General features: G+C 53.7%; 40 protein-coding genes, 2 pseudogenes and 1 riboswitch. Of the genes and pseudogenes, 27 read left to right on the top strand and 15 right to left on the bottom strand.

What is annotated here, in order from left to right:
* Positions 1–103 precede the first annotated feature (103 nt).
* Complete coding sequence (locus tag QJ48_RS36575; RefSeq protein WP_157261488.1) at positions 104–250, top strand: hypothetical protein; 147 nt, start codon at positions 104–106, stop codon at positions 248–250.
* 71 nt (positions 251–321) lie between these two features.
* Here the strand turns inward: QJ48_RS36575 and QJ48_RS03130 are convergent, their stop codons facing one another.
* From QJ48_RS03130 to QJ48_RS03120, 4 genes are all read right to left on the bottom strand, one after another.
* Complete coding sequence (locus QJ48_RS03130; protein WP_082420314.1) at positions 322–1,473, bottom strand: phosphodiester glycosidase family protein; 1,152 nt, start codon at positions 1,471–1,473, stop codon at positions 322–324.
* 638 nt (positions 1,474–2,111) lie between these two features.
* Complete coding sequence (locus QJ48_RS39425) at positions 2,112–2,675, bottom strand: accessory gene regulator B family protein (protein WP_082420313.1); 564 nt, start codon at positions 2,673–2,675, stop codon at positions 2,112–2,114.
* Positions 2,626–3,357, bottom strand: a complete 732-nt coding sequence (locus tag QJ48_RS03125) for a hypothetical protein (RefSeq protein ID WP_054972197.1) — start codon at positions 3,355–3,357, stop codon at positions 2,626–2,628. Before QJ48_RS03125 ends, QJ48_RS39425 begins: the two co-directional genes overlap by 50 nt.
* 1,008 nt (positions 3,358–4,365) lie before the next feature.
* Positions 4,366–5,019 (bottom strand): hypothetical protein, encoded by a 654-nt coding sequence (locus QJ48_RS03120; RefSeq protein WP_054972196.1) that lies wholly within the window; start codon positions 5,017–5,019, stop codon positions 4,366–4,368.
* Positions 5,020–5,299: 280 nt separating this feature from the next.
* Here QJ48_RS03120 and QJ48_RS03115 point away from each other — a divergent pair, with 280 nt between their 5' ends.
* Both QJ48_RS03115 and QJ48_RS03110 read left to right on the top strand, forming a co-directional pair.
* Positions 5,300–5,971 (top strand): class I SAM-dependent methyltransferase, encoded by a 672-nt coding sequence (locus QJ48_RS03115; RefSeq protein WP_054972195.1) that lies wholly within the window; start codon positions 5,300–5,302, stop codon positions 5,969–5,971.
* Positions 5,968–7,227: a helix-turn-helix domain-containing protein gene (locus QJ48_RS03110; RefSeq protein WP_054972194.1), complete on the top strand. Its 1,260-nt coding sequence runs from the start codon at positions 5,968–5,970 to the stop codon at positions 7,225–7,227. Before QJ48_RS03115 ends, QJ48_RS03110 begins: the two co-directional genes overlap by 4 nt.
* 267 nt (positions 7,228–7,494) lie before the next feature.
* Here the strand turns inward: QJ48_RS03110 and QJ48_RS03105 are convergent, their stop codons facing one another.
* Positions 7,495–8,109, bottom strand: a complete 615-nt coding sequence (locus QJ48_RS03105) for a helix-turn-helix transcriptional regulator (protein WP_237762791.1) — start codon at positions 8,107–8,109, stop codon at positions 7,495–7,497.
* Between the two features lie 223 nt (positions 8,110–8,332).
* On the opposite strand from QJ48_RS03105, the gene QJ48_RS03100 reads away from it, so the two are divergent.
* The 3 genes from QJ48_RS03100 to QJ48_RS03090 all read left to right on the top strand — a co-directional run bounded on the left by QJ48_RS03100 (position 8,333) and on the right by QJ48_RS03090 (position 12,204).
* A complete protein-coding gene (locus QJ48_RS03100) occupies positions 8,333–8,770 on the top strand; it encodes a hypothetical protein (RefSeq protein WP_036682434.1) in 438 nt (145 codons plus the stop codon).
* Between the two features lie 180 nt (positions 8,771–8,950).
* Positions 8,951–10,990, top strand: coding sequence for a glycoside hydrolase family 15 protein (locus QJ48_RS03095; RefSeq protein ID WP_054972192.1), 2,040 nt, complete (start codon positions 8,951–8,953; stop codon positions 10,988–10,990).
* The gene (locus QJ48_RS03090) at positions 10,987–12,204 is read left to right on the top strand and encodes a glucose 1-dehydrogenase (protein ID WP_054972191.1); all 1,218 of its coding nucleotides are present in this window, start codon (positions 10,987–10,989) and stop codon (positions 12,202–12,204) included. The genes QJ48_RS03095 and QJ48_RS03090 overlap by 4 nt, the downstream gene beginning before the upstream one ends.
* Positions 12,205–12,273: 69 nt before the next feature.
* Here QJ48_RS03090 and QJ48_RS03085 read toward each other — a convergent pair whose 3' ends face one another.
* Both QJ48_RS03085 and QJ48_RS03080 read right to left on the bottom strand, forming a co-directional pair.
* On the bottom strand, positions 12,274–12,783 hold the full coding sequence (locus tag QJ48_RS03085; RefSeq protein ID WP_054972190.1) for a hypothetical protein: 510 nt from the start codon (positions 12,781–12,783) through the stop codon (positions 12,274–12,276).
* Positions 12,780–13,658 (bottom strand): AraC family transcriptional regulator, encoded by an 879-nt coding sequence (locus tag QJ48_RS03080; RefSeq protein ID WP_237762790.1) that lies wholly within the window; start codon positions 13,656–13,658, stop codon positions 12,780–12,782. Before QJ48_RS03080 ends, QJ48_RS03085 begins: the two co-directional genes overlap by 4 nt.
* 121 nt (positions 13,659–13,779) lie before the next feature.
* Between QJ48_RS03080 and QJ48_RS03075 the strand changes: the two genes are divergently transcribed.
* The 6 genes and pseudogenes from QJ48_RS03075 (at position 13,780) to QJ48_RS03050 (ending at position 25,011) form a co-directional block, all read left to right on the top strand.
* Positions 13,780–14,208: a disulfide oxidoreductase gene (locus QJ48_RS03075; protein ID WP_054972189.1), complete on the top strand. Its 429-nt coding sequence runs from the start codon at positions 13,780–13,782 to the stop codon at positions 14,206–14,208.
* 117 nt (positions 14,209–14,325) lie between these two features.
* Entirely contained in the window at positions 14,326–15,624 is a 1,299-nt protein-coding gene (locus QJ48_RS03070) for an alpha-glucosidase/alpha-galactosidase (RefSeq protein ID WP_054972188.1), read from the top strand.
* Positions 15,625–16,001: 377 nt separating this feature from the next.
* A pseudogene (locus QJ48_RS03065) lies at positions 16,002–21,337 on the top strand (S8 family serine peptidase).
* Between the two features lie 235 nt (positions 21,338–21,572).
* Positions 21,573–22,745: a polysaccharide deacetylase family protein gene (locus QJ48_RS03060; protein WP_054972187.1), complete on the top strand. Its 1,173-nt coding sequence runs from the start codon at positions 21,573–21,575 to the stop codon at positions 22,743–22,745.
* A gap of 184 nt (positions 22,746–22,929) precedes the next feature.
* Positions 22,930–23,739 carry a glutamate racemase gene (gene racE, locus QJ48_RS03055; protein WP_054972186.1) on the top strand — a complete coding sequence of 270 codons (810 nt, stop codon included), beginning with the start codon at positions 22,930–22,932 and terminating at the stop codon, positions 23,737–23,739.
* Positions 23,740–23,808: 69 nt separating this feature from the next.
* Positions 23,809–25,011 carry a M14 family metallopeptidase gene (locus tag QJ48_RS03050; protein WP_054972185.1) on the top strand — a complete coding sequence of 401 codons (1,203 nt, stop codon included), beginning with the start codon at positions 23,809–23,811 and terminating at the stop codon, positions 25,009–25,011.
* Positions 25,012–25,087: 76 nt separating this feature from the next.
* Here the strand turns inward: QJ48_RS03050 and QJ48_RS03045 are convergent, their stop codons facing one another.
* Positions 25,088–25,645 carry a DJ-1/PfpI family protein gene (locus QJ48_RS03045; protein WP_054972184.1) on the bottom strand — a complete coding sequence of 186 codons (558 nt, stop codon included), beginning with the start codon at positions 25,643–25,645 and terminating at the stop codon, positions 25,088–25,090.
* Between the two features lie 170 nt (positions 25,646–25,815).
* Here QJ48_RS03045 and QJ48_RS03040 point away from each other — a divergent pair, with 170 nt between their 5' ends.
* Positions 25,816–26,052 carry a hypothetical protein gene (locus QJ48_RS03040; protein WP_054972183.1) on the top strand — a complete coding sequence of 79 codons (237 nt, stop codon included), beginning with the start codon at positions 25,816–25,818 and terminating at the stop codon, positions 26,050–26,052.
* Positions 26,053–26,113: 61 nt separating this feature from the next.
* On the opposite strand, the gene ytvI is transcribed toward QJ48_RS03040, so the two are convergent.
* Both ytvI and QJ48_RS35515 read right to left on the bottom strand, forming a co-directional pair.
* Positions 26,114–27,223 (bottom strand): sporulation integral membrane protein YtvI, encoded by a 1,110-nt coding sequence (gene ytvI / locus QJ48_RS03035; RefSeq protein WP_054972182.1) that lies wholly within the window; start codon positions 27,221–27,223, stop codon positions 26,114–26,116.
* A gap of 25 nt (positions 27,224–27,248) precedes the next feature.
* Positions 27,249–27,344 (bottom strand): annotated as a pseudogene (locus QJ48_RS35515) (winged helix-turn-helix transcriptional regulator); the annotation flags it as partial.
* A gap of 179 nt (positions 27,345–27,523) precedes the next feature.
* On the opposite strand from QJ48_RS35515, the gene QJ48_RS03030 reads away from it, so the two are divergent.
* The 8 genes from QJ48_RS03030 (at position 27,524) to QJ48_RS02995 (ending at position 33,838) form a co-directional block, all read left to right on the top strand.
* The gene (locus tag QJ48_RS03030; RefSeq protein ID WP_010491539.1) at positions 27,524–27,826 is read left to right on the top strand and encodes a heme biosynthesis protein HemY; all 303 of its coding nucleotides are present in this window, start codon (positions 27,524–27,526) and stop codon (positions 27,824–27,826) included.
* 36 nt (positions 27,827–27,862) lie between these two features.
* The gene (locus QJ48_RS03025; protein ID WP_025851711.1) at positions 27,863–28,090 is read left to right on the top strand and encodes a DUF1450 domain-containing protein; all 228 of its coding nucleotides are present in this window, start codon (positions 27,863–27,865) and stop codon (positions 28,088–28,090) included.
* Between the two features lie 151 nt (positions 28,091–28,241).
* Entirely contained in the window at positions 28,242–29,732 is a 1,491-nt protein-coding gene (locus tag QJ48_RS03020) for an esterase-like activity of phytase family protein (RefSeq protein ID WP_237762789.1), read from the top strand.
* 186 nt (positions 29,733–29,918) lie between these two features.
* Positions 29,919–31,151, top strand: coding sequence for an MFS transporter (locus QJ48_RS03015; protein ID WP_054972181.1), 1,233 nt, complete (start codon positions 29,919–29,921; stop codon positions 31,149–31,151).
* A gap of 93 nt (positions 31,152–31,244) precedes the next feature.
* A riboswitch (cyclic di-GMP riboswitch) is annotated at positions 31,245–31,335 on the top strand.
* A gap of 85 nt (positions 31,336–31,420) precedes the next feature.
* Complete coding sequence (locus QJ48_RS03010) at positions 31,421–31,726, top strand: hypothetical protein (RefSeq protein ID WP_054972180.1); 306 nt, start codon at positions 31,421–31,423, stop codon at positions 31,724–31,726.
* A gap of 115 nt (positions 31,727–31,841) precedes the next feature.
* Positions 31,842–32,651, top strand: coding sequence for a DUF2935 domain-containing protein (locus QJ48_RS03005; RefSeq protein WP_054972179.1), 810 nt, complete (start codon positions 31,842–31,844; stop codon positions 32,649–32,651).
* A gap of 204 nt (positions 32,652–32,855) precedes the next feature.
* Positions 32,856–33,353, top strand: a complete 498-nt coding sequence (locus QJ48_RS03000; protein ID WP_054972178.1) for a CBO0543 family protein — start codon at positions 32,856–32,858, stop codon at positions 33,351–33,353.
* Positions 33,350–33,838, top strand: a complete 489-nt coding sequence (locus QJ48_RS02995; protein ID WP_054972177.1) for a CBO0543 family protein — start codon at positions 33,350–33,352, stop codon at positions 33,836–33,838. The genes QJ48_RS03000 and QJ48_RS02995 overlap by 4 nt, the downstream gene beginning before the upstream one ends.
* 2 nt (positions 33,839–33,840) lie before the next feature.
* On the opposite strand, the gene QJ48_RS02990 is transcribed toward QJ48_RS02995, so the two are convergent.
* Complete coding sequence (locus QJ48_RS02990; RefSeq protein WP_082420312.1) at positions 33,841–35,022, bottom strand: class I SAM-dependent RNA methyltransferase; 1,182 nt, start codon at positions 35,020–35,022, stop codon at positions 33,841–33,843.
* Between the two features lie 141 nt (positions 35,023–35,163).
* On the opposite strand from QJ48_RS02990, the gene QJ48_RS02985 reads away from it, so the two are divergent.
* Entirely contained in the window at positions 35,164–35,808 is a 645-nt protein-coding gene (locus QJ48_RS02985; protein WP_054972175.1) for an O-methyltransferase, read from the top strand.
* A 99-nt stretch (positions 35,809–35,907) separates the two neighbouring features.
* Here the strand turns inward: QJ48_RS02985 and QJ48_RS02980 are convergent, their stop codons facing one another.
* Entirely contained in the window at positions 35,908–36,678 is a 771-nt protein-coding gene (locus QJ48_RS02980; RefSeq protein WP_054972174.1) for an IclR family transcriptional regulator, read from the bottom strand.
* Between the two features lie 246 nt (positions 36,679–36,924).
* On the opposite strand from QJ48_RS02980, the gene QJ48_RS02975 reads away from it, so the two are divergent.
* Genes QJ48_RS02975 through QJ48_RS02955 form a run of 5 tightly spaced genes read left to right on the top strand, consistent with a single transcriptional unit; the run spans position 36,925 to position 41,955 of the window.
* Positions 36,925–38,025, top strand: coding sequence for an ABC transporter substrate-binding protein (locus tag QJ48_RS02975; RefSeq protein WP_054972173.1), 1,101 nt, complete (start codon positions 36,925–36,927; stop codon positions 38,023–38,025).
* Positions 38,026–38,034: 9 nt separating this feature from the next.
* Complete coding sequence (locus QJ48_RS02970) at positions 38,035–39,150, top strand: ABC transporter ATP-binding protein (RefSeq protein WP_054972172.1); 1,116 nt, start codon at positions 38,035–38,037, stop codon at positions 39,148–39,150.
* Entirely contained in the window at positions 39,143–40,000 is an 858-nt protein-coding gene (locus QJ48_RS02965) for an ABC transporter permease (protein ID WP_054972171.1), read from the top strand. The genes QJ48_RS02970 and QJ48_RS02965 overlap by 8 nt, the downstream gene beginning before the upstream one ends.
* A complete protein-coding gene (locus tag QJ48_RS02960; protein ID WP_054972170.1) occupies positions 39,997–40,800 on the top strand; it encodes an ABC transporter permease in 804 nt (267 codons plus the stop codon). Before QJ48_RS02965 ends, QJ48_RS02960 begins: the two co-directional genes overlap by 4 nt.
* 57 nt (positions 40,801–40,857) lie before the next feature.
* Positions 40,858–41,955 carry a M20 family metallopeptidase gene (locus QJ48_RS02955; protein WP_054972198.1) on the top strand — a complete coding sequence of 366 codons (1,098 nt, stop codon included), beginning with the start codon at positions 40,858–40,860 and terminating at the stop codon, positions 41,953–41,955.
* Positions 41,956–42,040: 85 nt separating this feature from the next.
* Here QJ48_RS02955 and QJ48_RS02950 read toward each other — a convergent pair whose 3' ends face one another.
* The 3 genes from QJ48_RS02950 to QJ48_RS02940 form a co-directional block, all read right to left on the bottom strand.
* Positions 42,041–42,484 (bottom strand): hypothetical protein, encoded by a 444-nt coding sequence (locus QJ48_RS02950; protein WP_082420311.1) that lies wholly within the window; start codon positions 42,482–42,484, stop codon positions 42,041–42,043.
* Positions 42,485–42,500: 16 nt separating this feature from the next.
* Positions 42,501–43,127, bottom strand: coding sequence for an iron-containing redox enzyme family protein (locus tag QJ48_RS02945; protein WP_054972168.1), 627 nt, complete (start codon positions 43,125–43,127; stop codon positions 42,501–42,503).
* A 351-nt stretch (positions 43,128–43,478) separates the two neighbouring features.
* Positions 43,479–43,809 (bottom strand): MFS transporter (locus tag QJ48_RS02940; protein ID WP_157261487.1); only part of this gene is annotated, 331 nt, incomplete at its 5' end.

Raw genomic sequence — 43,809 nt, 5'->3', positions numbered from 1 at the left:
AAACTGTGAAGAGATTTTGGGGAAAAGTGGAAGGAGAGCACCACCGCCGGATCGGATAAGGCGCAGGCTGCGGCGGAAGGGTTATGACGCACAGACGTTGTAGATGGCGGGAAAAGCGAAGCAGGCGGCGGTTCAAGTGAGTCAGGAAGTGAAATCGTGGCGCAGCGGCAAATCGGAAAACGGCACAGACGATGTAGCCGCAGCCGAAGCGTCTATAGCAGCTACGACGGTCGAACGCGAGGAGCACTAAGCTCGGGATTTGCAAAAAAAACGGGATCTTCGGCGTTATGCCTGAGATCCCGTTTGGTTTTTGACGGATGATTACCATTTGGACGGATCGATCTTGCTTGGGTCGAGTCCTTCCCAAATGTTCTTGATATTCGCTTTGGACGGGTCTTCGAACACCAGCCAGGCGGTAGGCAAATACCGTTCGCCGTACTCGCTGGAAGGCTTGTTCAAGATCTTGTTATCCTTGACCAGTACGGTCGATGAGCCGCCGTCCAGGTTGGCCGCTGTAACCGCGCCATGCTCCAGAAAAATATTCTGGATATCATACAACGTCGCCCCGATGCTGTATCCCGGCTGGCGTCCGTCGATGATGGCGAACATGATAGTACCGTCGGCTTTTTGCGCCATCGAGGTGCGGGGGGCGATCCCCCAGCCGTCGGCCTGATTTTTGATCATGCCCACGCCGTTGACGATAAACTTCGGAGCGAAGGTGACCGCTTCCTGAACGCCCATCTTGGTCAACTCGTTTGGCGTATATTTGCCTGCAATCAGCTTGCCTTCTTTATCGATGGCAACGATGTGATTGCGCGTGTTCATACCGCCGTCGTTATAGAAGATCTTTCCTCCCGACATGACGAGGCCGGTCGGCTGAAAGCCGTTGCCTTTCCATTCCGGATCGACGAACCCGCCCGCATTGACGCCGGCAATGGCCCCCAGTCGTTTAACCATCGAGGAAACCTTTTCTCCCTTGCCGCGTGTGCCCGGGACGGCGATGCGCAGCGATTTCGGATCGTTTACGATCAGCAGCTTGCCTTTAAAATTTTTCCCCTCAATGTCTTCTATCTCAACAGGAGGCTTTTTTTCGACGACCGTTGTCGCCGGTTTATGGTCTACGCGCACAAGGTCCTTATCCTTGATTTCGGAATACTTGTCGAACTGCGCCCAGTACCGGTCAACCCGTTTTTTGAGCTCTTCCTCGCCGATGAGGTATTTTGCCCAATCGCGGTGCTGTGTCGAAATAATTGTATCTGCCATCATCATGCGCAGATTCGTGCCGGTTTCCGTTAGAAAAAACCACAAGCTGAACACACTTCCGAACAAAAACATGAAGAAGAACGTATAAAGTGTAATTGAGGCCAAGGTGGACGAACGCCGTTTCTTCTTTTTAACCGGCTTCTTTTTTTTCTTTGCGGCAGCGGCAGCGGTCGTCTGAGGACGAGGGCTGCCGGGCATCGGTACGGACATAATTCAAATCCTTTCCATGGTATGGTTAGACTCCATCCTCCTTTATAAACGAAATACAGCGAAAAAAGTTGCATGAAGAGGAAACTCAAAATGTACCCTGGAATCTTGTCGCAACCTTGGGAGAAAAGAAATCGAGCTGTTTTTCGTCTTAAGGCTTTCGGTGAAGGACGAAGTCATCTTCGAACGTCATCGGACAGCCTGTGGGCCAACCGTCTGCTTCTTAGCGGAGAAGATGGCAATCGTCCGTTTCTGTGAAAATGTGCTCAAATAAACTTCTTCGGAAAATTTAGGGACGTAATCGGAGGAGGAGAGGTGGCTAGAGGGGAGAAATAAATCGCCCTTGCAGGCGTCATATTTGGGGGGCCTTAACAAGGTTGGAGCTGTCCAGCATGTGGGGAGACATCGAAGTAATATTGTTCGTCCGGGGAATGAATGATGATTTCGCTTTCACTCGACCTCTTGTTCAGCTCCACGGGCACGGATATGGCTGGCAGAGCTGTGGACTACCAGCCAGAAAGCAAAGGCGTTATTTCTTGAGAAGTTCTTCCGGTGTTTCTGGGCGGTACGCAACCAAAGTGCTCGTAAAAGCAAAAAATATTGCGAGGATTGCAAGAACGGAATTTGCATATTTTGCAAGTCTATATTTCACTATTCCACCTACTTTCTAATAAGAAAACCAATAAGTATGCGATTTTTGTAAGAGTGAACGCTTGAGCAATAAAAATAGCTGAAAGTAATGAGGAATGAAGAAAAAAGTTCATACCCACTAAAATAACACACAATATTTTTAATAATGGGTAAAACTTTGGATTAATACGACTAACGTTTTCCAAACCTTCCGGGGCTTTTAATATAAAAATTATGATACTAACGGTATCTAAGATCGGACCGTATTTTAAGTATTCAAAATTAACATGCGATAATCCAATTAATAAGCATGTTGAAAACATGCAGCATGCAACCGCAGATTTGAGATGAAAACCTCCGCTTAAATAGCGTAACAACAAGAAAATCATAATTGTAATAAAAGCTTCGGAAAGATGTCCGGTATAAAAACAAATTAAAAGTGTTGCTAAGATAGCAGTTGTAGTATTGATAAGTAGACTTAAGGAGTATATCAATACTTTTTCAGAAGCCGCATACGGATAATTCTCACGTATGATTTTTGCGATCTTGTTCGCGGATAGCTCGATCCAATTCATCTTTTACCGGCCTTTCGTATGTTTCACGAATGATAGTTTTATTATGCTTGTAGGCAATTAGAATACCGGTTAAAAAAATACCCCCCATTATTAAGGTTAAAGCGATACTAAAAGAACTCTGGTTAAATGAGCTTAATTCGAGATGAACCAAAATAACGCTAACCACCAGGATAGCAGATAAAATGAAATTATATCCCTTAAGGGCTGTCTTAAAGGTTAAATATTTGGTTTTAAAGAGAAATCCTATTTTTCTTCTCTGTAACAGGAAAGTAATTATAGAAAGTATAACTGCCGTAGAAATTTGAACAGAACCTAGTACTAAAGCCGATTGTTGTAGCTCTTCACCAGTAAATACCTGTAAATTAACTCCTGCAATCATCAAAAAGACTTCAATTACACTACCGCCTATGTATCCACAAATACAAAGAAGAGTTGAATAGAAAAAGGGAATCCTATAAATGAACATAATTAAAATTATTTGCGTCGAAAGGGTAGGTAAAATAGCAAGATCTTTTAATTCAGTAAATTCTCGGAAGTAGTATGTTACTAGTGACATTAGCAAAGCTGCACCATATATTTTAGGGAGATAGTACTTGTATTGAAAACGAAAAAGCGTTAAAGAGAAAACAATCATGGCACTTAATTCTATTGAAGAAAAAAATATTTTAATCATTAAATTCATGAATTGAAGCACCCTTTGTTGTTTTTTTGAAAAAATACTTTATAGTCTGGCGGTAGTAAAAAAGTCTCAGATCAAAGAGTGTGTTAATATATCGACCATCGGTAAAGGAAGAGATTTCTAAAAATAAATTAATTTAAGTGTATTATACTTCTAATAAGGACACAAGCGAGTTTTGTCGAATATTGAAGAATTTTATTTGTTTTTATATTTGTAGTATCAGATTTGATTAGGTTCCATGAAGAGCAATTATTTTAGTTTCTACATATCCAACAATTCCCTTACGTACAAATAATGGATAAGACCTATTAAATAAAATGGTTCCAAATCGAAAGTTAAATAGTTCCAATTCCAAAAGTTAAAAAGATATGTGTCTTCCAAAAGAACACGGAAAAAATAATAAGCATCATTAATTATAAGACCAGAAGCTAATAACAAAAATAAAATTTTAGTCAAACGGTTGTTTGTATGACGTTTTTTATGATTAAACGAGATAAAAGTAAATCCGATGCGTAATTTTAAAAGAATTCCTGTTATCGACAAATTTAAACTGCTCAAGAAAATACCAGGTAAAACCTTACTCTCTTTAAGTAACTTAATTATGGTTTCGATATGAAAACGGCCTACCAAAACATAGAACAGCATCTCTGAGGTGATTGTATACAAATAAATACGAGAGTAATTAGAAGGGCATGCATCAGACAAAGTCTGAAGAAAAGAAAAAACAAAGAACGGTAAACCCAGGTTGCAAAACAATATATCCGATGGTCGGAAATTTGGTCTGTTTGATGATCGAAATTTGAGTCATGATAAGAGAACTGATAACGATGCTTTCAAGAGAGGCTTGATTTTTTGTCTGAACAACGTTAGAGACAGGGTAAATAGGGAAGACCACCACGTTATGCATAAAACAGTAAAAAGTGCGAGATGTTCCACTTTGCATTTCTTCATACAGGTTTTTAAATGATATTAGACTGCGATGCAAAATTCATATTACCTCCATACACCCTCCTAAGTATCCGCTACTTCTTTAACATATAAATAATGGATAAGAGCTATCAAAATAACGGTGCCCAGACTATAGGCCAGCACGCTTTTTGTTCCTACAACAAACAAAGATGAAATAATAGCCATCAACAAAATAAGCCCACCGCTCATGATGAAAAATAAACTCTTCGTATAGCCCGGATTCGTAGAAGCCATTTTGGGGTTAAATTGAACGAAGGTAAATCCCACACGCAACTTTGAAAGCACCAGTGCTGTTATCGAATTTAGCAAACTTAAGAAAACGGCAGGTAAAAGTGTCGCTTCCATAGCCAAGGCAACAAACGCTTCCAATTGAAAACGGGTAATGAGTAAGTACATCAGCATTTCCGAAATCAAGTTATACAACAGTACGATAACACTGACCAATCCTGCACTCGTCAGACGAAGCCTGAAAAAAAGACTGAAACAGAGAATCGTAAAAAACGGCTGCAAAACGGCTAGTCCCAAAAGCAGAAGTTTTGTTTGCGTGATGAGTGAAATTTGAGTCATGATGAGGGCGCTTATGATAATGCTCTTAAGATGGGGTTTGATATTTTGTCGGAATAACGCCAAAGTCAGGACAAAAACAGAGGACCAAAATATGACGCATAAAACAGCAAACAAACCAAGCTTTTCCATAGCACACTTCCCTACTCGGATTAAATTTCATAAAAGCTTGCAATCTCTCTAATCCATCACTACGTTTGGTTCAAGCAATCATGGCAAAGAAGCCTGGACTTTGGTAGTGTTAGAGATAGAGTACTGCACGTAACCAAAGCAGGCTTTTTTTGCTCCAAAGCTACAGTCTACAAGAGTCCGTGCTGAACTTCAAGCGACTTTATGCCATGTTTTGGCATAGGAACGGCTCGGTCCGAAGCGGAATGGAGCGACGATCTGGGAAAAAGAGAGGATACGCCTAATGACGGATGACGTATATAGCGGAGCATGGTGGGACGAATTTAGCGCCTTCTTTTCAAATGAAGATTTGTGGGATAACGGCAGCCGAAGTTTGCTGCTGAAGTATTTTGCGAAATTTGCGGTCCGGGATGGAGGGCGGCGCGTGCTTGACGTCGGTTGCGGGCCGGGGCTCGGTACGAAGCGCTTGAACGAGATGGGCTTTCTCGCGACGGGCGTCGATATTTCTCCGGCCATGGTCGAGAATGCCAAGGCAAGGCAGGTCGAGGCGTATTTATCGGATTGCGACCCGATTCCCGAGGAAGACGGGACTTTCGACTATGTTTTCTGCTGCACGGTGGTGGAGTGGGTGCGGAATCCGTACGGGATGATCCGTGAAATGGCTCGGGTGATCAAGCCGGGAGGCGGAATGGTCATCGCTTGTCTCGGTCCCGGCAATTTGCCTCACGAAGATGCATTGAAGCGTCTGCGGGGCGAGCCGACCAATTACAATATGCTGATGCCGGTCGAGCTGCATCGGCTGCTCTTGGACTGCGGGCTGAAGATCCGATCCATGACCGGCGTGCGAAGCGGCCACGTCCCTCAAGAGACGTACGCCAAGCTCGACTGGATCACCAAATCGTACTGCAGCAATCTATGGATTATTGGAGCAGATAAGGAGGGGAGCTTGCTATGAACCTGGATTATTTCGGGCAGCTCATTCGCTCCAGGCGCGAAGCCGTCCCGATGCTGCAAAAGGAGCTTTCCGAGGGCATTTGTACCCGGAGTATGATTTCACGAATTGAAAATGAGGACTACTTTCCGCATATCACCATCGTCGAAAAGCTGCTGGACCGGCTTGGGATGCCGATTCTCGATTGGCTGGAACGGATGAGTCTGAAGGACCCCGATCAGAAAGCGCTGGGGCTTATTCTCGACTACCTCCAAGAGAGATACGAGAAAGAAAGGGACTACGAGACGATCCGGAAGTGGATGGAATATTTGAAAGGGATACGGTTCGAGGTAAAACCGGTGCACCGGGCCGGTCTGCATGCTCTCCGGGCATTTGTCGAGGACGTTCGACAAAATTTCAAGGAAGCCGAGAGAGAATACAAGCAGTGGATTAATCTGGCACGAGAGCTGCAAGACATTCCCATGCTTGCCGCCGGCTTAAACCGGCTTTCGTTCATGTATGTGAACATCGATCCGGGCCATGCCTCCGAATGGATTGAAGAAGCTTACGCTCTCGTGCAGCGGCACAGCGTCCCGCAGGAGCTTTCCATTTCCGTTCAGCTTACAATGTCCGCCTATCGCTACGGAATCGGAGAATACCATACCGCCATTTCGCTCCTTCAGACTGTCAAAAGCAGAAAGAGGCTTTCCCCGATCTCCCGGTTCCGCTCGCATAATCTGCTGGGCAAATGCTACCAGGCCGTTGGGAAGTATACGGATGCGGAGGAAGAATACAAGCAGACTGCCGCTTATTTTGCGTATCATCCGTCCTTTGAGCTGATCTTTAACAATAATATCGGGGATTTGTATGCCGATATGGGAGAGTACAAGCTGGCTTTCGAGCATCAGCGCCGTTCCCTGGAAATCGGAGAAGCGACCAAGCAGCCTTATTTTGTCGAGATCGCGCGGCTGCGGCTGGCCAAGCTGCATAACCGATGCGGCGAATACGAGGATGCGGAAACGATCTGCCGCCAGATTATTGAGCATAGCTGGAATAGCCGTAACATTCATATGGCCAAGCTGATTTTATCCGAAACACGCTTCGCTTTGGGGGACGTGAGCTGTACCGGAATGCTGCTGGAGGTCGTTCAGTTTTTTCAAGAACAGCCGGGAACGGATTCCGTCGAATACTTGAAGGAAGCGTATAAGCTGCTGGCCAAAGTCAACATGGCGCCTGAGGACACGGAGAAGCTATTTCGTACCCAGGTGCGAATTTATTAAGAGAGGTTACACTTTTGAGGGGGTGACAAATTTCGTAACGTGGATTAATTTGGAGTATGGCAGCACTTAAAGAAGGACAACCTTCAGGGCTAGCGGCTAAAAAACTATGAACACTCTCAGCGAATGCATTCTAAACAGGAGCCGGAAGCATAGAATAATACTAACAGTTATTCACTCCCTTCCTTCTGGCAGAATCGGATACAAAAATAGCCCGCGGCAGTCGTTCGCACTCGCGGGCAGTGATAGACACAATGGTGAAGGACGAAACTAGACGTTCTTCTCCACTGTGGAGAAAGCCGCCGATTTGCCGCTTTTGCTGAATGAAAATTCCAGACTTTTTTTGGTGTTGATCGCCACTTTGCGCAGAAGTTGTTCGTGGTATTTCCGTTGGCGGATTGCTGAGATGGTGACGTACGGGCCCTCGCCGTTTTCATTAAAATAAAGCCGGCCGCGCCGTTCGTCATATTTGCGGATGTGATTGAAATTGACGTAAAGGTCGGTGTCCATCTTCTTGAAATCGTTCTCTTCCAATCGGTCCAAAAAGCTGCTGAAATCAAGCAACGACTCAATGCTCCTCGTTATTGTCGCTCCTTTCTGGTAATACGTAATTTCTTTCATGCCGATCTCGATGAAGTAGACGTTCGACAGGTCCATATCCTCGTTTTGCTTGGGGGCCAAAGACGATGCAACATGACTGCTCATCAGATGCCCTGCCTTAATCATCAAATCGGTATAGGGGTAGCCGTATGCAGCCGACAGCTTCTGAAGCGTATCCGGCGACGGGGTTATTTTGTCATTGGTCGAACGGTTTCGCTCAAGCTCAAGATCCCGGATGTAGGCATGGGATAGACCGCTTTTGCGAGCCGCTTCTCGCAAAGACATCGAGCCTCGAAGACCCTCAAGAAATTTTCCGAAATCGGGAATAGGTTGTCCCAAACCTGGTCACTCCTCTCTGAAACTATTGTAATGGACAAACGTATGAAAGGAAATAGCAATTTCTAAAAAAGCGTTTATCATGGTTATCTGCCTCTTGACTCTATGTAATACGAATACTACATTAGAAGTAGCACACTTTTTTAGCGTTACAAAAGGGGGTGGGATTGTAATGAGAGACAAAGTTATGAATCGTTGGAGCACCTACGAACCCTACTATATTGAATTTAATGGTTATAAAGTAGCAGATATCGTCATTACCAGCCATGCGCTAAGCCGATGGTCGGAGCGTGTGGAGAACGAGCAAGGCGGAATTGAGCATATTTGCTCCTTTTTGTGGGAAAGACTGAAGAACTGTAAAGTCCAACCTTATTATGCAAATGAAAAAGACGTTTACCTGATTGACGATGACCTTGTGATGGTCGCCGAGTTTGTCGAATTGAAGGATGAGACCGATATTGCAGGCAATCCTTTGCATAAAATGATTGTCGTTACGTTCTTGGGCCGCGTGTCTCAGGATATTCAACTTCGCGATTTGAAAGCCTATTATTCCTGGCTGCGTCACACCCGTCGCATGACTTTGGTGAAACACGGAAGAAAACGCAAATAAGCGGCACTTGCCCATAACCATATTCATACCGAAGGCTGGCCTCTACAGGTCGGCCTTTTCTTGCATTTACTTTAAGTATACCATAATATACCAAAGGATGCGAAGGGTTTTTATGTCGAATGCATAAATTCCTTCCACTCATGGGGAAAATTAGGGTGAGCAGGAAGGGGATGAAGCGTTATGGCCCGTGATTTGCCTATAGGCAACGGCAACGTGCTTATTAATTTTGACGTCCATTACAATGTTCGTGATATTTATTTCCCTTATGTCGGTCAGGAGAATCAAGCGCTGGATCATTTATCGCATTTTGGCGTGTGGACGGCGGAAGATTTTTTCTGGATCGACCACCCGGAGCTGAAGAAGCAGTTCGGTTATTTGAACGATACCCTGATTACGAACGTCGCCTGCACGCACGAGCGGCTCGGCCTCAAGCTGCAGCTCCGCGACGGCGTAGACGTACAGGAGAATGTATTCATCCGCAAGGTAGTCGTGGAAAACGACTGGGACCGGGAACGCGAGGTGAAGCTCTATTTCCATCTGGATCTGCATTTGTACGGCAACGGCGTGGGAGATACGGTATACTACGACCCGGAGCTGAGATCGCTTGTATTTTACAAGGGGCACCGGTACTTGACGTTGTCGTGCCGGGGACAGGATCAGAAAGAGGCCGGAGTGACTTCGTATGCGACCGGGCAAAAGGAAATGAACCGGCTCGAAGGAACATGGCGGGATGCGGAAGACGGACGGCTCGGCGGCAATCCGATTGCGCAAGGGTCGGTTGACGGAACGGCCGAACTGGCCTTGCGGGTGCCGGCCAAGGGGTCGAAGGAAGCCTGGTTCTGGATTTGCTTCGCCCGGGAAGATCAGGAAATCCGCAAGCTGGAGCGTACGGTCCGGTCGGCTACGCCGCATGCGCTGCTGCAGCGAACGTACAACTACTGGGGGCAGTGGCTCGGACACGACCGGCACGATTTGAAGCTGCTTGAGCCGGACATCGCTTCCTTTTACAAGCGCAGCCTGCTTGTGGTCCGCACGAATACGGACAACCGGGGGGCCATTCTGGCCGCCAACGATTCAGACATTTTGAAGTTTGCGCGCGACACGTACTCGTATATGTGGCCGCGGGACGGCGCGCTGATTGCGCATGCGCTTGACCGAAGCGGCTATCATGCGCTGACGAAACGATTTTTCCAGTTTTGCAAGCAGGGATTGTCGGAGGACGGCTACTTGCTTCACAAGTACAACCCGGACGGCTCCGTCGGTTCGAGCTGGCACCCGTGGGTCAATGCCCGCGGCGAGAAGCAGCTTGCCATTCAGGAGGACGAGACGGCGCTTGTGCTGTTCGCGCTGTGGCATCATCACCGGCTGGCCCGGACGCTGGACGAAGCGCGCGACGACTACGACAACCTCGTCCTGCCTGCGGCCGATTTTATGGCACGTTATACCGATGCTTCCGGATTGCCGCTGCCTTCGCACGACCTGTGGGAGGAACGCTACGGCGTGCATTTGTTCACGGTCGCGAGCGTCTATGCAGGGCTGCTTGCCGCCGCGGGCTTCGCCGAGCATTTCGGGGACAAGCTGAGGGCGCTGCACTACCGGGATAAGGCGGCCAGCGTGAAGCAGGCGGTCGAGCACTCGCTCTATTCCGAGCAGGAGCAGCGGTTTATCCGTTCGCTCTATTGGAATGACGAGAAGCAGGCGTACGAGCCGGATTTGACGCTGGATGCGAGCATGTATGCGATATTCGACTTCGGAATGTTTCCGCCGGACGACCCGCGGGTTATTTCTACCATGACAGCGATCCGTCAGCAGCTCTGGGTACAGACGGAGGTGGGAGGGCTCGCCCGGTATTCCAACGATTATTATCATCAGGTGACGAAGGATGTCGCCAAGGTGCCCGGCAATCCGTGGTTTATTTGCACGCTCTGGTATGCGGAATACGTGATTGCGGCTGCGAAGAGCGAAGAGGAGCTGAAGGAGGCGGCGGATCTGCTGCGATGGACAATGAGCCATGCGCTGCCTTCGGGGATTTTGGCCGAACAGGTGCATCCGTTCAGCGGCGAGCCGATGTCCGTTTCGCCGCTGACCTGGTCCCATGCGACGTTCGTCAAGGTAGTGCAGGAATATTTGGCAAAGCTGAAGCTGTTCCGGCACCGGGAACGGGGCCGCGAGGATCAGAGCGACGCGCAACTGCTCCATGCGGCGGGAGAGAAGCGATGAAGACGGTGCGCGTAACCGGTCTTGCACCTGCGGGCGGAGCGGGAGCCGGGGCGGCGTCGCCGAAGCTGGAGCTGGTCGAGGTCAAGCGTCCCGGGCGGCAGACGAAGACGGACGTGCTCGTCCGCGTGCTCTGCATCGGGCTTGACGGGACGGACCGCGAGATCATGAGCGAAAAGTACGGCGTACCGCCGGCGGGCGAAACGTCGCTGACGATCGGGCACGAATCGCTCGGTGTCGTGGAAGAGGCCGACCCGGCCACGGGATTCGCGCCGGGAGACGCGGTCTGCGCCTTGGTGCGCAGGCCGTGCGCTGACCCGGGCTGCGTCAACTGCCGCAACGGGCAGCAGGACTTCTGCGAAACGGGGCAGTATACGGAACGCGGCATCCGGGGTGCGCACGGGTATTTGTCGGACTATTATGTTGAGGATGCGAGATATTTGGTCAAGGTGCCCGCGGGAAGTCTCGCCTACGGGATCTTGGCCGAGCCGCAGAGCATTGTCGAGAAGGTGTGGAACGAGGTGCAGCGCATTCAGCAGCGGCTCGTCTGGCAGCCGAGAACGGCTGTAGTGCTCGGCTCGGGACCGCTTGGGCTGCTCGCCGCACTTACGTGCCGGTGCCTGGGATTGGATACCGTGGTATGGTCGAAATCACCGGACGATTCGGTCGGGGCGGAATTGGTACGGGCCTGCGGAGCGATGTACGCGCGGGTGGAAGACGAAGCGGCAGCCCCGGCGGACTCAGGGGGCGCTCCCGTGGTATCCGCGCTGGGGACGTTCCTGCAGCGAAACGGCCGGCGCGCGGACCTCATCTTCGAATGCACGGGCTACAGCCCGCTCGCGTTTGACGCGATGGCCGCCTTGGGGCCGAACGGCGTGCTGGCGCTCCTCGGGGTAACCCCGGGCAACCGGAGCATCTGGATTTCCTCCGACCAGATTAACCAGGAGTTGGTACTGGAGAATAAATGCGTGCTAGGTTCGGTGAACGCGTCGCGCAAGGACTTTGAAACCGGGCTGTACCGGTTGAAGCAGATGGAAGCCCGTTTTCCCGGCCTGCTGGGCAGATTGATGACCGACCGGCTGACGCTTGATCAGGTGCCGCAGCTGGATTTCGGCCGGATCGCCGTCAAAGCCGTGGTCGATCTTGTGCCGCGGGAGCAATGGACCGGACTGGTCCGGCACGAAGCGGACGAGGTAGCGTACAGCTTCTCGGTGTAAGGCCGTATTGTTCTAAAAGACATGGAAAATAAGCGGGCAGCGCTTTCGACTTTGAAGGCGGCTGTCCGCTTATTTTCGTTTGGGATCACGGCGTGCAATCACGAAGTTTGTCAGCAAAACCACAAATACGAGCATCGCGATCATTCCGATCACCGTCAAGCTCCATGGCGCTGACGGGGAGCCCTTGGGCGTAAAGGATGCCGGGGGAAAAGACGCCGTATCCCCGCTTCTCAGCTCCCACAGCGCCGTTCGGCCGCAGAGGTGCGCAGTCAGCACTCCGTTTTTCTGGGCAGCGTAGACGAGATACGCCTCACCTTGCTGCACCGGCATCCACATGGTGCTTACCTGCACGTCGATTTTGCCGGAAGTGACGCCCTTCCAGGTCTCTGCCACTTCGAATGTGATTGCTCCGTTTCCTCTCTCGCCAACGGCTTTGCCATGAAATACGACCGTGCTGCGGGCGAATTCCTCATTGACGGACGGTTGTCTGGCACAGGATAGCGCGTTTGCCTCTCCCGCAGGCCATACCAGCCCAAGGACACAGATCAGAAGCAAGGCTACCGGGAAATAGCGTCTCATCGGGAACATTCTCCTTTCCGTTCGTGTGTTGGAGTCTTCCTTCCCCCAAGACGCGCCGGTTTGCCCAAAGGTTGCTCTCCTCCGCAGTCGTACGGATTGACCTGCTGGCTGTGACGGTATTCGGAGGGCGAGTGCCCGCAATATTTTTTGAACTGCTTGGAGAAGTACAGCGCATCGCCAAAGCCGACGGAGGAGGCGACCTGCTCGATCGTCAGCGGACCCTGAAGCAGCAGCTTCGCGCGCTCCATGCGAATTTTTAGCAAAAACTGCATCGGCGACAGGCCGGTGTGCTGCTTGAACATTTTGGACAGGTGCGTCCGGTGGTACCCGAGCGTCCGGGCCATCTGCTCGATGGAGATCGGCTGATAATACTGCAGGGTCAACCACCGAATCGCCTGTTCCACCTGCTGCTGAATGACCGAGCCTTCTTCTTTCGGCACCTCCTCCCGCATCCGGTCCTGTGCATATTCGCCTAGCAAGAGGCGCAAGTAACCGCCTGCTTGCATATCGCAGCCGGGCTTGGCGAGCTGCAGCGTCTTTTCCAATTGATAATAAAGCGCTGTCAATCGGCGCAATCGGTCGGAGGAAATCACCGGTTTATCCGGGGAGATGCCGGCCTTGCTTAAAAACTCGTCCGCACATTCGCCCTTGAAGCCGACCCAGCGGTAAGCCCACGGCTCCGAGGAATCCGAAACGTAGGTGACCAGCTCGCCCGGAAAAATAAAGAAGCTGTTGCCTCGCTCCAGACGGTAATCCCGATGCAGGCAGCGAAAATTTCCCCGCCCCGAAACGACCGTATGCACCAAATGATAGTCCAGCACCTGCGGTCCGACCTTGTGCTGCGCTGCGGTCTGGGCGTGGCCTGCGAACAGCACGGTCAACTCGCCTTTGCCGGGGTGGGGATTGAACGCCGCCTCGTGATAGACGTGAGCTATGATGGTACACCTCCGTCAGTTTTGATATGATGTAGACAAGAAAGAAGGGAGAGATTGACGAATGAATTGGAAACAGACCATCCGGGAGAACGGGCACCATCTGTCATGGGTTGTGGCGCTCACGGCTACGCTGGGAAGCCTGTATTTTTCGGAGATTATGATGTTTACTCCATGCAAGCTGTGCTGGTACCAGCGCATCCTGATGTATCCACTCGTGATTATACTGGGCATCGCAGCCGTGCGCAAGGAACGACATATGTACCTGTATGTGCTGCCGATGTCCATTTGGGGCGGAGGCATTTCGTTATACCATTATCTGATGCAGAAGACCGAGTGGTTCAAGACCGGAGCAGCGGCGTGCGGCCCGGTTCCATGCGACTTGGACTATATCGATTGGTTCGGGTTCGTCACGATTCCGTTCCTGGCGCTGGTCGCATTCGTGCTGATTACGGTTCTGCAAATTTTAATGTGGGTGGCTGAAAAGAAATAAGACGCACTACATCTCTCCATACGAAAGTGGTTTGTGTCCATATGCATTCCCGGCGAAGCGGAGTATAGTCAAAGCAGGCAAGACCATGACGTTTCCACAAGCGGGGAGGCAAAAAAGATGGCAAAGATTACTTTTCTTGGAGCAGGCAGTACCGTATTCGCCAAAAACGTGCTCGGCGACGTAATGCTCACGCCGGCGCTGCAGGAGTTCGAGCTGGCATTGTTCGACATCGACTTGGAGCGGCTGAAGGATTCCGAGAACATGCTGAACAATCTGAAAAGCTCACTCGGCAGCGGCTGCAAGGTGAAAGCGTATACGGACCGGAAGGAAGCGCTGCGCGGCGCGAAATATGTCGTGAACGCCATCCAGGTCGGCGGGTACGATCCTTGCACGATTACGGATTTTGAAATTCCTAAGAAGTACGGCCTACGTCAAACGATTGCCGATACGATCGGGATCGGCGGTATTTTTCGGAACCTGCGCACCATTCCGGTCATGCTGGATTTTGCCAAGGACATCCAAGAGGTGTGTCCGGACGCCTGGTTCTTCAATTACACGAACCCGATGGCGGTCTTGACCAATGCGATGATTACATACGGCGGTGTCAAAACGGTGGGGCTGTGCCACAGCGTACAGGCATGTGTGCCGCATCTGTTCCGCAGCCTGGGGCTGGACAGCAATGGGGTGCAGGCAAAGATCGCTGGCATCAACCATATGGCCTGGCTGCTGGAGGTGACGAAGGACGGCGTGGACCTGTATCCCGAGATCAAGCGCCGCGCTTCGGAGAAGCAGAAGGAGAAGCATGGGGATATGGTGCGCTACGAGCTGATGTTCCGGTTCGGCTATTATGTGACGGAATCCTCGGAGCATAACGCCGAATATCACCCTTACTTTATCAAGAAGAAGTACCCCGAGCTGATCGAGCGGTTCAACATTCCGCTGGACGAATACCCGCGCCGCTGCATCCACCAGATCGAGAAATGGAAGACGATGCGCGAGGAACTGGTCAACGACAAGAGCCTGACACACAGCCGTTCAAATGAGTACGCCTCGTATATGCTCGAAGCGATGGAGACGGATAAGCCGTTCAAGATCGGCGGCAACGTGATGAATACCGGACTTATTACGAATTTGCCGAAGGAAGCGTGCGTCGAGGTGCCGTGCCTTGTCGATGCGAGCGGCGTGACGCCGACGTATGTCGGGGATCTGCCGCCTCAGCTTGCCGCGCTCAACCGCACGAACATCAACACCCAGCTGCTGACGCTGGAAGCGGCCGTCACCGGCAAAAAGGAGCACATTTACCATGCCGCGTTGCTGGACCCGCATACGTCGGCAGAGCTGTCGATCGATGATATCGTGGCGCTGTGCGACGATCTGATCGAGGCGCATGGCGATTGGCTGCCGAAATATCGGTGAATAAGCTGTCGAAAGTATGGTAAATAAGATATATTGAAAATTCGCGGGCGCTCGAAGAGACCGGATTACCGATCTTTTGGAGCGCTTTTTTGTAGTGCTTGCATACCATTTTCTTATTTTATTGTATAAATTTACATAATTGTTCTTGTGCATCTTATTTTACAATATTATACTATCATCATTATCAACTACTCTATTAAAATCTCATAGGGATAGGCTTCGACAAACGAATTCCCTTGCTTCGTCCCTGTTTGGAGGTGATTGTTCGCCAACTCTCATTCCGGTAAGGCATGACTTGAAAGCAACCAGATCCGCAGATGTTCTCTCTGGAGGACGCCACGAATTTGCTGAAACCAAGTCAAAGGAGCGGATGAATATTGTTGAAGCATAAAAAGTTAAGCAAGCATCTTTCCCTGGGGATGGCCATTCTCCTCTCGCTAACCTTCAGTTATCCGGCCAGTGCCGATAACACAAGCGTCTCTCAAAAGACCGATCTCAAATCCAGCTCTCCCCACATCGTCACCGATAAAGTTTCTTCCAAGCTCAGCCAGCAGTTTGCCGATGACGAATACGTCACTTACCTCGTTAAAATGAAAGAGCAGGCGGATACGACAGCCGCTTCCAAAAATGCCCTGCAAAAACTCACTCTCGAAAAGGCCACACCGGCCGCAATCAAGCTCGCCAGACGGAGCTCCGTTGTCAGCACGCTCCGCGAAACGGCTTCCCGCTCGCAGCAATCATTGGAACATTATCTCAAGAAAGAACTTGAGCAGGGGGGAGTTAAAGATTACAAGAGCTTCTTTATTGTCAACGCGATGGCGGTAACGAGCAGCAAATCCGTTATGGAGAATATCGCCCAGCTCCCGGAAGTCGACAAAATTTTGCCGAATGAAGAGCGGTTTCTGGATAAAGTGGAAATCGACAAAGAGGCCGAGGCCAAAACGGATGCAGTCAAACAGGACAATGTGAAAACGGATGCGATCAAACCGGACAATGTGGAGTGGAACATCTCACAGGTCAACGCTCCCGAGGTTTGGGCCAAGGGCATCGATGGCACCGGCATCGTTGTGGCCAACCTGGATTCGGGCGTGGAGTACACGCATCCCGCGCTGCAGCGCAAGTGGCGGGGACTGGATGCATCCGGGAACGTCGTGAATCCGGAGCTCAGCTGGTACGACCCCCACAGCCGATCGCCGCTGCCCGCTGACGGAGACGGCCATGGTACCCATACGATGGGAACGATGGTCGGTTCGGAGGCGAACGGCACGAACCAAATCGGCGTAGCCCCCGGGGCCAAATGGATCGCGGTGCGGATCTTCAACCCGAGCACGACCGACGCCATTATTCTTGACGGTGCCCAGTGGCTGCTTGCTCCCAAGGATGCGCAGGGCAATCTTCACCCCGAGCTGGCGCCGGATGTTGTGAACAACTCCTGGAGCGGCGGCGCGGGACTCGACGAATGGTTCCGGCCCATGGTTCAAGCTTGGCGGGACGCGCAAATTTTCCCTGAATTTTCGGCGGGGAACAAGCGGGCTACGAATCCCGGCGGGCCTGGCTCCGTAGCCAATCCGGCCAACTATCCCGAAGCGTTCGCCACCGGTGCGACCGACATCAACAAGAACTTGGCCGATTTCTCGCTCCTCGGTCCTTCTCCTTACGGCGAGATTAAACCGGAGGTTTCGGCACCCGGGGTCAACATCCGTTCTTCCGTTCCGGGCGGAAAATATGAGGGCGGCTGGAACGGTACCTCGATGGCCGGCCCGCATACGACCGCGATTGCCGGGCTTCTGCTGCAAGCCAATCATTCCTTGACGGTAGATCAACTCGAGCAAATCCTTATGGATACGGCGACCAAGCGAACGGACAGCCAATATCCTGTCACCCCGAACAACGGATACGGTCACGGTATCGTCAACGCGCTTGATGCGGTCGGGTCCGTCCTGGAGGGAGTCGGTACGGTATCCGGCAAGGTCGTAACCGCCGGGGACGATGACGATGCTCCCGTATTGGAGCATACGCCGTTAACCCTCGTTTTCAAGGGGCTGGATGCCCGTGTGTCCGCCCGCGTGAAAGATAATGTAGCGGTGAACGCCGTCGAATTGTTTGCCAGAGTTGCAGGAACGGATCATTACACGTACATTCCGATGGAGCGCAAGTCGGGCGATAGCAAGGACGGTATCTATGAAGCGACGATTCCTGCGTTTCTGCTCGATACGAAAGGGCTGGAATATTATATCCGCGTGAACGATTACGGCAACAACGGCTTTAACAGCAGCGTGTACAAGATTCCGGTATCCAGCGGCGTTAAGCCCGGCTATTTCCAGGATTTCGAGAAAGACAATATGGGCTTTACCACCGGAGGCGAAGGGGGCGCTTGGGCTTGGGGAGTTCCGAGCAGCGGTCCGGGGAGCGCCTATTCCGGGCAAAAGGTGGTTGCCACGAATCTGACCGGTACTTATCCGGCCAGCGCCAACTCCTATTTGCTTGCCCCGCCGATCGATCTGACGGCAAGCCCGGAAGGAGCGGTGCTCTCCTTCAAGCATTGGTACGACCTGGAAAATAATATCGACTTCGGCAAAGTGTACATCGCCTCCAAGACCAGCGACGATGCCTTCGTGCCGCTGTTGACCTTCACGGGAAGCAGCGGGGGCTGGAAAACGCAGTATGTGGACTTGAAGCCGTACGCGGGTCAAGAGATTTCCTTGATGTTTAATCTGACCAGCGACGCTTCGATGCAGAAGGCGGGATGGTATATCGACGATCTTTCTATCCAGCCGCCGGATCAAACCGCCCCGGCAGCTCCTGGCAGCTTGAGCGCTTCGGCGGACCCTGTCGGCAATGTCACGCTAAATTGGACTCCGCCAGCCGATGAAGACCTGAAGCAGTACAAGGTGTACCGTTCCACGCGTTCCGGCACAGGCTATGAAGCCATCGGCACGGTAACATCGGCAACGTATACCGATACGAATACGGTGGAGAATACCACCTACTATTATGCCGTGACCGCTCAAGATTACAGCGGCAACGAAAGCGTCAAGTCGAACGAAGCCTCGCTGACCGTTCGCCGTCCCGCTATCCTGTTCAGCGATTCTTTTGATTCGAATACGGATAACGGATGGACCCACAGTGGAGCCAAGGACGAATGGGAACGGGGAGTGCCTACAGCTCCCGGACCGGCCGAAGCCGTATCCAAGCCTAACGTATGGGGAACGGATCTGGACGGAACTTACGAGAACGGCGCCGATGCCTCGCTCGTTTCTCCGAGCATCAACCTGACGAATGTGACGAATGCAACGCTGGCGTTCCAGCATTGGTTTGAAATCGAAAGCGGCTACGACTACGGCTATGTGGAAATATCCACAAACGGGGGAGACACGTGGTCCGAGCTGGGCAAATTCTCGCATAACACGAGCGGAAAGCAGTGGAGCCCCGTCTACTACAATCTGGACAAGTACACCGGGAAAGAGGTCCAAATCCGCTTCAGACTGAAGAGCGACAATACCGTATCGAAAGCCGGATGGTACATTGACAACTTCCAAGTACTGAATGTGACTACCGCCGTGCACTGCAAAAGCCGAAGCCGGTTTATGACAATCCGCTGTACAAGATCTCAAGAACCGAGAAGAGCGAGTTCAAGCCTGCGGTGAACAACGACAGCATAGGAACGGCGAGCTTGCCTGCAAGCGCAACCGTCACCGTGCTTGAGACCGGCCGTTCCGTCAAAACGGATTCTGCCACGGGACGCTACAGCTTGACTCATGTGGCCGGCAATTTCACGCTGAAGGCGGAAGCTTACGGGTACTATCCGCGGACCCAGTCTGTCACAGTTACCGATGGGACCGACGTCAAAGCCAACTTTAATCTGGAAGCCATTCCTCACGGCCTAATTAACGGCACCGTGAAGGATGAACGTACCGGTCAGCCGATTGCGGGCGCGGTCGTGGTTCTTCAGGAAGACCCCCGAGTCGCCCCTGTGACGACGAATGTCTACGGCGGTTTTAATCTGGATGTGATGGAAGGCAGCTATACGCTTTCCGTTTCGGCAAAAGATTACTATGGCAAAACGGCCAAAGTAACCGTTACTCCGAATGGCACCGTGGAGCTTCCGGTCACTCTGAAACCGTTTATCGGCTTCCCCGGTGAAATTGCTTACGACGATGGCACGCCCGAGAATGCCAGAGCTTTCAATGCGGCCAACAATGCCTGGGCCGTCCGGATGACGCCGGAGTCCGGGTCCGCGCAAGTGACGGGCGTATCGCTCCGCTTCTGGAACACGGAATGGCCGCAGCCGGGCGGGACGGCGTTCCAATACGCCATTTATGACGCTTCCGGCGCCGGTGGGGCACCCGGACGTCAGCTTGCGGGTCCGTTCGATGGCACCGCGCTTCGCAACAATCAATGGACGACGCTGGAATTGGCTGAGCCCGTCACCGTGCAGGGCGACTTCTATGTCGTCTATATCCAGACGTTGGCCAATCCGAATACGCCCGGACTTGCAACCGACGAGAGCGGTCAAAATGCATTGCGCAGCTGGCAGCGTGTCGGCGGCGCGTGGAGCGCTTCTCCCAAAGAAGAGGGGAACTATATGATCCGCGCGGTCGTTCGCTATCCGGTGAACGCTCCTGTCATTACGGCGCCTGCCGATGATTTCTACACGAAGCAGCCGACCGTAGCCGTCACAGGAACTTCTCCGGCGGACGGAGCGACCATCCGGTTGTATAACGGAACGGAAGCGGCCGGAGCCGCCATCGTACAGAACGGACAGTTCAGCTTGACCGCCCAGCTTAAGCCCGGGGCAAACCTGCTGAGCGCCGAAGCGGTCGTAGGCGGCAAGGCGACGGACCGTTCGGAACCCGTCACCGTCACGCTGGACCAGACACAGCCGGAATTGGCCGTTCTCTCTCCGGTAGAGGGAGCAAGAACCAATAGTGAGGTGCTTCACGTTACGGGGACGGCGACCGACCAGTTCCTCAGCACGCTGACGGTGAACGGGCAGCGGGCCGAGATTGGCAACGACGGCGCTTTCGCTCATCGTATTTTGATCAATCCAGGCCAGAACCTTGTGACGGTAACGGCTAAAGACCTTGCTGACAATGAAACGACGGTCACCCGTGCCGTGTACGTCGATCTGTCCTTGCCGAAAATCAATAATCTTTCGCCTGCAGCCGATGTTCGTCTTACTGCAGGACAGCCGCTTCATGTATCCTTCGACAGCGCGCCCGGCCTGAATGCCTCTTTCCGCGTCGAATTGCCGCTTCTGCTGAGCAGCAAGGCGCGAAACGAGATTCCGTTGACGGAAACGAGACCGGGACACTACGAGGGAACTTATCAGACACCGTCGTCCTTAGTACTTAACGGCGGAGTCGTCGTTGTCCGCGTCTGGGATCGGGCGGGCAACCAAGCGGAATTCGAAGCGCCTGGCAAAGTGTACGTAACCGGCACCCAGCCTCCGGCCAATGTGCCGCCGGTCGCAGCCATTTCGGCGCCGGATACAGCGAAGAAGAAGCAGCAGGTTACGTTTAACGGCTCTGCGTCCCGCGATGCGGATGGGAAAATCGTCCGTTACGAATGGCGTTTCGGCGACGGTGGAACGGCCACCGGCGTCAAAGCGAAGCACCGTTTTACCACGGCTGGAACTTATACGGTGCAGCTGACCGTCACCGACGATAAAGGGGCTCAAAATACGGCGGTGCACAAAATTACGATCAAGTAAGCCGAAGGTACTCAGGCTTTATGCAAATGCTTGCAGGTTGAATGACCGAAAGCGAAAGACCTCTGCGGTTAAGGCCGCAGGGGTCTTTTTTTGCACGAACGGACCGGCGGTATTTACGTCGGTTTGCCACATGTTACGCCGTTTGGTAAAATATATACGAACAATCATTCGTGTTCGATCAAATGATTTTCGACCGTACCAAATGACTCCACGACCAACGAAATGGGGAACAGCGATGAACAACAAGACAAAGGCGACTTGGATGCTTGCTGCGGCATTGTCTCTCATGCTTGCAGCTTGCAGCAGTGAGCGCGCCGCCGAGCCGCCCGCGCCGACCGAGTCGCCGAAACCGGCCGAAACACCGAAGCAGACCGATTCCAAGAAGCCGGTCGAATCCAAGAAGCCATCCGCTTCGTCGGGCGATTCTTCGGTTGTCCCGGCCCCGCCGGCGACTTCCGTCAACTCGGAGTCAGCCAAGGACGCGAAAGCGGAGAAAGAGACGAAAGAAGCAAAAGCTAAAGAAACAAAAGAGACGAAAGAAACGAAAGCGACGAAGGACAAACCGAACACGTCCGAGCCTGCGGACAAGCAAAGCCAGACGTCCGGTGCGACAGGAGCTGTCAACGATAACGGCAAAGCAGGCGCATCCGGACCGAAAAATCCGGCCGCAGCCGTCACGGGCGGCAAAACGAAGGAACCGCCGGCAGCAGGAACCGGAGACCGCAAGGCGCTCTCGTGGTATTACATGAAGAAGCCCAAAGGCCAGGTCCCGAATTTCCCGGCGGAGACGAAAAACTACACGAAAGACATGAAGGCGCTCTGGGTCGGGACCGGGAAAAAAGTATATTTGACCATCGATACCGGCGGTCCGCTTGGAGATATCGATACGTTGGTCAAGTCGCTGAAGGACAACAAGGTGAAGGCGAATTTCTTTATCGCGGGCTACAACGTAAAGAAAAATCCCGATTTCATCCGGACGCTTGTGGCCGACGGGCATCTGATCGCCAACCATACGATGACGCATACGGATATGAATACGCAAACCGACGAGCAGATCCGCAAAGAAATCGAAGATTACGAGAAGCTTTATAAAGATGTGACCGGGAAGGACATCCAGCCATATTTTCGTTTTCCGTACGGCCGCTATAATATGCACTTATTGAAAATGGTATCCGATATGGGGTACACGTCCGTCTTCTGGTCTACGGCCATGCGCGACTGGGAGCCCCGCAAGAACGGGGCGGAGGACCCCTACAACGACATCATGAACAATTTGCATGACGGCAACATTATTTTAATGCACCAAGGTTCGCCGGAAAACATCCAGGCGCTGGATAAAATCATCAAAGCCGTCAAAAAAGCGGGCTACGAGTTTGCGCTGTTAAGCGATATCGAGCCTCCGAAGTAGTTTTCGTCCGGCACGCTCCGTTTTGAGCCGCGACCCGCCTCAGGGCGGGTTTTATTTTTGGCCGGGGTCTGTTAAGATAAAATGATCCGAACGGCGGAACAAGCCGAACCGGACACCTTTCCTTTTCGCCCTACATACCATAAACCTAGAAGTGAACAGACCAACATAAAGGAAGCGAATAACCGTGCAGCAAGCGATAGCCATATTGGATTCAGGAGTCGGCGGATTGACGGTGGTCAAAGAGGTCATGCGCCAACTGCCGCAGGAGAAAATCGTTTATTTCGGAGATACCGCCCGGACGCCTTACGGACCGAGGCCGGCCGAGGAGGTTACTCGCTTCACGCATCAGATCGTCGATTATTTGCTTCAGTTTCACCCCAAAATGGTGGTCATCGCCTGCAATACGGCAACGGCCGTCGCCTTGGAGGAGATCCGCGCCAGATTGGCCGTTCCCGTGGTCGGCGTCATTCATCCCGGAGCCCGGGCAGCGATTAAAATGACCCGCAACCAGAAGATCGGCGTTATCGGAACGATCGGAACGATCCAAAGCAATGCTTACGAAACCGCGCTGCGTCAAATTTCACCTCACATTGAAGTCGTGAGCCGGGCTTGTCCTTTGTTCGTGCCTTTGGTCGAGAAGGGCGTATTTCACGGTGAACAAACCCGGCGGGTTGTCGAGGAATCGCTCTGCGAGCTGAAGGAAACCCCGATGGATTGTCTGATTCTCGGATGCACGCATTACCCGTTCCTTGCGGACACGATTGCTTCGGTCATGGGACCGAATGTCACTTTGATTAACTCGGCGGAGGAGACCGCGCGGGAAATCAGCACGATCCTGTATCACAAGGGAATGCTGGCGACCTCCAATAAGCTGCCGGTTCATCAGTTTTTTTGCAGCGGAGATCCGTGGATGTTCAAGATGATTGCGCAAGGATGGCTGAACGAACAAATCAGAGTGACGCCCGTCGTCTGGCAGGTTCCGAATATTATTTAGTTCTCCGGCATATGCATTAGCGAACCCCGGGCCTTCGCGTCCGGGCAGTGAGCTGAGGAGGGCTGTCGGATGACATTTCCTTACGTCGTCAGACGCGGAGATACGCTCCATCGGGTCGCACGACGGTACGGTATGAACGTGACGGCGCTTTATGGGGCGAATCCGCATTTAATGGAGCACAGCTATTTGTATCCCGGCCAAGTCGTCCACATTCCCGTAAGAACGACGAGCCGCTATGTCATTCAAGCGGGGGACACGTTGTGGGATCTGGCCCTGCGGTTCAATATTTCGTTACCGGAGCTTCAGTCGGCCAACCCCGATGCGGACCCGCGTCGTCTGCGGATCGGACAAACCATCGTGCTTCCCGTAAGCAAAGGCTTGACGATTGTCGAAACGGACGTGGAGTACGATTATGCGGAGCTTGTGGATGATTTGGACCGGCTGCTGGATACGTATCCTTTCCTGGAAATGACAGTCATCGGTCAATCCGTGCTCGGAAAAGATATTCCGGCGGTGCGCATCGGCACCGGCCCGCGGGAAGTGCATTATAACGGGGCATTTCATGCGAACGAATGGATTACGTCGCTGCTGCTGATGAAATTCATCGAGGATTATGCATCGGCCTATGCGGGGGGAAAGCCGCTGCGCAACCGGGATATGACCGCACTGTATGAGCAAACCTCGCTGTGGGTCGTGCCTATGGTCAATCCGGATGGCGTAGAGCTTGTGCAGCAAGGGGTTACGCCGGAGCATCCTTATTATGAGGAACTGCTCCGATGGAATTACGATTTGCAGCAGTTTTCCCGCTGGAAAGCGAACATCCGCGGCGTCGATCTGAACGACCAGTTTCCGGCCCATTGGGAGGCGGAGCGCGATAGGCGGGAGGTGGCCGGTCCGGGTCCGCGGGACTACGCGGGGCCTGCACCGCTGTCCGAGCCGGAAGCCCAGGCGATGGAGGCGTTCACCCAGGGGCATTCGTTTCGCCTGGTGATGGCGTTTCATACGCAGGGCAGGGAAATTTATTGGAACTACCGGGGGCAGGAACCGCCGGAAGCCGAAGAAGCGGCAAGCCGGCTGGCGAAGGCGAGCGGCTATCGGGCCGTCAAGCTGACAGGCAGCGATGCCGGCTATAAGGATTGGTTCATTCAGGAGTTCGGCCGCTTGGGCTTCACCATCGAAGCGGGAATCGGCATCAACCCTCTTCCGATCGAACAGTTTCCACAAATGTACGACGAGGCGATCGGCATCATGCTGGAAGGGTTGAAGCTGTAGAGGCTGCTCCAGCGTCATGAAATAAACAAGTGCTTCCGCAAAGGATACACCTGAGGCGGAAGCACTCCTTTTCGTTTTACTTCAAAAGCTTCAAAAATTCGCGCATGAATCCCGGCAGATCCGGCCAGGCATGCCCGGTGACGAGCTTTCCGTCCACATGAAGCGTGTCCGGGCCATAGGTGGCGCCGAGGCGCTCGATATCCGGCCGGCAAGCCGTATACGCGGTCATGGTGCGGCCCTTGAAATAGCCGTAGTCCGGAAGCGAGGCGAACACTTGAGCCGCATGACATATGGCTCCGACCGGCTTGTTGGCTTCAAGAAAATGAGCGATGATGCGGGGGACATTGGCATCGGAACGGATGTATTCCGGCGCCCGGCCGCCCGGTATGATCAGCCCGTCGTATTCGGACGGGTCCACTTCCGCAAAGGCGATATGAGACGGAAGCCGGTGACCGAGCTTCTCCGTATAGGTCTCCCAACCTTCGACGAAATCGTGCACAACGGTGTGAAGCGTCTTCTTCACAGGCGAGGCGATGACCGCTTCATACCCTTCCTCCAACAGCCGGTAGTACGGGTAATACACCTCCAATACTTCAACTGCGTCTCCTGTCAGTACAAGTACTTTCTTGGACATGGTATCACTCCTTGGTAAAGGTTGGAATGTCACTCTATCATTATGCTGGATGGGGGAAGAGCTGTAAACGGGTTGAAATTGTCGGGATTTGTCGAATTGTTTCAGGATTGCCGAAAGATGGTGTATACTGTAGAGAGAGGCCATTCGTACAAGAAAGGGGGCGATTCGTCATGTGGAAGCGATTGTGGTCACTGCGGCATTGGGGTCATGTATTCCGCCGAATTCTCCCGCTGCTGCGCTCGCCCAAAGTGCCGATAGGGGAAAAGTTGCTGTTCTTCGTCCCTGCGCTCGTGTATTGGATTATGCCCGATGCGCTGCCATTGATTCCGTTGGACGATATCGCCGTTACGATGCTGCTCATGAACTGGTTCACCGACCGGGCGGAGCGCAAATACGGCGCCACCTAGACCTAATCAATACAACAAGGAGCTGCCCGCGGGCAGCTCTTTTCTCCCTCTATAGAGGATGTTATTTGCTCTTCGGAAGCTCCGGCTCGTACTCCTCCGCCGGCATGCGGATCCATTTTTTCAAATAGCCTTGCTCGTACAGCGCTTTGATCAGGATGATGAGAATCGGCGACAAAATCAGTCCGGCCACGCCGAACAGAGACAGCGACACGATCATGAAGGAAAGCATCGTAAAAGCGGAAACCCCAAGCGAATCGCCCGTAATTTTCGGCTCCAGGATTTGCCTTGCGGAGATCACGACCCCGAGCAGAACGGCGAGCCAGATGGCCAGCGTCGTTTGGCCGACGACAAGCAGGTAGATGATCCACGGAATGAACAGCGTCGAGACGCCGAGCAGCGGCAGCACGTCGAAGATGGCGGCCAGCAGCGCAACGGAAAACGCATTTTTGATATTCATGACGAGCAGCGCGATGAAGATGACGGCAAACGTCACGCTGATCAGCTTGGCCTGCGCCTTGATATAGGTGACGATGCCGATCAGCACGTTTTCGCGGAGGAAGTGGAACGCTTTCTTGAACGTGTTGGGCGTCTTGTCCTCCGCAATCCGCTTCCAGGATTCGATTTCGATGCTTAGAAAATAGGCAAGAATGATCGCAATGACGAAGTTCACCACGAAAGTCGAAAAGGACGTAAGGACCGTAAACGTGCTGGTCAGGAACGAGCGGACGATTTCGGTCGTTTTTTTCGCGATTTCCGCCGAATACTCCTTCGCTTTATTCACGATCTCGGCCGTCGGCAGCGTGCCGAAGCGGTCTTGCAAAGTGTCCGTCTGCTTGGCGATTTCCTGTGTCAGCACCGCGGCGTATTCGGGCAGCTTGTCTTTCAGGTTGACGATCTGGCTCGTGAAGATGACCCCGGCGCCGGTAATCGCCCCCAGGATGATGAGCACGAAAATAATCGTCGAAATCGCGGACGCGATCGCCTTCTTGATGCCCCTGCGGTGCAGGAAGCGCGCGAACGGCTCAATAATCATGTAAACGATAAAAGCAAGGAAGATCGGGGTCGCAATGCGATACAGGTAACTGAAGACGAACATGAACAGATACACGGTAATCACAAGCAAAGCGATGTCGAAGATCGTTTTGTAATATTTGCGGTAAAAAGAAATCATAGGGTCACCTCGGATTCTTAGCGGGTCAGCACCATTTGGCCGCCCACAGCTTCATTTCTTTTAGCATTCGGTGCAAAACCTCGCCTTTGGGCATCAGCGTGTATTTGACCGTGACGGGGACGATCAATGACATCTCGTCTCCTCGTTTTCCATTCGTGCGTGAGTTCATATACCTGTAATCATATCAGAAAGGGGCGGCTTCTTACCAGCATTTGTGAACCGGCAGCGGAAGGTTGCTTTCGTTCCCGGGTTTATATACAATAAGGGGAAAATGCTTATTAGTGGGAGATGTGCCTGAACATGAAATGCAAAATTTCGCGCAATGCCGCCAAGGTGCTTTTGGCTGAGATGGAACAAGAGGAAAACAAAGAATTGAAGCTTCGCGTATATGTAACGCACAAGCACGGCGATCATGCGCACTACGGACTCGGAATGGACACGCCTACGGAGAATGACGTGGTCGTAACTACCGACAGCGGAATCGACGTTATTTTGCAGAAGGACGAGCCGCTGCTGGACGGCGTGCGCGTCGACTACTTCTATTTGCCGGAGGAAGGCTTTGCGGTCACCAATCCGAGCAAAGGCAACCACGGCGACCATTAATCCGCCGCTAGGGTGTCTCAGAAAGGATAACTCCGCATGGCCAACGATATTCGCGTCTGCGACAAATGCAAGCATATGAGAATGAAAACCGCGCTGCCGAAGCTGCAGAAGCTGGCGCCTGACGCCGACATCAAGGTCGGCTGCAAGTCCTATTGCGGCCCGTGCTCGCGGTTTGCCTTCATTTATATTAACGGCCGGTACGTGACCGGCGCAACGGAAGACGAAGCGATTGAGAAAGCGAGCAAGTATATTAAGAAGAAATGACGGACGAACCTCCTGACGCAGCTTGCGGCCGGGAGGTTTTTCTTATCTTAACAAAATCTTCATATGCCCTTTACATCGTCAAAACAATCGGGAACTATGCTAGGAAAAGTGAGTCCAAGAACCTAGTATGATTCGCCGGAGGGGTATCGTCATGATGAAACGTTGGTTGAAAAAGAGAAAATGGCTGGTCCTGTCGCTTGCCGCAATGACGCTCATGGGAGCGCAAACCGCAGCAGCCGCGGAAGGCGGTATGGAAGCGATCGGCACGAAGTTCGGTATCTGGTCGGGCGGTAAAGAAGTGAAGACGGACAAGGCTCCCGTCCTGATCGACGGCAGTACCTATGTCCCGCTGCGCGCGCTGGGAGAAGCGCTCGGCAAGCAGGTGGAATGGAACGAATGGACGCAGTCGATCCGGCTGAAGGAGATGCCGAAGGTCGCCGCTGTGCACGAGTGGAAAAATCCGGGGACGCTAGTCGGCAGTCTGAAAGAAGGCGGCTTCTCGGGGCTGGTCCATCTGCCGGGCGACCCGGCCGACGTGTTCTATACGCTGGCCGACCGCGGGCCGAACGGCGAGTTCGGCAAGGACAAGCTGCGCACGTTCCCGAACGAGGCGTATGTGCCGCGCATCTACAAGATTAAAGCGGCTGGCGGAACGATCGAAGTGCTCGAAACGATCAAGCTGCATTTGCCGGCAGGGAAAACGGACAAGTTCAGCAAGACGGCGGAGCTCACCGGTCTGCCGAACGCGGAAGGCAGCGACGAAGTTCCGTACGACGGCAGCGGCACGAAGAAGCTGGCTTACGATCCGGACGGGCTGGACCTCGAAGGCATCGCCTATAACCCGGTGGACGACACGTTCTGGCTGTCGGACGAGTACCGTCCTTCCGTGCTGCAGGTGAAGCGCGACGGTACGGTTGTCGGACGGTACGTGCCGCAGGGAGCGAAGGAGCAATTGGTTGCCGCGGGCGCGCAAACGGAGATCTATGACATTTTGCCGGCGGTGTACGCGAAGCGGATTCCGAACCGCGGCTTCGAAGGCGTCACGATTTCGCCGGACGGCAAATATTTGTACGCTTCGATCCAAAGCCCGATGGCGGTTCCGGACAAAAAGACGGGCGAGGCGTCCCGCAATATGCGCATCCTGAAGATGGATCTGGCCGCCAAAAAAGTCGTCGGCGAATATTTGTACATCGCGGAGAACGCCGATTCGTTCACGAATGTGAAGCAGAAGGACGTCGTCATCAGCGACTTGTCCGCCTTGAGCACCGATGTGCTGCTGGTGGACGAGCGCGATAAAAACAGCGGCAAGGAAGCGCAAATCAAGCGCATTTACCGGGCGGACTTCTCGGCGGCGACCAACCTGCTCGGGACGGAGCACAGCGACAATCTGGAGAAGCTGACGCTGGCGCAAATCAAGGAAAAAGGCATCGTGCCGGCCGGCAAGGAACTGATCGTGGACGTGGCGAAGCTGGGCTATCCGCACGAGAAGCTGGAAGGGCTCGCGGTCGTGGACAAGCAGACGATCGCCGTTGTAAACGACAACGATTTCGGCGTGGACGGCTACGACGACAGAGGCCAGCTGAAGGTGAACGGCAACCCGACGCAAATGTACCTCATCCAGGTCGGCGAAGAGTTAAAATAAAATCGTCAGTGCAGAAAGAGCTCGTCCAGGCGGACGGGCTCTTTTTCCGTCACGCCATAATTTTTTGCCGAATGTCTGGGCAGGCTCGACCAATTGCTGTATAATGAAATCCGGTTTCATTCCATGGCTAATTTTACCGAAGGTTTAAATATACCGGGGGTTATATACGGAGAGAAGGTCGGTACGATGTTCGCAGCTGTAAAGTCTCGTTTGCTTCATTTCTTACGCGAGTATCATCCGATCGTGCATGTGCTGCTTGTAGGAACCGCTCTGGCGCGGATCGCTTCGTCCATGAGCATGCCGTTTCTGGCCATTTATTTGTCGCGGGAGTCGGGGCTGCATCCGATCACGATCGGCGCGATCATCGGCATCGGCTCGCTTGCCGGCATGGCGGGCGGCTTCGTCGGCGGAGCTTTGTCCGACCGTCTGGGACGCAAGTTCATCATGATGGTTGCCTTGATCGGCTGGGTGATCGTCTTTGCCGGCTTTGCGCTTGCCAAATCGCCGCTGCTCTTCATGCTGTTCAATATGCTGAACGGGCTCTGCCGTTCGCTCTACGAGCCGGTATCGCAAGCGCTGATGGCCGACGTGACGGTGAAAGAAAAGCGGCTTAACGTCTTCACGTTGCGTTATCTGGCGATCAATGTCGGCGTAGCCGTCGGACCGCTGCTCGGCGCCTACTTCGGCATGTTTGAAGCCTGGCTGCCGTTTCTGGTTACAGCCTTCGTTTATTTGACCTACGCGGGTTTGCTCTATGCGCTGCTGCAGGCGTTCGGCATTCGTCAGATCGAAGGCGAGCACCGCAGCGGGGTGACGGTCCGTTCGGCTTGGCGGGTCATCGCGAGCGACCGCGTGTTCCGTTATTACATTGCAGGCGGAATCATCGGCGCGATCGGCTATTCGCAGATGATGTCCACTCTGTCACAATACGTGCAGCAAAGCGTAGCCGACGGGGCGACTCTGTTCGCACTGTTGATGACGATCAATGCGGTGACGGTCGTCCTGCTGCAGGTGCCGCTGTCGAAAATGTTCGAAAGCCGCGGTCCGATGGCGGCCATTGCGGTAGGCGGTCTCATGTTTGCGCTCGGGGATATCGGCTATGCGGTCTCTGCCGGCTGGATCGGATTTATGATCTCCATGGTTTTGTTCACCATCGGGGAAGTGCTGAATTTTCCGGCAACGAACATGCTGATCGACCGATTGGCGCCGGAGGGCATGCGGGGCACGTACTTCGGCGCGCAGTCGTTTACGAATCTCGGGCATTTTCTCGGTCCTTTGGCGGGCGGCGTGCTTTTGTCGGAATGGGGAGGCGGTCCGCTGTTCTCTGTGATGGCAGTCGTAACGGTGGGAGGAATATATTTTTACTGGAAAGGCCAGCAAGTCTATAAAATGTTTCATAATTCACATGAAAATCCATGAAAATAGGCCGTAAGAACTATGTATTCTGCAGGGTTGATCTTTTATCCTAAGAGATGAGATTCAATCATACACAAAAAGACAATTTTCGAGCGTGCTCGATAAAGGCAAACCGGGCGAAGGCCCGCGGGCGCAAAGCATAGGAGCTTAGGCGCCGAGGTTGCGTGATGCCAGCCAGTTTACCGAAGGCACGGAGACGCGCGATGATAGATGCGGACTCCCGTACCGTCAACGGAGAGTCTTTTTGTTTGCATATAAAGGAGCGAGAACGGATGGCAGATCAGAGCCAAGGACGGAGCATCATGACGAAGCAAGGCTTCTATACGAAAGTGGGCAACGATTTCGTCGGCGTTTTTTTGTCGAGCGAAGGCCCGAAAATGTTCATTAATCGCGAGGTGTACGAGCTCGCATCCTCATGCTGGGACGTCGAAATGGTTAAAGGGCGCAGCCGGCAGGTCATTACGTTTTATTGGCGCGGCGAAGTGAAGCTTTCCGTACGGTGCGAAGCGGACAATGAAGTCTTCATGTCGCTCTTCGATTATTGGAGCTGCCGGGCGCAGGACCTTCGTCACGCCTAGAGGCCGCTTGCCGATCCCGAATCTCTCTTCCGAATAGGCACTCGCCCCGGTCGTGGTGCATACGATGCTTGTAGCACATGACGGCTTACCGGCCGACGGGGAGGCAGAGACAGGGATGGCAACGGATTTCGAGACATCCGCGGCGTTCGAACACCGGTTCTGGCTGCAGGTGATGGGAGATCATGCTCGGTTTATTAAAGATTCGCTTTCTGCGGACGAATCCGAAGAGGTGACGCGGGCCCGGGCGATGATCGCGGCCTTCGACGGTCTGCTGCAGCGCGCCCGCAAGACGCAAGAGCGCGAGCGGCTGAGCGAGATTACGCGGGAGGCGTACCGTTTGACCCAGCAATTGCGCAGCTACAAGCTGCATCTGCTGCAGAGACAATTGATCGGGAAGATCACGATCGGACTGTCGGCTTCTTTTCTGAACCATATGGTGAACGAGGCGGAGGAATATTTGCGGGTATTGGGGAGTTTGCTTTCCGGTCAACCGGCCCCCGTGTTCCATGAGCTTCATCATCATCTGGTTTGGCTGCAGGACGCCTATGGGCATGCGAGCTCGATTGCAGGCGATCTCGATATGGCGGAATCGCGTTTGACCGAGATGGCCCGGACGTTCGATCAGCATTTTCGCGAGTTTTATTTGAAGGCGGTCGAGCTGGCCGGATATTTGCGCGCGAACGTGAAGAAGTTTCCCGCCTTGGCGCGTTTCGGCAAGGAAGTGGAGCTCGAGATGGCGCTGTTCATGCAGTTTTTGCGGGAGCTGGAAGAGCTTCGGCTTAGCAAACAGGCGCTCGGAACGCTGTCTCCTTTAATGGCCGATCATATGTCGCGCGAGGAATGCTACTATCTGACGAAGCTTGCTCAAGTAGCGCAGCATAAAGAGCCGGTCTGCGACCCGGCCCGTCCCCGCGTCGAGACTTAGCGCGAACGAATCGAATAAATCCTTACAAGGCCCCAAGCTGAATCTTTCGCTCCGGTCTCGCAAGGATTTTTTGCTTTTTTCCAAAAAGGGGGCAGGGAGGTTAAAGCGGCAGGCAAATGGAAATATTGGAAGGTATCGTTCAAGACATTGTTGACAACATTCATCGGCCAACCCGATGAAGTTGCAACGGAGGACTGATACCCCATGGCCGAGGAACAATCCATCCTGCTGTTGATGTGGATCGCCAGCGTGCTGCTGCTCTGTATGACCGGGCGCCGACGTGTGAGAGCGACCGTGCTTCTAATCTTTATCTTTCAAACGCTGACCTGGTTGTTGAGTTTAGTGCTTACAAGCTTGTCCTTCTTCGAATTTCCGGTGCGGGAATTGCCGAGGGCGACGGCAATTAATTTCACGTTTGAGTTTATTCTGTTTCCGGCCTATTCCGTCTGGTTTCACTATACGTATCCCGAGCGGAAAAGCACGGTTCATCAGATCGGGCATTATGTGCTGTTTGCCACAATTTTCGTCGTATTTTACAGTGTAATGGCCCGTTTTACTTCACTTGTGAAATTACACGCTTCGCCGTTTTGGCTGTATCTTACCTTTTCAAGCGCCCTTTATATTACCCGACGGGTGTACTTGTGGTTCGTTCGGGAGGAACCGGGAAAGTCTGTCGCAGGCTTATCGGAGAAACGGTTATGAGCAGATTCATCGAGCAGTGGATTCTTGTCTTTGTCTGGGGGATGACGCTGGCTTCCCTTTTGTTCATTCCGAGGGACAAGTACCGCAACGCGCTTACGGTTTTTTTATTTAAGCAGTGCATCACGTGGCACCTCGGACTTCTTGTGGTCGAGTGGGGATGGATTGCCTATCCGGTCCGGTTATTCTGGAAGGTGAATGCCACCAGCTTCACATTCGAATATTTCGTCTATCCGGTCATTTGTATTTTCTTTATGCTGTATTATCCCGAGCGCCGGGGCGGATGGGTGAAGCTCGCGTATTACGCGGCGTTTACGACCGGAATCATGGTGCCGGAATACGTGATCGAGCGCTGTACCCGGCTTATCGATTACTTGCACTGGACCTGGTATTGGAGCTGGATCAGCTTGTTTCTCACGTTCGGGGTGTCCCGATTGTTCTACGTCTGGTATTTTAAGCCGGTACGGCCGGCAAAAATCAAGCCCTGAGCTTATTGCTCAGGGCTTGGGTTCGCTTCCCGGTCCTTGCGCCATGCGTATAAGCCGCCGGGTGCGAAATACTGGTACAATTGGCATTCGATCCGTCCGTTAAACAGCTTCCGCTTCTTGTCTGCCGGCCGGTTCACGTAGTGCTCGAACTGCTTGGCCGGGGTCAGGACAAAAGCGGACCAGGTGGGGAGCTGCGCATACAAGTGTCCGAAATCGCGGACGGCGCGTTCCGCTTCGCTCCGGTCGCCCAGTCGTTCGCCGTAAGGAGGGTTCGTAATGATGCAGCCGTAATCCCCTTGCGGCCGCGCTTTGGCTACCGGCAGCGTCTGCAGGCTAAGCTCCTTGGCCAATCCGGCCGCTTTGGCCGACGCTTGGGCAACCTCGATCGCGCTGCGGTCGATGTCCGAACCGGCGATCTGCAGCGGCACGTCGTCGCGCACGAGGTCGTACGCTTCTTCGCGCGCTTCCTGCCACAACGACTCGGGGACGAGCGGCCACGCCTCCGCATTGAAGCTGCGTCTCAGGCCCGGCGCCAGATTCCAGCCGATCATGGCCGCTTCGACCGGGATCGTCCCGGAGCCGCAGAACGGATCGTACAGCGGACGCTCCGGCTGCCAGCGGCTGATCAGGATCATGGCGGCCGCCAGCGTTTCCTTCAGCGGCGCTTCGGTGACCAGCTTGCGGTAGCCGCGCTTGTGCAGCCCGGGGCCCGTCGTATCGAGCGTAATCGTCGCGATATCGTTCAGCAGCGCGACCTCGATAACGAAGCGACCGCCCGTTTCGCGGAACCATTCGGTCCCATAGCGCAGCTTCATGCTTTCGACGACGGCTTTCTTCACGATGCCCTGACAGGCGGGAACGCTGGACAGCTGCGATTTATGCGAGCGTCCTTCGACCGGAAACTCGCCGTCCTCGGGAATCCATTCCGGCCAAGGCAGCGCTTTGACGCCTTCAAACAGCTCGTCGAAGGTGCGCGCCGGGAACTGTCCCATTTTGACCAACACGCGGTCCGCGGTCCGCAGCCACAGGTTCGCCCGGGCGATCGCCAGCGCGTCTCCGACGAACGTGACGCGGCCGTTCTCAACCGTCACCTGATCGTATCCGAGGTCGCGGACTTCCCGGGCGACAACGGCTTCCAGGCCCATGGGGGCGGTAGCAATCAATTCAATGGTGTTCGATGTCAACGCTTGCTCACTCCTTGGAAAAGCCATACAATAAACTAGTATAGGCGATTGGCCCCGATTATACAACGGCGGCGGGAACAAAGGTAAGGAACGGTACAGCCGTACGCCCTACGAGGACCAAACGGAGGAGGAAGAACGGAGATGACGGAGATGCCATTATCGGCGGAAGCGTATTTGGAAGGGTTATTCGAGCTCGATGCGGAGCTTGAGCGGGTGCAGGAAGGCATCCGGGAGAACGGGATGCCGGAAATTTCGATCGCGCCGGGGTACGGGCGGCTGCTGACGATGCTCACGCGGCTCGTTTGCGCGGAGCAGGTGCTGGAGATCGGGGCGCTGGGCGGCTACAGCGGCATTTGCTTGGCGCGCGGCCTGTCCGACGGCGGCAAGCTGGTATCGCTGGAGCTGAAGCAGGAGTATGCGGACTTGGCGCACAAGCACTTGCGCGAAGCCGGGCTCGGCGACAAGGTCGAATACAGGATTGGCGAGGCGTTGGATAGTTTGGAGGCGCTGTCGGCGGAAGGACGGCGGTTCGACCTGTTCTTCATCGATGCGGACAAGGGCAACTATCCGAATTATTTGGAATGGGCGATCAAGCTGGCCCGGCCGGGCGCGCTCATCCTTGGCGACAACTTGCTGATGCGCGGTAAGACGACCGATCCGGAGCAGACCGGCAACGCCGTGACGAAGATGCGCCAATTTAACGAAAGCATAGCGCGCGATCCGCGTCTGGAAGGCGTGCTGCTGCCGGCGTATGACGGCCTCGCCATTGCGAGAGTGCGGGGATAGAGGCGGACAGGTGAAAATATAGACATATAGCGAAGAGACGGGTTCCCGTGGTCGTGGCGACGAGGGAAAGCCGTCTCTTTTGTCTGTAAAACCTCCGCTTTAAGCTCCTGTCCCCGTACCTCGATAGCCGAGCTCGTGCGATATGGCGCGTGTAATCCCCACCACTTCTTGAATCCACTGTTCATGGTACGGCAGCATACGATCGGTCGGGCCGATTACGCTGACGGACGCAATGGCTTTCCCGTCGGCATCGAAGATCGGCGCTGCGATCCCGGTCGCGCCGACATTGCGCAGGTTCGAGCTCAGCTCGTATCCGTTCATCCGGATGTCCTGCAGCCTGTATTTCATCGTCTCTGCGTCGGTAATCGTATACGCGGTATACGTTTTCAATTGATCCCCCAGCACATCGTTGATGAAAGCGTCGTCCCGGTAAGCCAAAATGGCGCGTGCCGCCGAGGTGGCGTACATCGGAAACCGCCGGTGCTCCTCCGCATTGAAGCGGATCGGATACTGCGAGTCGATTTTATCGACATAAATGGCATCTTGACCGTCAATGACGCACAGCGTGACGAGCTCCTTGGTCTTATCCGAGAGCTGGGCAAGAAACGGTCTGGCGAAATCGACGAGATTGTGATTTTTCAGCACCTTGTTGCCGAGCTCCAGCAGCGTATAGCCGAGCGAATACTGCTTGGTTGCGGGATTTTGCTTGATAAAACCTTCGCTTTCGAGCGTCATCAGCAGCTTGTGCACCGCACCCTTGGATAGCTCCAGCTTGCGGCTCAAATCACTCACGCCGAGCTCTTTCGGTGAATCGAGAAATAATTTCAGCAGCTTGCAGCCGTTTTTGACAGACGATAAATGGTTGTCCATAGCCTTCATGCTCCTTACCGTCGTAAAGTTGAAGGACGGTTTGAAATGTAGAGTAAGTGTAACATAAACCGGGCAATTTTCCCAGAATTCGCTTTCATATGTGAGAAAACATAACATTGAAAACGTTTTAATAAAAATAAACTATTGCGCTTTATCCAAGTTACGTGCTAAAATCTCCTTGTGTTTCTCGTATAGTAAACGATGTTCACGTATAGTGAACGATACCACACCTGAGGAGGAATTTCAATGAACAAAAAAATGGGGGTTCTAGCGGTATTGACGCTTTGCGGCTCGCTGCTCGCAGCATGCGGATCAGGGAAGCCGGCGGCATCGGGTGAAGCGGGGCAAGATCAAGCCGGCGGCACGAAGCCGGAGAAGCAGCTCGTGGTGTCCGGAAACGGAGCTACGGTAGAGCAAATGATGAAGGACGATGTGTTCAAAAAATTCAATGAAAAATATCCCGATGTGAAGCTCACTTATGTATCCGGCGTCGCGACCGAAATCGTAGCCAAAGTGAAAGCGCAAAAAGGCGCTCCGCAAATCGACGTGACCGTGATCGAAGCGGGCGAGCAGGAAGCCGGCCGTGCGGAAGGGCTGTGGGAGCCGTTGAACGATAAAGACGTTCCGTCCATGAGCAAGGTTTCTCCCGAGCTGAAAGTGAAGGACAACAGCGGCGTAGCGGTCAACTTTACCCCGATGGGCATTTCTTATAACGCGGAAATGGTCAAGTCCAAGGGCCTTCCGGTGCCGGAGTCGTGGAACGATCTAGCCCGCCCGGAGATGAAGGGGAATTTGACGCTCAGCGAAATTTCCAGCAATTTCGGCCGTTCCGCGCTGATCATGCTCGCTTATGCAAACGGCGGCTCGGAGAAAAATATGGAGCCCGGTTTTAAAAAGTTGGAAACGGTTGCGGGTTATATGCCGACCTTCGCCAAGAGCGCAGCGCAGCTGCAGCAAAACCTGCAAAACAAGACGGCCGCCTATACGGCTTGGACGATGGCGCGCAGCCTGGTGCAGAAAGACGCCGGCCTCGATCTCGAATTCGTCATCCCGAAGGAAGGCGCGAACCTGGTGCCTACCGTAGCGTCGATGGTCAAAGGCGCGAAAAACCCGAACGCCTCCAAGCTGTTCATCGAGTTTCTGCTGTCGGACGAAGTCCAGGCGATGTACGCGACCAAGCTGTACTACAATCCGGCAACGAAGGTCAATCTGCCGATGGATATTTCCAAGAAGCTGAGCTTCGACATGAAGAAAGCCGTCAAATTCGACTACGAGGTTATCAGCAGCAAAACGCCGGAGTGGCTCGACCGCTTCAATAAAGAAATCGCGCCGAAAGTCGGCAAATAGGTGAACGACATGATAAAAACGATCGATGTGGAGCTCAAAGGCATCCAGAAGAAGTTCGGATCCAACGTGGTCGTGGAACAGTTCAATCTGCAAGTGGAGCAGGGGGAATGCGTTTCGTTCCTCGGTCCTTCCGGCTGCGGCAAAACGACAACGCTCAATATGATTGCGGGCTTTCTTGAGCCGGATCAGGGCGAGCTGATTATTAAGGGTAAAAAGATGAACGGCGTGCCGTCCAACAAACGGGATCTCGGCATGGTGTTTCAGACTTATTCGTTGTTCCCGCATATGACGATCTTTGAAAATGTGGCGTACGGGCTGAAGCTGCGCAAGACGCCAAAGGCGGAAATGCAGGAGCGGGTGCGGAAAGTGCTGGAGCTGGTCAAGCTGCCTCACGTGGCCGACCGCTATCCGAAGCAGCTTTCGGGCGGCCAGCGGCAGCGCATTGCCATCGCCCGCGCGCTCGTGACCGAGCCATCGCTGCTGCTGCTGGACGAGCCGCTGAGTAACCTGGACGCCAAACTGCGCGAAGAGCTTCGCGACGAGTTAAAGCGGTTGCAGCAGGAAATCGGTCTGACGACCATCTTCGTGACGCACGATCAGGAAGAGGCGCTTTACTTGTCCAACCGGATTGTGGTGCTGGATCACGGCAAGGTGGAGCAGATCGGCACCCCGTGGGAAATTTACAATCGCCCGGCGTCCGAGTTTGTACATACGTTCATCGGCAAGTCGAACCGGTTGTCTGGCAGAGTGGAGGCGCTGGGAAGCCAGACGCTGTCGCTCGTGACCGAGGACGGGCATCCGCTTCGGGCTGCGTTCAAAGGCATTGCACTTCAAGCGGGAGACGCCGTTTACGTCTATGTCCGTCCCGAGCGGATCGGCTTTGCGGCTGGGAGCGGCGAGAATTCCTCCGGCAGCGTCAACCGGGTGCAGGGCGTCGTCCAACTGATCTCCTTCCTCGGAGCTTACGCCGAATGCGAAGTCCAGGTCGGCCGGTATACGCTGAATGTGCGCATTCCTTCCGACCGTCAGGACCGCGAATGGTCGGTCGGCGATTCGGTGTGGCTGGAATGGAAGCCGGAGGACGTGTTCGTTTTCCCAAGGAAGGGGCATGAGATCGATGGGTAAAGGCAAGTCATCCGCTGTCCGGACCGCCGCCTTGCTGCTGCTTCCAAGTCTGGCCGTCGTCGCCGGCGTATTTTTGCTGCCGATGTTTTATATTTTTCTTCTCAGTCTGGAGGGAAAGCAGGGGCAGTTCACGCTGGAGAACTATACGATCTTTTTTAAAGATCCTTACTATCTTCAAATTTTATGGCGAACTGTCAAAATGGGCTTGCTTTCGGTGCTGGCCTGTCTGGTGCTCGGCTATCCGGTGGCGATGTTCATGGCCCAGACGTCGGGCAAATTGCGCGGCATCATTACGTTTCTGATCATTTCCCCACACTTGATCAGCGTCGTCATCCGGAACTTCGGCTGGGTCGTCATCTTGGGCGAGAAGGGCTGGATCAACAGCACGCTGCTGAAGCTGGAGCTTATTGACACGCCGCTCAAGCTGCTCTATAACGAGCTCGGCGTCGTCATCGGCTTGACCGATTCCTTGATCGTGTACATGATTCTCGCCATCGCGACGAGCCTGTACCAGATCGACGGCTCGCTTTATAAAGCGGCCGGCATTCTCGGCGCGGGCAAGGTGCGCACGTTCTTCACGGTAACGCTCCCGCTGACGCTGCCCGGCATTGTCGCCGGAACGACACTCGTGTTCAGCCTGTCGATGAGCGCGTTCGTAACGCCTGCGCTGATGGGAGGCACGTCCGTGAAAGTGCTGCCGGTCATCGCTTACGAGAAAATTATGGCCCAGCTCAACTGGCCGCTGGGAGCGGCCCTTTCGTTCCTGTTGCTCGGTTCGACCATCGCGCTCGTCTCGCTGTTTACGCGGCTTATCGAAACGCGGCGCTATAAAGAGGTGTTCTCCTCATGACCAAACGAATTTCGCCGCTCGGCATTATCACGTTTCTCGTCGTCTTGTTCGTCGTTTCGCCGCTGCTGGTCATTATTCCGACCTCGCTGACATCGGCCAAATATTTGTCGTTTCCGCCGGTCGGATTTTCCTTTCAATGGTATGCCAAAATTTTCGACCGGCCGGAATTCGTCGATTCGTTCTGGTTCAGCCTGCAGCTGGCGGCGCTGACCGCCGTCATTTCCACGCTGCTCGGCACCATCGCGGGACTTGCGCTGCACAAGTACAAGTTTCCCGGCAGAGGGCTGATCAACGGGCTGCTGCTGTCGCCGTTGACCGTTCCCGCGCTGATCATCGGGATTGCGGCGCTGCTCTTTTTCACGCGGATCGGACTGGCCGGCACGTTCACCGGGCTGCTGCTCGCGCACACGCTGATCTCGATTCCGTATGTGGTCCGGCTCGTGCTGACGGGGCTCAGCTCCTTCGATTATACGCTGGAGAGGGCGGCTTACATTTTGGGCGCCAAGCCCTTGAACGTCTTCTGGGACATTACGATGCCGCTGCTGAAGCCGGCGATTATATCCGGCATGATTTTCGCTTTCTTGACTTCGTTCGATAACGTGACGGTGTCGTTATTTCTCGTCTCTCCGACGACAACGACGCTTCCGATGGCGCTGTTCAGCTATATGCAGGAAACGTTGGACCCGCTTGTCGCGTCCGTATCGTCCGTTGTGATTTTACTGAGCTTGGTGTTCATCATAATATTGGAAAGGGGATACGGATTGGACCGTTTGTTCGGATCGAATTCGCATTCCCACTAACGGAGATGCTGCGGTGTGAAGTCAATAAAAGATCGGATTGAACAATATTTGCCCGAGATGATGGCGCGGCTTGAAGCAAGCGTCAATATGGATTCGCCGTCCGCCGACAAAGCGCTGAATGACCGGATGGCGGACTGGTACTCAGGTCAATTCAAGGAAATTACGGGAGGCACGGTCGTCCGGGTTCCGAACGAAGTGTACGGCGACCGGCTGCTATGCGAGGTAGGGCAAGGAGAAAAGCGGATTTTGCTGGTCGGCCATTTCGACACGGTCTGGCCGCAAGGAGAAGCGTCGCGCCGGCCGTTTCATATCGGGAACGGACGCGCTTACGGGCCGGGCGTCTACGACATGAAGGCCGGGCTGATGCAGGCGATGTTTGCGATCAAGGCGCTGCAGGAGTCGGGGCGGTTCCCGGCAGATAAAAAAATCGTGCTCCTGCTCAACAGCGACGAAGAGCTCGGCAGTCCGACGTCCCGCGCCTTTATCGAAGAGCAGGCCAGGAAGTCCGTCGTTTCCTTCGTGCTGGAGCCGCCGATGGAGCCAAGCGGCGCGCTGAAGACGGCGCGCAAAGGAAGCGGCCGGTTTAAGCTGGCGGTGCAGGGCGTTTCCGCGCATGCCGGCGTGAACCCGGAAAAGGGCGTCTCGGCGATCCAGGAGCTCGCCTGCCAGATCCAGCGGCTGCATGCTTTGACCGATCCCGCTGTCGGTACGACGGTAAACGTCGGCGTCGTCAAGGGAGGCATCGGCTCCAACGTTGTGGCGGAGCACGCGGAAGGGGATATCGACATCCGCGTCGCCACGGCGGAGGAAGCCCGGAGAATCGAGCAGGCGCTGGGCGGGCTGGCTCCCGTGCTGCCGGAGGCCCGGCTGCAGCTGACCGGCCGGATGATGCGTCCGCCGATGGAGCGGACGGAACGGACGGCGGCGCTGTTTGCGCTGGCACAGGAGATCGCCCGTGCCGAATTCGGTGTCGAGCTGGAGGAGACGCATACGGGCGGCGTCAGCGACGGCAATTTCACCGCTGCCGTCGGCACGCCGACGCTGGACGGACTGGGGGCCCGGGGCGATTACGCCCATTCGCCTGACGAGTACATCCGGTTAGACGAAATTCCGTTCCGTACGGCGCTCCTCGCGGAGCTGATTGCACGGTGCTAGAGGGGTTCGCCCATTCGCGCAAGTAATAAAATAAGGCCGGGAAGCGCGTCTGAAGCGTTCCTGGCCTTGTTTATATATACCGCATTTATACGCTAATGGGCCTGTCGATCAGCTCGTTGGACGAAATGCCGAGAAATACGTAGGCTTCCTTTTTCATGACGCTGGGATCGTCGTTCCAGAAGCTCTGCAGCACGTTGATAAATCCGGAAGCCCGCGCGATGCGGTCCATTTGCATTTTCATAATCGCTCCGCTGCACAGCACGGCGCACTGGGACACTTGAGGCAAAATGCCGCCCTGAAGCTGCTCCCAAATCGCGTTCACTTCGGGTGAGAAGACAACCGGCCGGCCGTTCTTGATCATGAAACGGTTATCGACGAGCAGCTTGGCTCCGTTCAGTGAAGAAAGGCTGTTTTTTACCAGCTCGCTCGCTTGAGTGGCGTCTTCCACCGTCAGCGAATCGAGCACCTGCCAGGACAAAACATTGTTCGTGCGATCAATGTGATACTTAAACACGTCTTCGAATGCCATATTTATTATATTCCTCCTATTTAAACCAGGACGCGAGCATGAGATCGAGCGAACGGCACGTGTATCGAACCAAATGCTCGGCTTCCTTTAGTTCTTGATCGTTCATATCTTGAATGAGATGATAGACGTTGCTGTGCTCCTCGTCCGCCTCGCAGTGAATTTCCCAATACTCCAGATTCGTAAATCCAGCTTTTTTCAAAATCGCGTAGGCGTGCAGGTACATGGCATGGGCATAACCTTCCGCCGTACTGTTCACAAGAAGCAGCGACAAGTTTTCGCTCATGGAGCTGACAGCGCGGTACTGGAGCGAAATGAAGTCCTCGGTCTCATAATTCGGAAACGATTGTTCGGGGTCGTCAAGCCCCAAATCCGTCATCCATTTGCGGAGCATCCCCGCGTGATCCTTCTCTTCCTCGTAATGGGTGGAGAAGACATCGTGCCCGACATCCGGGAACCGTTCCCAGCGCAGCTTAAGAAGCTCTCCGAAATGCTTGGACAAATGGTATAAGTGTATGCACCATTTGAAATTTTCAGGCTGTGCATTCTCGGGAAATCGGGTGAAAAAAGGATTCGACTTTTTTGCTTTCTCAAGTTCTTCTGCGATGATCGTCGAAATCGTCTCAACAACTTGTGATGGCGTCATTATGATCTTCCTCTTTTCTCTGTTGAATTGGATACTTCCCGGCGGAACGACAGATGACGGATCATAGCGGTTTTCTGGTTCACCTCCTTTGGAAACACCACCAATAAGGCAAGCAGGAGGAAAAAATTATTTAATTTTCTTTACTATTTCTTACATTCTTATTATCGGATACATTTTCCTTCTTGTTAGGAAAAATGGCATAATTTATTTACTAAGTTTTCATTAAAGTTCACTAATTTGTCAAATTTTCGGATAAAATGGGCAGAAAATCATAGATTTTTGGCAAAAAAATCCTGCAAGCCCAAGATGACAAAGCACCAAAGGCTTACAGGTGATCGCAACATGGAGTGGTTATGAAGGGGAATGGGTCGATTTTTGTCGGAGCAGGATCGATTTTCGGGCCCACAAGCCGTTAATCAAGAGCAGAACGGCCGAAACGAGAAAAAGCTGCTGGATCGTCATCACGCCGGAGATCGCTCCGCCAACGACGGGGCCCAGCATGTTCCCGAGCGCAAGCGCGCTCGTGTTGAAACTGTAGGAGCGGCTTTCCATCCCGTTCGGCGTATATTTCCGAATGAGCGCATTCACCGTTGGGAGCAGTCCACCGAGAAAAATGCCGAGAAAAAACCGGGCTGCGCAGAGCTGCCACACGTTGTGCACGAAGGCTTGAGGGACCGAAGCC

Origin of the sequence: Paenibacillus sp. A3 (assembly GCF_001399685.1) — a bacterium.
Taxonomy (GTDB): Bacteria; Bacillota; Bacilli; order Paenibacillales; family NBRC-103111; genus Paenibacillus_G.
This window is presented reverse-complemented; position numbering and strand designations above follow the sequence as displayed.

What these genes read in the sequence shown, in the direction of transcription:
- QJ48_RS36575 (WP_157261488.1), top strand. Translation starts at nt 104, where the DNA reads ATGGCGGGAAAAGCGAAGCAGGCGGCGGTTCAAGTGAGTCAGGAAGTG.
- QJ48_RS03130 (WP_082420314.1), bottom strand. Translation starts at nt 1,473, where the DNA reads ATGTCCGTACCGATGCCCGGCAGCCCTCGTCCTCAGACGACCGCTGCC.
- QJ48_RS39425 (WP_082420313.1), bottom strand. Translation starts at nt 2,675, where the DNA reads ATGAATTGGATCGAGCTATCCGCGAACAAGATCGCAAAAATCATACGT.
- QJ48_RS03125 (WP_054972197.1), bottom strand. Translation starts at nt 3,357, where the DNA reads ATGAATTTAATGATTAAAATATTTTTTTCTTCAATAGAATTAAGTGCC.
- QJ48_RS03120 (WP_054972196.1), bottom strand. Translation starts at nt 5,019, where the DNA reads ATGGAAAAGCTTGGTTTGTTTGCTGTTTTATGCGTCATATTTTGGTCC.
- QJ48_RS03115 (WP_054972195.1), top strand. Translation starts at nt 5,300, where the DNA reads ATGACGGATGACGTATATAGCGGAGCATGGTGGGACGAATTTAGCGCC.
- QJ48_RS03110 (WP_054972194.1), top strand. Translation starts at nt 5,968, where the DNA reads ATGAACCTGGATTATTTCGGGCAGCTCATTCGCTCCAGGCGCGAAGCC.
- QJ48_RS03105 (WP_237762791.1), bottom strand. Translation starts at nt 8,109, where the DNA reads ATGTCTTTGCGAGAAGCGGCTCGCAAAAGCGGTCTATCCCATGCCTAC.
- QJ48_RS03100 (WP_036682434.1), top strand. Translation starts at nt 8,333, where the DNA reads ATGAGAGACAAAGTTATGAATCGTTGGAGCACCTACGAACCCTACTAT.
- QJ48_RS03095 (WP_054972192.1), top strand. Translation starts at nt 8,951, where the DNA reads ATGGCCCGTGATTTGCCTATAGGCAACGGCAACGTGCTTATTAATTTT.
- QJ48_RS03090 (WP_054972191.1), top strand. Translation starts at nt 10,987, where the DNA reads ATGAAGACGGTGCGCGTAACCGGTCTTGCACCTGCGGGCGGAGCGGGA.
- QJ48_RS03085 (WP_054972190.1), bottom strand. Translation starts at nt 12,783, where the DNA reads ATGAGACGCTATTTCCCGGTAGCCTTGCTTCTGATCTGTGTCCTTGGG.
- QJ48_RS03075 (WP_054972189.1), top strand. Translation starts at nt 13,780, where the DNA reads ATGAATTGGAAACAGACCATCCGGGAGAACGGGCACCATCTGTCATGG.
- QJ48_RS03070 (WP_054972188.1), top strand. Translation starts at nt 14,326, where the DNA reads ATGGCAAAGATTACTTTTCTTGGAGCAGGCAGTACCGTATTCGCCAAA.
- QJ48_RS03060 (WP_054972187.1), top strand. Translation starts at nt 21,573, where the DNA reads ATGAACAACAAGACAAAGGCGACTTGGATGCTTGCTGCGGCATTGTCT.
- QJ48_RS03050 (WP_054972185.1), top strand. Translation starts at nt 23,809, where the DNA reads ATGACATTTCCTTACGTCGTCAGACGCGGAGATACGCTCCATCGGGTC.
- QJ48_RS03045 (WP_054972184.1), bottom strand. Translation starts at nt 25,645, where the DNA reads ATGTCCAAGAAAGTACTTGTACTGACAGGAGACGCAGTTGAAGTATTG.
- QJ48_RS03040 (WP_054972183.1), top strand. Translation starts at nt 25,816, where the DNA reads ATGTGGAAGCGATTGTGGTCACTGCGGCATTGGGGTCATGTATTCCGC.
- ytvI (WP_054972182.1), bottom strand. Translation starts at nt 27,223, where the DNA reads ATGATTTCTTTTTACCGCAAATATTACAAAACGATCTTCGACATCGCT.
- QJ48_RS03030 (WP_010491539.1), top strand. Translation starts at nt 27,524, where the DNA reads ATGAAATGCAAAATTTCGCGCAATGCCGCCAAGGTGCTTTTGGCTGAG.
- QJ48_RS03025 (WP_025851711.1), top strand. Translation starts at nt 27,863, where the DNA reads ATGGCCAACGATATTCGCGTCTGCGACAAATGCAAGCATATGAGAATG.
- QJ48_RS03020 (WP_237762789.1), top strand. Translation starts at nt 28,242, where the DNA reads ATGATGAAACGTTGGTTGAAAAAGAGAAAATGGCTGGTCCTGTCGCTT.
- QJ48_RS03015 (WP_054972181.1), top strand. Translation starts at nt 29,919, where the DNA reads ATGTTCGCAGCTGTAAAGTCTCGTTTGCTTCATTTCTTACGCGAGTAT.
- QJ48_RS03010 (WP_054972180.1), top strand. Translation starts at nt 31,421, where the DNA reads ATGGCAGATCAGAGCCAAGGACGGAGCATCATGACGAAGCAAGGCTTC.
- QJ48_RS03005 (WP_054972179.1), top strand. Translation starts at nt 31,842, where the DNA reads ATGGCAACGGATTTCGAGACATCCGCGGCGTTCGAACACCGGTTCTGG.
- QJ48_RS03000 (WP_054972178.1), top strand. Translation starts at nt 32,856, where the DNA reads ATGGCCGAGGAACAATCCATCCTGCTGTTGATGTGGATCGCCAGCGTG.
- QJ48_RS02995 (WP_054972177.1), top strand. Translation starts at nt 33,350, where the DNA reads ATGAGCAGATTCATCGAGCAGTGGATTCTTGTCTTTGTCTGGGGGATG.
- QJ48_RS02985 (WP_054972175.1), top strand. Translation starts at nt 35,164, where the DNA reads ATGACGGAGATGCCATTATCGGCGGAAGCGTATTTGGAAGGGTTATTC.
- QJ48_RS02980 (WP_054972174.1), bottom strand. Translation starts at nt 36,678, where the DNA reads ATGGACAACCATTTATCGTCTGTCAAAAACGGCTGCAAGCTGCTGAAA.
- QJ48_RS02975 (WP_054972173.1), top strand. Translation starts at nt 36,925, where the DNA reads ATGAACAAAAAAATGGGGGTTCTAGCGGTATTGACGCTTTGCGGCTCG.
- QJ48_RS02970 (WP_054972172.1), top strand. Translation starts at nt 38,035, where the DNA reads ATGATAAAAACGATCGATGTGGAGCTCAAAGGCATCCAGAAGAAGTTC.
- QJ48_RS02965 (WP_054972171.1), top strand. Translation starts at nt 39,143, where the DNA reads ATGGGTAAAGGCAAGTCATCCGCTGTCCGGACCGCCGCCTTGCTGCTG.
- QJ48_RS02960 (WP_054972170.1), top strand. Translation starts at nt 39,997, where the DNA reads ATGACCAAACGAATTTCGCCGCTCGGCATTATCACGTTTCTCGTCGTC.
- QJ48_RS02955 (WP_054972198.1), top strand. Translation starts at nt 40,858, where the DNA reads ATGATGGCGCGGCTTGAAGCAAGCGTCAATATGGATTCGCCGTCCGCC.
- QJ48_RS02950 (WP_082420311.1), bottom strand. Translation starts at nt 42,484, where the DNA reads ATGGCATTCGAAGACGTGTTTAAGTATCACATTGATCGCACGAACAAT.
- QJ48_RS02945 (WP_054972168.1), bottom strand. Translation starts at nt 43,127, where the DNA reads ATGACGCCATCACAAGTTGTTGAGACGATTTCGACGATCATCGCAGAA.